The organism is Mesorhizobium sp. B4-1-3 (assembly GCF_006439355.1).
Taxonomy (GTDB): Bacteria; Pseudomonadota; Alphaproteobacteria; order Rhizobiales; family Rhizobiaceae; genus Mesorhizobium.
In genome coordinates this window covers 1-55,630 of sequence record NZ_VFTG01000018.1, presented here as the reverse complement: position 1 = coordinate 55,630, position 55,630 = coordinate 1, and the positions used below count along the sequence as shown (strand labels likewise).

At 61.1% G+C, this 55,630-nt stretch carries 55 protein-coding genes and 2 pseudogenes (1 of these 57 cut by a window edge); 28 read left to right on the top strand and 29 right to left on the bottom strand.

Annotated elements, in window-relative coordinates; all coding sequences use genetic code 11:
• Window positions 1-199 carry the 5' portion of a GntR family transcriptional regulator gene (locus FJW06_RS20935; protein WP_140754093.1) on the bottom strand. It extends 530 nt beyond the left edge of the window, so 199 of the gene's 729 nt are visible here — the first part of the coding sequence; it begins with the start codon at window positions 197-199; its stop codon lies off the left edge, out of view.
• Window positions 200-339: 140 nt separating this feature from the next.
• Between FJW06_RS20935 and FJW06_RS20930 the strand changes: the two genes are divergently transcribed.
• From FJW06_RS20930 to FJW06_RS30680, 7 genes are all read left to right on the top strand, one after another.
• Window positions 340-1,140: an ABC transporter ATP-binding protein gene (locus FJW06_RS20930; protein ID WP_140754092.1), complete on the top strand. Its 801-nt coding sequence runs from the start codon at window positions 340-342 to the stop codon at window positions 1,138-1,140.
• Entirely contained in the window at window positions 1,137-1,904 is a 768-nt protein-coding gene (locus FJW06_RS20925; RefSeq protein WP_140754091.1) for an ABC transporter ATP-binding protein, read from the top strand. Before FJW06_RS20930 ends, FJW06_RS20925 begins: the two co-directional genes overlap by 4 nt.
• Window positions 1,901-2,809, top strand: a complete 909-nt coding sequence (locus FJW06_RS20920; RefSeq protein WP_140754090.1) for a branched-chain amino acid ABC transporter permease — start codon at window positions 1,901-1,903, stop codon at window positions 2,807-2,809. The genes FJW06_RS20925 and FJW06_RS20920 overlap by 4 nt, the downstream gene beginning before the upstream one ends.
• Window positions 2,806-3,783: a branched-chain amino acid ABC transporter permease gene (locus tag FJW06_RS20915; RefSeq protein WP_181178484.1), complete on the top strand. Its 978-nt coding sequence runs from the start codon at window positions 2,806-2,808 to the stop codon at window positions 3,781-3,783. The genes FJW06_RS20920 and FJW06_RS20915 overlap by 4 nt, the downstream gene beginning before the upstream one ends.
• Before the next feature lie 5 nt (window positions 3,784-3,788).
• The gene (locus tag FJW06_RS20910; RefSeq protein ID WP_181178482.1) at window positions 3,789-5,078 is read left to right on the top strand and encodes an FAD-dependent oxidoreductase; all 1,290 of its coding nucleotides are present in this window, start codon (window positions 3,789-3,791) and stop codon (window positions 5,076-5,078) included.
• A gap of 361 nt (window positions 5,079-5,439) precedes the next feature.
• Window positions 5,440-5,658, top strand: coding sequence for a hypothetical protein (locus FJW06_RS20905; protein WP_140754088.1), 219 nt, complete (start codon window positions 5,440-5,442; stop codon window positions 5,656-5,658).
• Window positions 5,659-5,701: 43 nt separating this feature from the next.
• Window positions 5,702-5,869: a hypothetical protein gene (locus FJW06_RS30680; RefSeq protein ID WP_246674741.1), complete on the top strand. Its 168-nt coding sequence runs from the start codon at window positions 5,702-5,704 to the stop codon at window positions 5,867-5,869.
• 820 nt (window positions 5,870-6,689) lie between these two features.
• Here FJW06_RS30680 and FJW06_RS20895 read toward each other — a convergent pair.
• Window positions 6,690-7,841 carry a helix-turn-helix domain-containing protein gene (locus FJW06_RS20895; RefSeq protein ID WP_246674739.1) on the bottom strand — a complete coding sequence of 384 codons (1,152 nt, stop codon included), beginning with the start codon at window positions 7,839-7,841 and terminating at the stop codon, window positions 6,690-6,692.
• A gap of 449 nt (window positions 7,842-8,290) precedes the next feature.
• Here FJW06_RS20895 and FJW06_RS20890 point away from each other — a divergent pair, with 449 nt between their 5' ends.
• The 3 genes from FJW06_RS20890 (at window position 8,291) to FJW06_RS20880 (ending at window position 10,970) form a co-directional block, all read left to right on the top strand.
• Window positions 8,291-9,307 carry an ABC transporter substrate-binding protein gene (locus FJW06_RS20890; protein WP_140754087.1) on the top strand — a complete coding sequence of 339 codons (1,017 nt, stop codon included), beginning with the start codon at window positions 8,291-8,293 and terminating at the stop codon, window positions 9,305-9,307.
• 87 nt (window positions 9,308-9,394) lie between these two features.
• Window positions 9,395-10,162 (top strand): ABC transporter ATP-binding protein, encoded by a 768-nt coding sequence (locus FJW06_RS20885; RefSeq protein WP_140754086.1) that lies wholly within the window; start codon window positions 9,395-9,397, stop codon window positions 10,160-10,162.
• Entirely contained in the window at window positions 10,149-10,970 is an 822-nt protein-coding gene (locus FJW06_RS20880) for an ABC transporter permease (RefSeq protein ID WP_140754085.1), read from the top strand. Before FJW06_RS20885 ends, FJW06_RS20880 begins: the two co-directional genes overlap by 14 nt.
• 60 nt (window positions 10,971-11,030) lie before the next feature.
• Here FJW06_RS20880 and FJW06_RS20875 read toward each other — a convergent pair whose 3' ends face one another.
• The 11 genes from FJW06_RS20875 to FJW06_RS20825 form a co-directional block, all read right to left on the bottom strand.
• Entirely contained in the window at window positions 11,031-12,197 is a 1,167-nt protein-coding gene (locus FJW06_RS20875) for a mandelate racemase/muconate lactonizing enzyme family protein (RefSeq protein WP_181178481.1), read from the bottom strand.
• 32 nt (window positions 12,198-12,229) lie between these two features.
• Window positions 12,230-13,141, bottom strand: coding sequence for a D-2-hydroxyacid dehydrogenase (locus FJW06_RS20870; RefSeq protein ID WP_140754083.1), 912 nt, complete (start codon window positions 13,139-13,141; stop codon window positions 12,230-12,232).
• Window positions 13,141-14,739 carry an aldehyde dehydrogenase gene (locus FJW06_RS20865; RefSeq protein ID WP_348644063.1) on the bottom strand — a complete coding sequence of 533 codons (1,599 nt, stop codon included), beginning with the start codon at window positions 14,737-14,739 and terminating at the stop codon, window positions 13,141-13,143. Before FJW06_RS20865 ends, FJW06_RS20870 begins: the two co-directional genes overlap by 1 nt.
• Window positions 14,714-15,676: a dihydrodipicolinate synthase family protein gene (locus FJW06_RS20860; protein ID WP_140754082.1), complete on the bottom strand. Its 963-nt coding sequence runs from the start codon at window positions 15,674-15,676 to the stop codon at window positions 14,714-14,716. Before FJW06_RS20860 ends, FJW06_RS20865 begins: the two co-directional genes overlap by 26 nt.
• A 101-nt stretch (window positions 15,677-15,777) precedes the next feature.
• A complete protein-coding gene (locus tag FJW06_RS20855) occupies window positions 15,778-16,881 on the bottom strand; it encodes an ABC transporter ATP-binding protein (RefSeq protein ID WP_140754081.1) in 1,104 nt (367 codons plus the stop codon).
• Window positions 16,868-18,019 carry a sialidase family protein gene (locus FJW06_RS20850; RefSeq protein ID WP_181178479.1) on the bottom strand — a complete coding sequence of 384 codons (1,152 nt, stop codon included), beginning with the start codon at window positions 18,017-18,019 and terminating at the stop codon, window positions 16,868-16,870. Before FJW06_RS20850 ends, FJW06_RS20855 begins: the two co-directional genes overlap by 14 nt.
• A 41-nt stretch (window positions 18,020-18,060) precedes the next feature.
• Window positions 18,061-19,269 carry a sialidase family protein gene (locus FJW06_RS20845; RefSeq protein WP_140754079.1) on the bottom strand — a complete coding sequence of 403 codons (1,209 nt, stop codon included), beginning with the start codon at window positions 19,267-19,269 and terminating at the stop codon, window positions 18,061-18,063.
• A gap of 40 nt (window positions 19,270-19,309) precedes the next feature.
• Window positions 19,310-20,779 carry an aldehyde dehydrogenase family protein gene (locus FJW06_RS20840; RefSeq protein WP_140754078.1) on the bottom strand — a complete coding sequence of 490 codons (1,470 nt, stop codon included), beginning with the start codon at window positions 20,777-20,779 and terminating at the stop codon, window positions 19,310-19,312.
• Window positions 20,776-21,642, bottom strand: a complete 867-nt coding sequence (locus tag FJW06_RS20835) for a carbohydrate ABC transporter permease (RefSeq protein WP_210238982.1) — start codon at window positions 21,640-21,642, stop codon at window positions 20,776-20,778. The genes FJW06_RS20840 and FJW06_RS20835 overlap by 4 nt, the downstream gene beginning before the upstream one ends.
• Window positions 21,642-22,607: a sugar ABC transporter permease gene (locus tag FJW06_RS20830; protein ID WP_140754076.1), complete on the bottom strand. Its 966-nt coding sequence runs from the start codon at window positions 22,605-22,607 to the stop codon at window positions 21,642-21,644. The genes FJW06_RS20835 and FJW06_RS20830 overlap by 1 nt, the downstream gene beginning before the upstream one ends.
• A 24-nt stretch (window positions 22,608-22,631) precedes the next feature.
• On the bottom strand, window positions 22,632-24,125 hold the full coding sequence (locus tag FJW06_RS20825; protein ID WP_140754075.1) for an extracellular solute-binding protein: 1,494 nt from the start codon (window positions 24,123-24,125) through the stop codon (window positions 22,632-22,634).
• Between the two features lie 131 nt (window positions 24,126-24,256).
• Here FJW06_RS20825 and FJW06_RS20820 point away from each other — a divergent pair, with 131 nt between their 5' ends.
• On the top strand, window positions 24,257-25,246 hold the full coding sequence (locus FJW06_RS20820) for a helix-turn-helix domain-containing protein (RefSeq protein ID WP_140754074.1): 990 nt from the start codon (window positions 24,257-24,259) through the stop codon (window positions 25,244-25,246).
• Window positions 25,247-25,287: 41 nt separating this feature from the next.
• On the opposite strand, the gene FJW06_RS30865 is transcribed toward FJW06_RS20820, so the two are convergent.
• Window positions 25,288-25,419, bottom strand: a complete 132-nt coding sequence (locus tag FJW06_RS30865; protein WP_281404894.1) for a hypothetical protein — start codon at window positions 25,417-25,419, stop codon at window positions 25,288-25,290.
• A 237-nt stretch (window positions 25,420-25,656) separates the two neighbouring features.
• On the opposite strand from FJW06_RS30865, the gene FJW06_RS20810 reads away from it, so the two are divergent.
• Window positions 25,657-26,262 carry a chemotaxis protein CheB gene (locus FJW06_RS20810; RefSeq protein ID WP_140754072.1) on the top strand — a complete coding sequence of 202 codons (606 nt, stop codon included), beginning with the start codon at window positions 25,657-25,659 and terminating at the stop codon, window positions 26,260-26,262.
• Window positions 26,263-26,569: 307 nt separating this feature from the next.
• Here FJW06_RS20810 and FJW06_RS20805 read toward each other — a convergent pair whose 3' ends face one another.
• Both FJW06_RS20805 and FJW06_RS20800 read right to left on the bottom strand, forming a co-directional pair.
• Window positions 26,570-26,890 (bottom strand): YMGG-like glycine zipper-containing protein, encoded by a 321-nt coding sequence (locus FJW06_RS20805; protein ID WP_140645619.1) that lies wholly within the window; start codon window positions 26,888-26,890, stop codon window positions 26,570-26,572.
• A 156-nt stretch (window positions 26,891-27,046) separates the two neighbouring features.
• Window positions 27,047-27,307, bottom strand: a complete 261-nt coding sequence (locus tag FJW06_RS20800) for a type II toxin-antitoxin system HicB family antitoxin (RefSeq protein ID WP_140754071.1) — start codon at window positions 27,305-27,307, stop codon at window positions 27,047-27,049.
• 64 nt (window positions 27,308-27,371) lie between these two features.
• On the opposite strand from FJW06_RS20800, the gene FJW06_RS20795 reads away from it, so the two are divergent.
• From FJW06_RS20795 to FJW06_RS20780, 4 genes are all read left to right on the top strand, one after another.
• Window positions 27,372-28,946, top strand: coding sequence for a recombinase family protein (locus FJW06_RS20795; RefSeq protein WP_140754070.1), 1,575 nt, complete (start codon window positions 27,372-27,374; stop codon window positions 28,944-28,946).
• Window positions 28,934-29,779: a plasmid partitioning protein RepB C-terminal domain-containing protein gene (locus FJW06_RS20790; RefSeq protein WP_140754069.1), complete on the top strand. Its 846-nt coding sequence runs from the start codon at window positions 28,934-28,936 to the stop codon at window positions 29,777-29,779. Before FJW06_RS20795 ends, FJW06_RS20790 begins: the two co-directional genes overlap by 13 nt.
• 323 nt (window positions 29,780-30,102) lie before the next feature.
• Entirely contained in the window at window positions 30,103-30,450 is a 348-nt protein-coding gene (locus tag FJW06_RS20785) for a hypothetical protein (RefSeq protein ID WP_140754068.1), read from the top strand.
• A gap of 247 nt (window positions 30,451-30,697) precedes the next feature.
• Complete coding sequence (locus tag FJW06_RS20780; RefSeq protein ID WP_140754067.1) at window positions 30,698-32,011, top strand: DUF2130 domain-containing protein; 1,314 nt, start codon at window positions 30,698-30,700, stop codon at window positions 32,009-32,011.
• A gap of 260 nt (window positions 32,012-32,271) precedes the next feature.
• Here FJW06_RS20780 and FJW06_RS20775 read toward each other — a convergent pair whose 3' ends face one another.
• On the bottom strand, window positions 32,272-32,511 hold the full coding sequence (locus tag FJW06_RS20775; RefSeq protein WP_140754066.1) for a hypothetical protein: 240 nt from the start codon (window positions 32,509-32,511) through the stop codon (window positions 32,272-32,274).
• Window positions 32,512-32,513: 2 nt separating this feature from the next.
• On the opposite strand from FJW06_RS20775, the gene FJW06_RS20770 reads away from it, so the two are divergent.
• From FJW06_RS20770 to FJW06_RS20760, 3 genes are all read left to right on the top strand, one after another.
• Window positions 32,514-33,008, top strand: coding sequence for a hypothetical protein (locus FJW06_RS20770; RefSeq protein ID WP_140754065.1), 495 nt, complete (start codon window positions 32,514-32,516; stop codon window positions 33,006-33,008).
• Between the two features lie 151 nt (window positions 33,009-33,159).
• Complete coding sequence (locus FJW06_RS20765; RefSeq protein ID WP_140754064.1) at window positions 33,160-33,363, top strand: ATP-dependent DNA ligase; 204 nt, start codon at window positions 33,160-33,162, stop codon at window positions 33,361-33,363.
• Between the two features lie 248 nt (window positions 33,364-33,611).
• On the top strand, window positions 33,612-34,142 hold the full coding sequence (locus tag FJW06_RS20760; RefSeq protein ID WP_246674738.1) for a chemotaxis protein CheB: 531 nt from the start codon (window positions 33,612-33,614) through the stop codon (window positions 34,140-34,142).
• A 312-nt stretch (window positions 34,143-34,454) separates the two neighbouring features.
• Here FJW06_RS20760 and FJW06_RS20755 read toward each other — a convergent pair whose 3' ends face one another.
• Entirely contained in the window at window positions 34,455-34,637 is a 183-nt protein-coding gene (locus FJW06_RS20755) for an SOS response-associated peptidase (RefSeq protein WP_140754063.1), read from the bottom strand.
• A gap of 1,057 nt (window positions 34,638-35,694) precedes the next feature.
• Window positions 35,695-35,877, bottom strand: coding sequence for a CsbD family protein (locus FJW06_RS20745; RefSeq protein WP_140754149.1), 183 nt, complete (start codon window positions 35,875-35,877; stop codon window positions 35,695-35,697).
• Between the two features lie 1,080 nt (window positions 35,878-36,957).
• Here FJW06_RS20745 and FJW06_RS20740 point away from each other — a divergent pair.
• Complete coding sequence (locus tag FJW06_RS20740) at window positions 36,958-37,404, top strand: LysR substrate-binding domain-containing protein (protein WP_140754061.1); 447 nt, start codon at window positions 36,958-36,960, stop codon at window positions 37,402-37,404.
• A 260-nt stretch (window positions 37,405-37,664) separates the two neighbouring features.
• Window positions 37,665-38,333, top strand: a complete 669-nt coding sequence (locus FJW06_RS20735) for a DUF1236 domain-containing protein (RefSeq protein WP_140754060.1) — start codon at window positions 37,665-37,667, stop codon at window positions 38,331-38,333.
• On the opposite strand, the gene FJW06_RS20730 is transcribed toward FJW06_RS20735, so the two are convergent.
• Window positions 38,318-38,503 (bottom strand): hypothetical protein, encoded by a 186-nt coding sequence (locus tag FJW06_RS20730; RefSeq protein WP_140754059.1) that lies wholly within the window; start codon window positions 38,501-38,503, stop codon window positions 38,318-38,320. The two genes, FJW06_RS20735 and FJW06_RS20730, sit on opposite strands and share 16 nt — an antisense overlap.
• Window positions 38,504-39,891: 1,388 nt before the next feature.
• On the opposite strand from FJW06_RS20730, the gene FJW06_RS20725 reads away from it, so the two are divergent.
• Window positions 39,892-40,083 (top strand): hypothetical protein, encoded by a 192-nt coding sequence (locus tag FJW06_RS20725; RefSeq protein ID WP_140754058.1) that lies wholly within the window; start codon window positions 39,892-39,894, stop codon window positions 40,081-40,083.
• Window positions 40,084-40,308: 225 nt separating this feature from the next.
• Here the strand turns inward: FJW06_RS20725 and FJW06_RS30975 are convergent, their stop codons facing one another.
• Window positions 40,309-40,434: a peptidoglycan-binding domain-containing protein gene (locus tag FJW06_RS30975; protein WP_348644065.1), complete on the bottom strand. Its 126-nt coding sequence runs from the start codon at window positions 40,432-40,434 to the stop codon at window positions 40,309-40,311.
• A gap of 294 nt (window positions 40,435-40,728) precedes the next feature.
• Here FJW06_RS30975 and FJW06_RS30970 point away from each other — a divergent pair, with 294 nt between their 5' ends.
• Window positions 40,729-40,869, top strand: coding sequence for a hypothetical protein (locus FJW06_RS30970; RefSeq protein WP_348644062.1), 141 nt, complete (start codon window positions 40,729-40,731; stop codon window positions 40,867-40,869).
• On the opposite strand, the gene hxsC is transcribed toward FJW06_RS30970, so the two are convergent.
• The 3 genes from hxsC to FJW06_RS20705 are packed head-to-tail and all read right to left on the bottom strand — an operon-like array spanning window position 40,859 to window position 43,646.
• Window positions 40,859-41,968, bottom strand: a complete 1,110-nt coding sequence (hxsC, locus tag FJW06_RS20715) for a His-Xaa-Ser system radical SAM maturase HxsC (protein ID WP_140754057.1) — start codon at window positions 41,966-41,968, stop codon at window positions 40,859-40,861. The genes FJW06_RS30970 and hxsC overlap by 11 nt on opposite strands.
• Window positions 41,965-43,374 carry a His-Xaa-Ser system radical SAM maturase HxsB gene (hxsB, locus tag FJW06_RS20710; protein WP_140754056.1) on the bottom strand — a complete coding sequence of 470 codons (1,410 nt, stop codon included), beginning with the start codon at window positions 43,372-43,374 and terminating at the stop codon, window positions 41,965-41,967. Before hxsB ends, hxsC begins: the two co-directional genes overlap by 4 nt.
• Complete coding sequence (locus FJW06_RS20705; protein WP_140754055.1) at window positions 43,371-43,646, bottom strand: hypothetical protein; 276 nt, start codon at window positions 43,644-43,646, stop codon at window positions 43,371-43,373. Before FJW06_RS20705 ends, hxsB begins: the two co-directional genes overlap by 4 nt.
• A gap of 349 nt (window positions 43,647-43,995) precedes the next feature.
• Between FJW06_RS20705 and FJW06_RS30860 the strand changes: the two genes are divergently transcribed.
• Entirely contained in the window at window positions 43,996-44,127 is a 132-nt protein-coding gene (locus FJW06_RS30860; RefSeq protein WP_281404892.1) for a hypothetical protein, read from the top strand.
• Between the two features lie 16 nt (window positions 44,128-44,143).
• Here FJW06_RS30860 and FJW06_RS20695 read toward each other — a convergent pair whose 3' ends face one another.
• From FJW06_RS20695 to FJW06_RS20680, 4 genes and pseudogenes are all read right to left on the bottom strand, one after another.
• Window positions 44,144-46,753, bottom strand: coding sequence for a TRAP transporter permease (locus FJW06_RS20695; protein ID WP_140754054.1), 2,610 nt, complete (start codon window positions 46,751-46,753; stop codon window positions 44,144-44,146).
• An 85-nt stretch (window positions 46,754-46,838) separates the two neighbouring features.
• Window positions 46,839-47,807 (bottom strand): TAXI family TRAP transporter solute-binding subunit, encoded by a 969-nt coding sequence (locus FJW06_RS20690; RefSeq protein WP_140754053.1) that lies wholly within the window; start codon window positions 47,805-47,807, stop codon window positions 46,839-46,841.
• A gap of 44 nt (window positions 47,808-47,851) precedes the next feature.
• Window positions 47,852-49,197, bottom strand: a pseudogene (locus tag FJW06_RS20685) (aspartate aminotransferase family protein).
• Complete coding sequence (locus FJW06_RS20680) at window positions 49,194-50,078, bottom strand: MurR/RpiR family transcriptional regulator (RefSeq protein WP_140754052.1); 885 nt, start codon at window positions 50,076-50,078, stop codon at window positions 49,194-49,196. Before FJW06_RS20680 ends, FJW06_RS20685 begins: the two are co-directional and overlap by 4 nt.
• A gap of 85 nt (window positions 50,079-50,163) precedes the next feature.
• Between FJW06_RS20680 and FJW06_RS20675 the strand changes: the two genes are divergently transcribed.
• Entirely contained in the window at window positions 50,164-51,015 is an 852-nt protein-coding gene (locus FJW06_RS20675) for a 3-keto-5-aminohexanoate cleavage protein (RefSeq protein WP_140754148.1), read from the top strand.
• 122 nt (window positions 51,016-51,137) lie between these two features.
• Here FJW06_RS20675 and FJW06_RS20670 read toward each other — a convergent pair.
• Window positions 51,138-51,729, bottom strand: a pseudogene (locus FJW06_RS20670) (sigma-70 family RNA polymerase sigma factor).
• Between the two features lie 387 nt (window positions 51,730-52,116).
• Here FJW06_RS20670 and FJW06_RS20665 point away from each other — a divergent pair.
• From FJW06_RS20665 to FJW06_RS20655, 3 genes are read left to right on the top strand one after another with little or no spacing between them, the layout of a single operon-like run.
• Window positions 52,117-53,391, top strand: a complete 1,275-nt coding sequence (locus FJW06_RS20665; protein WP_246674736.1) for an NEW3 domain-containing protein — start codon at window positions 52,117-52,119, stop codon at window positions 53,389-53,391.
• Window positions 53,310-54,329 (top strand): ABC transporter ATP-binding protein, encoded by a 1,020-nt coding sequence (locus FJW06_RS20660; RefSeq protein ID WP_348644061.1) that lies wholly within the window; start codon window positions 53,310-53,312, stop codon window positions 54,327-54,329. Before FJW06_RS20665 ends, FJW06_RS20660 begins: the two co-directional genes overlap by 82 nt.
• On the top strand, window positions 54,313-55,272 hold the full coding sequence (locus FJW06_RS20655) for an ABC transporter permease (protein WP_140754051.1): 960 nt from the start codon (window positions 54,313-54,315) through the stop codon (window positions 55,270-55,272). Before FJW06_RS20660 ends, FJW06_RS20655 begins: the two co-directional genes overlap by 17 nt.
• The last annotated feature ends 358 nt before the right edge of the window (window positions 55,273-55,630 follow it).

Sequence of the window (55,630 nt, the reverse complement as noted above, 5' to 3'; positions counted from 1 at the left end):
CCTCGCGCACCGGCATCGTCGAGGTGACCAGCGCGTCGGCAAGGCCGCGAATGGTCAGCACCTGGCTTGGTTCGAACAGGCCGCCGATCAGAGCGCGGCGCAGCTCGGAATAGACGCGATCCTGCACAGTCTCGCGGCCGACCGGTGCAAGTTGCGCGGCGAAAACGTCATTGCTCCGCTCCGCGGCTGCCTTGTGCATATGCTCCCGACTCCAGCCTTTTTGGCCGACCCGCCTGTTTTCGGCTTGCGGAGAAAATTAAAGCTGATTAGCGTGATCAAAGCAAGTGTGATCACATATCAAAATCAGGAAGCGACAAACGCTTCCGGCCCGAGGGATTGATGGGAGACACAGTGAAACGGCATGGGGCTGAGACCCGGGAGCCGGTGCTGGCGGCAAAAGACGTCGTCAGACGCTTCGGCGGGCTCGTTGCCGTGAACAATGTCTCATTCGACGTTCGCCCTGGCGAGATCCTGGGCCTGATCGGCCCCAACGGCGCGGGAAAGACGACGATGTTCGACCTTCTGGCCGGCAGCATCCTGCCATCCAGCGGCGAGATCTATCTGGGCGGCGTGCCCGTTTCGGGCGAGGCCGCGCACCGCCGCATCGGACGTGGCCTCGGGCGTACGTTCCAAATCCCACGGCCGCTCCCCAACCTGACGCTGATCGAGAACGTCATGCTTGCCGCGCAAGGGCAGACCGGCGAGGGGCTGCTTGCCAATTTCCTCACGCCGTGGCGGGTCGCCGCCGAAGAGAAAGCCGCCGCGAAGAAAGCCGCCGAGCTGCTGGAACTCGTCTCGCTGACCCGCCTGGCTCACGAGCCGGCTCGGGTGCTTTCCGGCGGCCAGCGCAAGCTGCTCGAGCTCGCCCGCGTAATGATGGCCGATCCGGTGATCATCCTGCTCGACGAGCCGGCGGCCGGCGTCAACGCCACGCTGCTGGAGGTCATCATCGAGCGCATCCGCGACATCAACGAGAGCGGCATCACTTTTTTGTTGATCGAGCATAACATCGACATGGTGACGCGGCTTTGCCACCGCGTGCTGGTGATGGCGAACGGCGAGCTGCTGTGCGAGGGCACCGCCGACGAGGTGGCGCGCGACCCGCGCGTCATCGAGGCCTATCTCGGGGGCGCGGCATGAGCGAAACCGTGCTTGACGTCGGCGATCTCGAAGCCGGCTACGAGCCTGGCGTGCCGATCGTGCGCGGTGCCTCGATCACCGTCAACAAGGGCGAGATCGTCGTCGTCCTCGGGCCGAACGGCGCCGGCAAATCGAGCCTGATCAAGGCCATCGCAGGCCTTGTCCCGATCAGCCGGGGCAAGGTGCTGCTCGATGGCAAGGACATCACTGCGGCGCCCGCCCATACCATGGTCCGCCTTGGCCTTGCCTTCGTGCCGCAGACTGAAAACGTCTTTCCGCGGATGTCGGTGGAGGACAATCTGAAGGTCGCCTGCGGCATCCTCGAACGGCGCCAGTCGCCCGCCCGCATCGAAGAAATGTACGCGGCCTTTCCCGACCTTCTGCGCCAGCGGCGGACCCCCGCCGGCAATCTCTCGGGCGGGCAGCGGCAGATGCTTGCGATAGCGCGCGCGCTGATCGTCCATCCGAAGGTGCTGGTGCTCGACGAGCCCTCGGCCGGACTGTCGCCGAAATTCGTGTCGATGGTCTTCGAGATGCTTTCGGCCATCCGCAAGTCCGGCGTCACCATCCTGCTGGTCGAGCAAAACGCTAAGGCAGCGCTCGCCATCGGCGATCGCGCATACGTGCTCGTCGAGGGCAAGGAGCGGCACGAAGGGGTCGCCTCGACGCTATGGGACGACCCGGTCGTCGCAGAGCTCTATCTCGGCCAGCGGCCACTCCATAGGGACAGCGCACGGCGCACCGAGACGGGAGGCGCGGCATGAGCCTGCAATTCATCATCGACGGGCTGCTCACCGGCTCGATGATCGGACTTGGCGCCATCGGCGTAACGCTGACCTATTCCATCTTGCGCTTCTCCAACTTCGCCCATGGCGATTTCATGGCCTGGGGCACTTATGCGACCTTGGCCGTCGTCGGCACCATTAGCGCCATGTTCGGCAAGGTGGCGCCGATCACGCCTTTTTCCTTCGGCTGGCCGCTCATTGTCGCGCTGGTCGTCGGCGTAGGGCTTACGGCCCTGCTTGCGCTGCTGCTCGACAAGGTGCTGTTTTCGCGGCTGCGCAAGCAGGAGCAGGCGATCATCGTGGTGATGGGCAGCTTCGGCGCCTCCATGGCTCTCAGAAGCCTGCTCGAGTTCATCTTCACCTCGCGCCCCACCTATTTCAGCCGTGCCATCCAGATCGCGATGCCGGTCGGGTTCGGGATCCGTATCACCCCCGATCAGATCGCGCTGCTGCTGCTGACGGCCGTGCTTGTGCTTGGCGTGCATCTTTTGACGACGCGCACCCAGACCGGCCGCTCCATGCAGGCGATGAGTCAGAACCCGGCGCTTGCCCGCATCGCCGGCATCGACGTCGCCAGCGTGGTGCGCGTCACCTGGGTCATCGGCGCGGCACTGGCCTGCGTCGCCGGCGTGATGATCGGCGTGCTGGTGCAGATCCGCCCACTAATGGGTTTCGACATGCTGTTGCCGATGTTCGCCGCCGCCATATTGGGTGGCATCGGCAGCATTCCGGGCGCGGTGCTGGGTGGCCTGATCATCGGCCTCGCCGAGGCCGGCGCCGTCCAGCTGATCGGCGCTGAATGGCGCGCCGCGGTCTCCTTCATCATCCTGATGGCAGTGCTGATCGTGCGCCCCATCGGGCTCTTCGGGGTGCGTGAAAGATGATCGATCTAGTGGGCTACGGCGCCTTCTTCCTGACAACGGCATTGATCTTCTCGCTGGTCACGCTGGGCCTCAACCTGCAATGGGGGCTGACCGGTCTGTTCAATGTCGGCCTCGCCGGCTTCGTCGCCATCGGAGCATACACCTCGGCGCTGCTCACCACGCCCGACGACCCTGCCCGGCTGGGTGGCTTCGGCCTGCCGATCCTCATCGGCTGGCTGGGGGCGATGTTTGCTGGTGGGGTTGCTGCCGCGCTGACCGGCATCGCTACGTTGCGGCTCAGATCGGATTATCTGGCAATCACTACTTTCGGTGTTGCGGTCGTCGTGCAATTGGTAGCGCTCAACGCGCAGAAGCTCACAGGTGGCCCGTTCGGCATCGGCTTCATCCCGCGACCCTTCGGCGACCTCGCCGAGACGCCGTTGCTCTTCAACCTGTCGAATCTGGCCATCGTCTCGGCGGTGACGCTCGCCGCATATCTGGCGCTCGAACATCTGACGCGCAGTCCGTGGGGCCGCGTCCTGAAAGCCTTGCGCGAAGACGAACGCGCCGCGATTTCGCTCGGCAAGAGTGCACGCTTCTATCGGGTCCAGGCCTTTGCCGTCGGCGGCGCGATCATGGCGCTTGCCGGCGCGCTGCAGGCGCATTTCACCGGCTTCATCGCACCCGACAATTACCTGTCGATCCTCACCTTCCAGGTTTGGGTGATGCTGATCGTCGGCGGCTCCGGGAGCAACGCCGGCGCCGTTGCGGGCAGTGTGCTGGTCTGGGCGATATGGGCGGGCTCGGGCGCGCTTACGAGCGTGCTCTTCACGCCGGAGCAACAGGCGCGAGCCGCATCTCTGCAAATCGTCGCCATCGGCGTGATGCTGTGCGTTATCCTATTGGTTCGGCCGAAGGGAATGTTCGGTGAGCGGCCACGGCGGGCGCGTTTCGGAAAGCGGACGAAGGCCACAGCCAGCGAAAGTGGATCCTGAACGCAATGGCGCGGCAAGAAGCGCTTTCCCTGTGGCACGCGGTCAGCCGCGACGACCGCCTCCGACCAGCGCTGGAAGATAGCCTCGACGTCGATCTTGCCGTCGTCGGCGGCGGCTTTGCCGGACTGTCAACCGCACTGCATGCGGCCAGCAAAGGCCTTTCGGTGGCCGTGCTCGAAGCAGAAATCATCGCCTGGGGCGCCACGGGCCGCAACGCGGGCTTCGTCGTACCGAATTTCGCCAAGATGGATCCGGACGCCATAGTGGCGCATCTCGGCGCGGAACGCGGCGAGCGGCTGATCGAGGTTGCGGCGGGCAGCGCCGACCTCGTGTTCGACCTGATCGAGCGGCATAGCATCGCCTGCGAGGCCGCCCAGAACGGCTGGATACAAGCGGCGCACTCATCTGCTGCTCTCGTAAGAATCGAATCCCGCGCCAGGCGATGGGCGGAGCGCGGCAGGCCGGCGGTGATGCTGGACAGCCAGCAGATCGAGGCGTTGACCGGCGCGCGAGGCTATGCCGGCGGGTGGATGGACCGCTCAGGAGGCGTGCTCAACCCGGTCGCATTCGCGCGTGGACTGGCCGATGCGGCCGAAAACGCCGGGGCGCGAATTTTCGAGCACTCGCGTGTCACATCGATCGACCGTTCGTCCGACGGCTGGGCGTTGACGACTCCGTCGGGTTCGCTGCGTGCCGGCAAGGTGCTTGTCGTCACCAACGCCTATGGCGGGGCGCTCAACCCGACACTGCAGCGCACCTATTTTCCGCTGAAGGTTTTCCAGATCGCGACGGCGCCGCTGCCATCGAAGGCGCGTCAACGCTTGCTCCCTGGAGACCAGGGTTTCTCCGACACCAGACGCAATCTCATCACCTTCCGCTTTGATGCCCGGAACCGGCTGATCAGCGGCGGCATGCATGTGGTAAGCGCGGGTGCCGAGAGGCGCGTGCCGCAGACAATCTGGCGGCGGCTGGCGAGTTGCCTGGAACTGCCTGACCTGCCACCGCCTGAGTATAGCTGGTCGGGGATCGCCGCCGTCGAGCCGGATTTCCTGCCGCATCTGATCGACCTCGGCCCAGGTCTGATGGCGGCCCGTGCTTGCAATGGACGCGGCATCGCCATGACCACGGCCATGGGCAAGGTGCTGGCCGACTGGGCCGCCGGGACAGAAGGGCGCGATCTGCCGCTGCCATTTGCGCCGCCGGCGCCGATCCCCTTTCACGGCTTGCTGCGCTACGCACCCAACATGCTGCTGCCTTGGAGCATGTTGCGCGACTGGCTTGATTGGACCGGTTAAGACAGCGTTCCTTCCTGCACGGGTAACTGTTTAGCGAGTTTCTCATTTGCCCTCGGGCTTTGCCCTCAAAGCGGCAAGCTCCTCGCCTGGACAATGCACCCTGGGGTGCATTGAATTGGAAGTTCCTCCGTGCTCCGGATTTGCCGTTTCGCACCTGGCCCCCTTTTCCATGCCCGACCAGGCGAAGGTCCGATGGCGAGTTCGCTCGCTTCCTCGAACAGTCATTCGCCGAGAACGCCGCCTTTTCCAAACAACGTCCGATCACATCAAAATTAATTGCGCATTTCACACGCTTGTCGCACTCTTCGCGCTTCGTAGCTTTCAAGGAGGAAAGGCTATGTTATACCCTGGGCATGTCGTCATGGACGACGAGCTCGCGATGCTTGCCCGCGTCCACAAGGCTATTTGCCAGGAGCGCGAAATTTCACTCGAAGGGGCGCGTGGGCAAAAGATCGCGGCCCACCTGTTCAAGATGTTCTTGAACGGGCTCATCGAAGAAGACGAGCTTCTTCACGCCATGCGCAATCGTGGCCTTCTGGTGCAGCCCAATCAGGTTGTTCAGCACCCGCTTCCGACCTAGGAACCAACGCTTGGACCAAGGTTCTAGCCCATAGGGGTTTCCTATGGCTCAGAACGAGGAAAAACGGCCGAGCGACCCTGTCGTCGACCTCGTGGATATTTTAACGCCGGAGACCATTTCGAGCCGTCTTATCGCGCTCGGCGAGGAATGCGATGCTGTAGCGGTCGTCGCGGCGGATCACCGATCATTGGTCAGGCCATCCGTTCCCTGAAGGAGACGGGAAAACCTGTTGTCTCATACATCACGGATTCAGTCCGCGCCGGAAAGGGCCGCTTATGTGGGCACCCACAATAGGAAGCTGGGACGGACGGCGGCCTTCCTGATCACCCAGACGACCCAGGGCCCAGTCGCATTGCCGTCTTCATAGGCAACCATCGGGATCAATGCCAAGACCTCTCGGACGCCAGCTTCCGCTCCTATCTGCGCGAGCACGCGCCTCGCCTAACGGTCGAGGAAAGCCGCCCCACTCATGAGGAACCAAGCGAGGCCTACCGCATGGTAGCCGAGTTGCTGAAGACGACCGACGATCTTGTGGGGATTCTGATCGTCGGCGGCGGCATTACAGGAGTGCTTCGCGCCTTGAGGGAGGTGTCTTTCGAGAGGCGAACGGGGATCAAAGTGATCTGCCGCGACATCGGCCCGAGACACGCAGGAGTGTGTCGGAAGGATTGATCACCGCGGCTCTCTGTCACCACTTGAAGCGACCTCCGCCCTTCTCGTGCAGACGATGATCGATGTCATTGGACCACGGGCGCCATTCGCGACCCTTCAGAGGTCCATATCGACTGAAATTGTCACGCCGAAGAATATCTGAGCGGCAGCAAGCTGGGTCACGCTGAAGCAATTGATTATGCGTCCGCTCTAGGGGGAGGAACGAACCGATTCCAGGCACCGGGGAGAACGCAAAGCCGCGTTCATTTTGCTAGACGCGTGCTGACGCGCGCTAACCGAATGGCACACCGTATGGCGCGACCCAAAAAGTTCGAAAAGCTTCCAGGAACCCGAGGCGAATTGGATGCCCTCTGGGTCGCTCACCCGCCTAACGCTCGTTTTATTGCTTTTCTCCCCATCGCCGGTCGGGCTCCGGCATCGGTCGTCGGCGGATGCCAAATTGAGAGTCTGCGTACCTCAGGCCGGTAGGTCTGGCTCTGGCCTCGGCGCAGCGTGTCGCGAAATTCGCGGGGAGATATGCCGAATTGAGCCAGGAACGTCCTTGAAAACACGGAAGGATACGAGAAGCCGCAGGCCGTCGCCACGTCCTTGATGCTGAACTCCTCATAGAAAAGCATGTTGCGCGAGGCCTGGAGGCGAATGCGCAGATAGAGCCGCTTCGGGGTCGTCTCAAATCTGCGCAGGCATTCGCGCTGAACTGTCTTATGCGACACGTCCAGGCGGTTGGCTATTTCCGGGAGCGATAATGGAAAGTCCAGATGGCGCTCCATCAGTTCCAGGATGCGATCCGCCAGGGACGGAGAAGCAAGTCTCGGGCGGTCGTCGAGCCGCTGCGCCGCGCCAGATTGCCGGGGCACATGCACCAGGGCATTGGCGACCTCGTTGGCAAGAGCCGGCGATTTCAGACGGCTGATAATCTCCAGCATCAAATCGAGCGTTGCGATGCCTCCGGCGCAGGTTATGCGTTGATTCTCGATAGAATAGATCTGGCTGCTTGCCTTGATCTCCGGGAAGCGCTCCTTGAACGAAGGTATGGCCTCCCAGTGCAGCACCACCTGGCGGTCGTCGACAAGCCCGGCCTGGGCGAGTGCAAAGGAACCGGTATCAACGGCACCGACGGTGGAACCGAACCGGGCAGCAGCACGCAATTTGTTCAGCAACAACGCCGAATTGCGCTGCATCGGCAAGTTGCCCTCGAAGACAAGATAGTAGTCGGCATGCGACATGGTCTGCAGGCTGTCGTCTGCCGACATCCATATGCCATTGCTGGCCCGCACCGGCGCGCCATCCTCAGAGACGAAGCGCCAGCGGAAAAGCTCGCGGCCGCTGTTTTGATTTGCAATGCGCAGAGCCTCGCTCGCGAGGACGAGCGCATTCAAAGGAAATTCCGGCTGCATGATCAGGTTGAAGGCCGGTGCATCCGCTCCGCCTGCGCCGTTCGCCACCTGAGCGCCGTCGGTCACCATGGCTTGCCCAATCTCAAAACGCCATGCGAATGCACGTTTGCTCAAGAATGTCTAATCACTGTCCAGAAAAGTCAACTCTTCCGGCCCAATCGTGCCAACCTATGAAGGAGGCTAAACGCGAAGCGGACACGGTGATCGCCGGTTCAGCGGGAGTTAAGCAGTTAACGGACATTGAAGCGAAGATCGGCGCAGCGGAAGTATTCCGCCGCGAACCCTGTCGGCTAACCAGACGCCGATGTTTCAAGGGAAGACAACGTACGTGCGAACCCGCCATTTTCGAAGAGGAGTTCCAAGGCGGCTGCGTGACGGTCCCACCGCCGTTTCACGACGCGGAAGACGCTCAGATCTGCGACTCGCTTCTGGTACACCCACCAAGCCGGAAAGCAGTCACTCACCGGAGTTCGTGTCAGGCTGCCGGGCTTGTGAAAGAACCCGCCTCGGCTGACTGCCGGTGCGAGAAAAAGAAAATACCAACCAAAATAAAGGGGAACGTCATGACCAGAATACAACAATGGACGAAGCGTGCCGCCATCGCGATGCTGGCGGTAACGGGAATTGCCGGCGCCAACACGGCACATGCGCAAGATCAGGTGCGGCTGCGCCTCAACTGGATGTGGTATGGCTCGCACGCAGCTTTCGCGCTTGGCAAGGACAAGGGCTTCTTCAAGGATGCCGGGATCGATCTCGATATCCGCTCCGGCAATGGTTCGGGGTCTGCCCATCGGCTGGTGGCTAACGGCGACAGCACCTTCTCCTATGGCTCCTGCGCCAGCATGGTCAATCTCGCGGCCAAAGGCGCGCCGCTGATCTCGGTGGCGGTGATCGACGCGATGGGCACGGACGCCATAATCGTGCGACCTGATGCCGGCGTGAGCAAGATCACCGATCTCAAGGGCAAGAAGATCCTCACCACTGCCAATGCCGGCGTGAACACATTCCTGCCGCTGGTGCTCAAGAATGCTGGCCTCTCGGACTCCGACATCTCCATCACCAGCGTCCCGGATGGCGCCATCGTGTCCAGCTACCTGCAGGGGGCGGGCGGCTCTGTCGGCATCCTTGGCGGACTCGATGACAAGCCTGCGGAAATCCTCGCAAATGGCGGCAAGCCGCCAGTGACCTTCGCCTATTCCGATTTCGGCGTGAACCAGATCGGCTATTGCATCACCACCACCAAGAAGCTGGTGGCCGACAATCCCGACCTGGTGAAGCGCTTCGTCGGCGCCACCATCAAGTCCTACAAGGCGGCGGAAAGCGATCCCCAGGCGGCCGTCGATGCCATGGCCGATATCGTCGGCGGCAGCATGGCCGAAGATGCCGGCAAGCAGCAGGCCCTGGCGGTGGAGAAAGTCACGCTCGGCATCCTCTATTCCAAGGCCAACAAGGACAAGGTGCTTGGGCTCAACGTTCCCTCCGACTGGAATGACATGCTCGACCTCATGAAGAAATATAACGGTCTGGAGACAAAGGACGCGGCCACCGCTTTCTACACCAATGACTTCCTGCCCAAATAGGCGGCTCGTCCTGGCCCGGGGCTCCCTTACGGGCCAGGGTGCTGATTGAGCTCGATTTGGCTTGAAAGAGGGGATCCATTCGACGCTATGGCTGCGACAATTGAACTGCGTTCCCTTGCCAAGACCTATGGTTTCGGCCCGCAGGCGGTGTACGCCTTCGGGCCTGCGGACCTTACCATCCCTTCCGGCTCGTTCGTCTCGCTGCTCGGTCCGTCTGGTTGCGGCAAATCCACCTTGCTGCTGATGATCGCGGGCCTTCTTGCTCCCTCGCGGGGCGAAATCCTCGTCGGCGGCAAGCAAGTCAGCGGCCCGCGGACCGACATCGGCATCATGTTCCAGGACAATACTTTGGTGCCTTGGCGCACAGTCGAGGGCAATGTTGCCCTTCAGCTTGAATTGCGCGGCCAGAAACCGAGCGCTCACGCCGGAAGGATCAATGAATTGCTGCGCTCCGTACAGCTCGAGGATTTTGCCAAGCGTCGTCCGCATGAACTCTCAGGCGGCATGCAGCAGCGTGCCGCCTTCTGCCAGGCTCTGGTGCACGAGCCAGACACGCTGCTCCTCGACGAACCGCTGGGCAAGCTCGACGCCATGACGCGCGAAGGCATACGTGCCGATCTGCAGACGCTGTGGATGAAGCGCAAGCCCACCGTGGTCTTCGTCACCCACTCGATCGAGGAGGCGGTGCAGCTATCCTCAACTGTCTGCGTGATCACCCCGCGCCCAGGACGGATCGAATGCGCGATCGACATCGACCTGCCCTGGCCACGCGATCTCGACGTCAAGAGCACGCCCGAATTCACCGACCATGTCCATCGCATCCAGGAGATTTTCCGTGACTATGGCGTCATCTGAAAAGCCCGCACCGGCGGGCCGTCTTCCGGCCGTGCTGCTGCGCCTTTTGGCTTCGCTGGAGCGCTCCTGGCCATTCGTCGCGTTCTTCGTGGGCCTGTTCCTGTGCTGGGAGTGGTCGGTCGATCTCTTCAACATCCCGGCCTATATCCTGCCCAAGCCCTCGGAGATTGTCGCAAAAGGCTGGGCGGACGTGCCCCGGCTCGTCGATTATTTCTGGATCACCGGCATGGAGACCTTCGTTGGCTACTTCCTGGCCATCGCCGTCGGACTGCCGATAGGGCTTGCGATCGCCTTCTCGCCGCTGCTGCGGCGGACGATTTATCCCTTTTTCGTCAGTCTCGAAATGGTGCCAAAGATCGCCTTCGCTCCGCTGTTCATCTCGTGGCTAGGCTTCGGCATGTTGCCGAAGGTGATCATCGTGGTGCTAGTCTGCTTCTTTCCTGTGGCGCTCAATTCCATCCACGCATTTGGTTCCCTGAGCGATGAGCTTACGCGATTCTGCCGCTCCACCGGCGCCGGGGTGTGGCGGACGTTCTGGAAGGTGCGTCTGCCGGCGGCGCTGCCACAATGCTTCGTCGGCTTCAAATATGCCGCGGTGAACGCAACGGTGGGCGCCACCATTGCCGAGTTCATCGGCAGCGACCAGGGCCTCGGGTTCTATATCCAGATCGTCACCGGCAATATGCGGCCGGACCTAGCCTTTGCCGGCATCTTCTTCCTGACCGTGCTCGGCCTTTTGCTGTTCGGCCTTGTGACGCTGGCTGAGCACCTGCTGATACCCTGGCACATCTCCGTACGGCGGCATTGACCGGCTCGGTCGCCGACGCGGGGAAAGCGGCGGCCCCTTAGAAGGCCGGTTGAGCTCAGGTCAATCCCGCCAGTAGCTGTCCGGCGGCGGACCCCAATCATTCAGCACGCAAGAATAGACCGCTGTCTCATCGAAGGGATAGCGCGCTTCCATTTCGGGGGTAAGGGTCAAACCGAGCCCTGGCGCGGTCGGACGGATCAGGCGGCCATTCTCGATACGTCCCTGGTCGCCGATCATCTCTGCGCCGAGCGGGAAATAGAGCATCGGATACTCCACAAGCTTCCCGCCGGCGGCAAAGGCGGCATGATAGCTGGCCATGATCGCAGCAGCACCGCCCCAGGCGTGCACCACCACGTCAGTGCCCTTTGCCTTGGCTGCTTCGAACACGTCCATAACCGCCGAAATGCCACCCATCACCGAGGCATCGGGCTGAACGAAATCATAGACATCGGCGTTGATGCGCTCGATCATCTCCTTGGGCGTGGTAACAATTTCTCCGCCGCAGACCGGCACATCGATGCGGCTTCGCAGTTCGCGAAAGGCATCCGGTTGGTCGGGGCCCAGCGCCTCTTCGACAAATAGCATGCGCTGGCTGGTGATGGCGTGAACGGCTTCCACGAAAGCCACCACGTCGTCAACCGCCTGCGGCGGGTCGGCCAGGTTCTGGCACATGTCGACGCCAACCTTGATGCCGCGCCGCCCGGCCTCTTCCAGCACCCAGGCAGTGCGAAGGATGTCGCGCTTGACCGAGCGGATCTTGTATATCTCGATGCCCAGCGCGCCTAACATGTCCATTTCGCGCAGGAATTGATGCTTGGCGTCGCAGCAGCCGCCGGATCCGTAGATCTGGATCGATGGAGCCCGGGCGCCGCCCAGCAGCGCATAGACGGGGATGCCCAAGCTCTTCGCCTTGGCATCCTGCAGGGCAATCTCGAATGCGGCGATGACGTGGCGCGCGGCGCCCTGAAGCGACCAGTAGTCGCACAGACTGCGAAGATCCCTCACGCGGCGATCGATGTCGAAGCCGTCGCGGCCCATGACCTGTGGGCGGCAAAGGTCCACGATTGCCTGGAACACCAGCGGAGCGAATACAGCGAGGTAACCTTCCCCCAGGCCGGTTACGCCATTGTCCAGCGTCACCTCTACCATTCCGATGGTTCGTTTGGGACCGTTGGGGAAGCATTCCTTGATTTCCGGATCATCCGCATCGGCGTAGGCCGACGACAACAGCACGCAGCGGACATTGGTTATCTTGGCCATCAGTATCCTCGCGAAAAATCCACGATGCCCTCGAGCGGCGTTCCGGCGCGAAAGCGCGCAAGGTTGGCGAGAAAGACATCGATCTTGCGGTCGAGTTCATCCATCGTACCGCCGCCGGTATGCTGCGTAAGGATGATGTTGGGACAGTTCCAGAACCTGTGCTCGTGAGGCAGCGGCTCGCTGTCGGTAACATCGATGACGGCGCCTGCCAGCCGGCCTCGTTCGAGCGCATCGGCAAGCGAGTCCTCGTCCAGGATCGAGCCGCGCCCGAAATTGCACAAGAGCGCTCGCGCCGGCAGCCTTGCCAGCCGCGCCGCATCGAGGAGACCCGAAGTGGCAGGCGTGGCGGGCGCGGTGCATACAACCAGATCGGCATCGGCAAGCGCCATGTCGAGCGCGTCGGAGCCGCTGCCCCGCGTGATTGGCGTGATCGCGCAGCCAAACGGCGCAAGAAGTTCGGCTAACCGCCGGTTGATCGTCCCGTAGCCAATGAGAACGACATGCGCGCCGCGCAAAAGCCTGAGCGCGGTTCGCAGCGGATCACCCAGCCAGCGTTTTTCGGCTTTCAGCAAGACGAGACTGTCGATGCCGCGATAGAGCGCAAGGATGCCGGCGAGCGCCGATTCGGCCACCGGATCGGCGAAGAAGCCAGAAAGGTTCGTAACCACAGTTTGACCGTGATCCCGGTTCCAGTCCAGGCCCGCATATTCCCCAAACCCGACGGACTCCAATTGGAGCCATCGCAGACTCGGATTTGACGCGACCTGTTCAGGTTCGGGGTTGCCAAAAACAATAGCACAATCGCAGCTGTCCTCGGCCTCAACCAGCCTGACCGGAATGTCGCCAGCGCCGTGCTTTAGCCGCTCCACCTGCTCGTCGACAAACGCCCCGCAAACCGCGATCTCCATCATCAGGATGCCGCAGGCTGTGCAGTGGCGATCCAGATCGTCTTGGTCTGCAGGTACTGATCCATGGCCTCCGTACCGTTGTCGCGAGCAAGGGAGCCGGAGCGCTTGTAGCCGCCGAAGGGCGTTTTGACGTCACCTTCGGAAAATCCGTTGACGGAGACAGTGCCGCAGGGCAGCCGCCGCGCCATGTGGATTGCCCTGTCTATGTCGCGGGTGAATACGGTCGCATGCAGACCATAATCGGTGTCGCTGGCGATCCGCAGCGCTTCCTCCATGCCATCTACCGGCAAGATGCCGAGAACCGGCCCGAAGATTTCCTCGCGCGCGATGCTCATCGTTTGGGTCATGTCAGCAAACACAGTTGGCTCGATGAAATAGCCTGGACCACTGGCGTCACCACCGGTAAGAAGCCGAGCGCCCTCGGCCGTGCCGCGCGCGATATAGCCCATCACGCGGTTCTTGTGCTCCTTCGTCACCATGGCGCCAATGTTCGTGGCGGGATCAAGCGGATCCCCGACCCGGAAAGCCCGCGCACGCGCAGTCACACGGTATGCAAACTCCTCCGCCAGGTGTCTGTCCACCAGCTGGCGCATATTGGCCGAACAGTTCTGTCCGCCGTTCCAGAACGCCGACGTCGCGGCGTGCTCGATGAGATCGTCGGTAATGGCGGCGTCGTCGAGAATGATGAAGGGGCTCTTCCCGCCCATCTCAAGTCCGATGATCTTGAGGTTGCTCTCGCCGGCATAGCGCAGAAAATGGCCGCCAACTTCGGTCGATCCCGTGAACGAGACGATGTCGATATCGGGGTGCCGGCCGATCGCCTGTCCCGTCGTTTCGCCCAGTCCCGGCAGGACGTTGAGCACGCCGTCAGGCAGGCCAGCCTCCTGCGACAGCTTCGCCAGTCGCAGTATCGACAGCGGCGTCTGTTCGGCCGGCTTGATGACGACCGAGCAGCCCGCAGCCAGGGCGGGGGCCGTCTTCCACGTTGCCATGAGCAACGGAAAATTCCAGGGCAGGACGAGACCAGCCACGCCAGCAGGTTCCTTGACGATCAGCGCCAGGGCGTTCTCCGCTGTCGGAGCCACTTTGCCGAAGGACTTATCGGCAAGCTCGCCGTACCATTGGAAGAAGTTGGGCACCTCGCGGCCGATTTCATGCAGGCAGTCGGTGATCGTCTTGCCGCTGTCGATGCTTTCGAGCACGGCCAGTTCGTCGCGATGCGTGCGCACAAGTTCGGCGAGCCGGAGCAGCACTTGCTTGCGGTATTCGGGAGCGGCTCGGGACCAGACCCCACTGTCGAAGGCGCTGCGGGCGGCCTTGACGGCGCGCTCGACGTCGGCGGTGCCGCAATGCGCCACATGCGTTATCACCTCACCCGTTGCAGGGTTGATGGTCTCGAAGGTGGAACCGTCCAGCGCCGGCGCGAAACGACCGTTGATGAAGGCCAGCCCGTCCGGGGCCAGGCGTGCGGCGATCTCACGGGCGCTGTCTCTGGTAAGGGTCATTGTTCGTCTCCGATCGAGCCAGTTCGGCCTGCTCCGCTGAGTGCATCTCAGGTGGACACCGCGGGCACGGTCATTGCGCGGCCAGGCGAGGCACACCGGCAGTCTGCAGCATCGCAAGACACTGGGCGCGATAGTTCTGGCGTATGTCGCGGGTCGGCGGACGACAGCGGCTGGAAGGCAGTCCGATCAATTCCATGCACAGCTTGTCGAGATACCCGTCGCCGCTGGTGAACTCCTTCTCGATCGCCACCCAAAGCTTGTAGAAGGGCATTGCCTCGTCAACCATCATGCGGGCGATCTCGGCGTAGTTCCTCGCCTTGACCTCGTCGATTAGCTTTATTCCCCATTCCGGCCAGTAGTTGCAAAGATGCACCTCGAAGGCTTGGGCGCCAAGCGAGGGCATCGCCGAATATGGGAAGAACAGATTGTTGTCGATGATGGTGAAGCGCTTGGAGAAATGCGAGGTGACGTCCTCGAATTCCATGGCGTCGGTGCGTGGCGTTGCCCATTTGAGGCCCACCACATTTTCGATCTTTGCCAGCCGATCGATCATGCCGAACGACAGGCTCGTCGAGGTCCAGAAGGTGTTGTAGACGATGATGCCGATGCGGGGCGCCGCCTCGGCCGCGGCCATGACGAACTCCTCGAAGTCGGCCTCGGTGTGGGTAAAGTAGTAGGGGCACGAGACCTGCAGGAAGTCGAACTCCATGGACTGTGCGGCCTGTGCCAGACGCACCAACTCCAGCGTGCTGGTCGACTGCCCACCAAAGGCCAGAGGCACCCGTCCGTGTGCCTCGTCGACGACGGTTTCGGCGACACTGACCCGCTCCTCGAACGACATGGTCGAGAAGTCGCCTGCCGCGCCGCCTGCGAGGAGCGTGGCATATTCGGTGGTCAGACCATTATCAATCAGGAAGCGGACATAGGCCCTAATCGCTGCGTGGTTGACGGGCAAGCCGGCGGCGTCCTCGAATGGCGTCGGTATGGTTACGTAGCATCCCGCTAGACGCGATTTCAGTTTTTCAAAATCCAAAGTCGTCTCCCTTATGCCGGTTGGCCGACACCGCTGTCCGCCCTGTGATTGCGTCGATCATAACTGACCCTTGGCCTGCATCGGCGAGGCCGGGCCCTGCCCTAAAGTTCTCGTTTGAGCGGAATTGCTCTGCCGTCTGCGCCAAACAGATGCGCCTTGCGCCAATCCACGGAGACCTCACATTTGCCTATCGCGATGCTCCTGGCTTCTGCGTCGCCCTGGCGCATGACAAGCGCACCCCCCGGATGCGCGGGCGCGTGAAGAAAGCTTTCGCCGCCAAGCCGCTCCACGAATTCGACCTCTGCCAGGAGCCGCGGCCCTGAAACCCGATGCGTATTGAAGTGCTCCGGCCTGATGCCGACAGTGACATTTCCAGACAGGACCATCGGCTCCGCCAGGACCAGTTCGACGCAATCACCTGTCGTTCCTCGGACCTGCAGCGTCAGGTGCGTGCCGTCCTGGCCAGAGACCAATGCCTCGAGAAAGCTCATCTTGGGCGAGCCCATGAAGCCGGCGACAAAGCGATTGCAAGGCGCGTCGTAGATCTGTGCCGGCGTTCCGAACTGCTCGACCACACCGTCGCGCAAAACCACGATCCGGTCGGCCAGGGTCATGGCTTCGGTCTGGTCGTGGGTGACATAAATCATGGTGGCGCCAAGGCTTCGATGAAGCTTGGCGAGTTCCAGCCGCATCTGGACGCGCAACTCGGCGTCGAGGTTCGACAGCGGCTCGTCAAACAGAAAGACGTCAGGCTCGCGCACGATGGCACGGCCTATCGCCACGCGCTGACGCTGTCCTCCCGAGAGCTCCTTGGGAAACCGTCCAAGCAACGGGCCGAGCTGAAGCGTCTCGGCGACGGCCGCCACCCTTTTGTTGCGCTCGGCCTTTGGCATGCCCTGCATGAGCAGGGAGAACGCCATGTTGTCGGCGACCGTCTTGTGCGGATAGAGCGCGTAGCTCTGGAACACCATTGCCACGCCGCGCTTTGCCGGCGGCACGCCGCGCATCAGCTTGCCACCGATTGCCACGGTTCCGCCGCTGATGGGCTCCAGACCGCAGATCATACGCAGCAGCGTCGATTTTCCGCAGCCAGACGGCCCGATGAAGACCAGGAATTCGCCGTGCTCGATGGCCAGGTCCACTCCAGGAATGACGGTCTTTTCGCCGTATTTCTTCTTGACGCCGCAAAGCTCAACTCTCGCCACGGGCAACTCCTTCCTGACGCCAACCAGCAGCATCGGCCGAGAGGACACTGGCGTGGATACCCGTGATGCCTTCGATACCCTGAGCGTAGTAGACGACGAAAAGGCTGCCGTCGGCACGTAGCGCGAGCGAAGGGTAACCCAGATCGCGGGTGGGAAGGCCGCTGCGGATCGCTAGGGGATGGCTGGGATTCCAGCTGTTTCCGCTGTCCTTGGAGACATAGAGGGCAATGCCGAAAGGCTCCCGCCGCCTGCCGGCGACACAGGCGATGCGGCCGTCCTCGAGTTCCACCATGTCGGCCGGATAATCCTGAATACCGGTCGACGAAGGGACGCTCCATGCCAGGCCGCCATCCTCGGACATCACGGCATGCAAAACGCCAGAGATGTTGTCGCGCAACAGCATGACGATACGGCCGTTTCGCAACAGGATGGGTGCCGGTTCCTCGAAGGCGTGGCCGTCTCCCGCCGCCACAAGACTTGGCTCGGACCAGCTATGGCCGCCATCGCCCGATCGTACCGTGAAAACGGCGGCATAGTTGGGAACGTCACAAAGCGGCAGCATGACTTCGCTGCCGACCTCGATGCCGCCGCGCATGCCGTAGCCGCCACTGAAAGGCGCAGTGTCGATGCGCGTCGACGCTGTGAAGGTGGCTCCGCCATCGACCGACCGGTGGACCCATGTCTCGCCGCCTCCGCGTACCCAGGGATAGCGTTCGGCAAGCGTGGCTTTCTCCGGTGCCCAGTCCCGAAGTTCGGCTGCCATGGCAGCGGCGCTCATCAGATCCTCGGGCTGTGTATAGGTGCCGGGCGCAAGATGGGCCTTGGCATGGGCGAGCGTGTGCCACTCGAACCGCCACTGGTTCAAAAGCACCACGCCCGACCGAAGCGGCGTAAGCCCGGCGCACTCCACTCCTTGCCAACCGAAATCGGGGACCACGGAAGGAGCCGACCAGCTTCTCCCCTCGTCAGCCGATCGCATCATCATGTTGCAGTACAGCGGGTCTTGCGGCGGATGCAGGACCCCTGCACGGCGGCGCGACTGGGTGAAGACCAGCAGCCAGTTGCCGTTCGCCGTAACCGCGAGATGCGGATGCGCGCTATAGGCATGCGGATCGCGATGGATCGTCCGGTGATCCATTCGAGGTATCAAGGCTGCCGCGCCGGGGTTCATCTTCAGGCTCAGATCCGGAAGCGTGTGCAACGGACATATTGCAGCGGCTTCGGGTCGTCGCTCCACTCATGATAGGAGCAGACGATCGCGCCGTCCCGCGTCTGGACGACGCTCGGGTAGCCGATGTGCTGGTAGATGCCGGGATGGTTCCAATCGACACCGCCGCCGTCGATCTTGCCGGAGGCTGGCGACATGCGGCTCGAACCGGGGGTCTCGGTCACCGTACGGCCCGGCACGCCGCCTTCGCGAATGACAAACTCGTTCTTCACATCCCAGGTCACGCCGTCGTCGGAAATGATCCCGCGCACGCCATAGGGCGGCCGGCGATAGCCGTAGACCATCAGATAGCGGCCATCCTGAAGCGCGATGAGTTCCGGCGGATAGCCCCAGATGTTCGTCCACTTGGGCGGCGTCCAGCTGAAACCATCGTCTTCCGAGATGGTCATGACCATATACTTGGCGTCGCTGGTCGGGTTGACATGGGTGCGCATGAAACAGACCAGCCTGCCGTCGGCGAGCCTGACAAGGCCTGGCTCCTCGTAGTCGATGATGCTGGCCGGGTCGTAGCCGAGCGTCGAAAAATACTCCCAGTTGTCACCGCCATCGTCTGAGCGCATCAGCGCCGAACGCGTGCTTTCGCCCTCGCCTTCTTCCTCATAGCCGTGGATGCGGCCGTAGAGACCCATCAGCAGTGATCCGTTCGGCAACTCCCAACAGCCGAGGCGGCAGCCGCCATGCTTGAGCGGACGGACATTGATGGGGATGGGCTGCGTCCAGGTCTCGCCTCCGTCCTTCGATTTGACCACGAAGGTGCCGAGCCAGGCCTGCGTCTTGTAGGCCCAGGTCCAGTCGCCCCATTCCTTGGTGTTGGGATGCGAGCTCCATGACGGCTGTTCGGGCTTTATGCCCCGCTTGAAGAAGCCGGTGATGGTCAGATTGACGATAAGCGTACCGTCCTGCATCTCGCAAATGCCGCAGTCCCAGTTGCCCTGCGTTTCGGACCATGGCAGCACGACCTTCGGCTGGGTCCAGGTTTTGCCGCCATCCTTCGAGCGGGTCATCAGCGTTTGACCGCTGTCGTGGTGGAAGGGGAAGCGCTCTTCGTTGAACACGGCCAATATATCGCCATTCTTCAGAAGTCGCGTTGCGATCTGGTTGACGCAATGCGCCTTATCCTTGAAGATCGTATAATGCTCAACGTCTCTTACAACAGTCATTCCCTGATTTCCTCTCTTGGGGTGTCTTTGCTCTTACGGCCTACAGCCTGATGCCGATGTTCTTGATATTGAGATAGTTGCGGATGCCGGGCAGGCCGCGCTCGCGGCCAACCCCGCTTTCCTTGATGCCGCCGGTCGGCGCCTGTACGCCGCCGATGAACCAGCCGTTGATCCAGACCGAGCCGGCTTCGAGATCGCGGGCAAACGTCAAGGCGCGGGAAATGTCGCGGCTGTAGACGCCGGCCACGAGACCGAAACCGAGACCATTGGCAATCGCGAGAGCCTCGGCGTCGGTGCCAAAGGAGAGTGCCACGGCAACCGGGCCGAATATCTCCTCGCGCGCCAAGGCGCTGGTCGGATCGACACCTTCGAATATCGTCGGCTCGACGAAATACCCGACGTCCAGCCCCCGTGGGCGGCCGCCGCCCAGGCGTAGCTTCGCACCCGACTTGCCGCCGGCATCGATATAGGACCTGACCTTGGCATATTGCTCGCTCGAGACCAGCGGTCCGAGGTCGCAGTTGTCGAGGCCCTTGCCGACGGTCAGCTTCGCTGCGCGCTCCGCCAACCTGGCCAGAAACTCCTCTTGGATCGATCGATGCAGGAGAAGCCGTGAAGACGACGAGCAGACCTGGCCGCTATTGCCGAATGCGCCGTCAAGCGCATCGAATGCTGCCCGTTCCAGATCGGCGTCTTCCATCACGATCATCGGGTTCTTGCCGCCGAGCTCGAGCACCACTGGCTTCAGGCCCTGGGCCGCGCCGGAATAGATCTTGCGTCCGGTCTCGACCGATCCGGTGAAGGTGATGCCGCGCACCAGGGGATGCGACACAAGCGCCGCGCCGGCGTCCTCCCCAAAACCAGCCACGACATTGACGACGCCGTCGGGGAAGCCAGCTCGCTGGCAGAGTTCGGCGAAAGCCAGCGCAGTGAGCGGCGATTGCTCCGCCGGCTTGATCACGACCGTACAGCCCGCGGCAAGCGCCGGTGCCACCGAGCGAGCCACCATGCCCAGAGGATAGTTCCAGGGCACGATATGAGCGGTCACGCCGACCGGCTCCAGCATTGTGAAGTCTACGAAGTCGCGCCCGAGCGGGATCGTCGACCCTTCCATCTTGTCGGCCGCACCAGCATTGTAGCGCAACGTCGCGCAGACGCCCCTGAGATCGCCGAGCGACTCCTTCACCGGCTTGCCGACATCGAGCGTTTCGAACAGCGCAAACCGCTCGGCTTCAGCCTCGATCAAATCCGCGAGCTTGAAGATCAGCTGTCCGCGCTGGGCCGGACTGAAATTGCGCCAATCCCCGTGCTGCTCACGATGGGCGGCGTTGACGGCCACATCCATCTCGCGGACGCCGCCGCGCGCAACGCTTGCCAACACCGCCTCGGTGCTGGGATCGATGGTTTCGAATGTCCGGCCATCGCCGGATCCGACCCATCTGCCATCGATGAAGTGCAGGCCCGGCAAAGGACCGACGAGATCGGCTCGGGAATAGGTTCTCATGGTCATTGTTTCACGCCGCCTTGGGAAAGACCCTGGATGAAGTAGCGTTGCAGGAAGCAGAACAGCAGCAGGCTGGGCACGCTAAGGATGGTCACAGCGGCCATGGCGACACTGAAGCCCTCGATCTGGGTGCGTGTCCCGACGACTGGGGTGAAGGCCGCCACGCCGACCGGGAGGGTCTTCATCGACTCATCGAAGGTGACCAGAAGCGGCCACAGGAAGTTGTTCCAGTTCAGAGTGAAGATGATGACCGAAGCCGCGATCGCCGGGGCCCGCGCCAACGGCAAAGCAATGCAGAAGAACAGGTTGAACGGCCCCGCGCCGTCCATTTTTGCCGCCTCCTCCAGTTCCTTGGGGAACGACATGAAGAACTGGCGGAAGATGTAGACGCTGAAGACGTTGCCGATCGACGGCAGTATGAGCGCCTGGTAAGTGCTGGCCCAGCCCATCTTGATGAAACCAAGCAGCAGCGGGATCACCGACACTTCGGTGGGTATCATCAGCGAGGCTAAGAAGATGTAGAACAGCGCGTCCCGGCCGGGGAAGCGCATGCGCGCCAAGGCATAGCCGGCCATCGCACCGAACAGGACGCAAAGGAAAGTCGAGAGCGTCGCCTGTACGACGCTGTTGAAGCCCCAGCGTATGACGGGGTAGTCGAAGACCTTGATGTAGTTGTCCAAGGTGACGCGCCGCGGGAGCCATTCGATATCCCGGGTCATCACATCGCTTGGAAATTTGAAGGAGGTCGAAACCATCCACACGAAGGGCAGTGCCCAGAGAACGGCGACGGCCAGGCCAAGCGGCCAGATGAAGAGATCCGCTCGTTCGAGCCCCCGTCTCTCAAGCCTTTCGTCGAGCCAGGCGCTCATCATGCGCGCTCCCTCAGAAAGATGCGCTGGACCGCGGTAATCACCAGGATCAAGGCGAACAGCATGAGGGACACCGCGGCGGCATAGCCGAAGAGGTTCCTGACGATCGCGAGATTGTAGATGTAGTGGATCGGCGAGGACGACGAACTGGCCGGCCCGCCATTGGTCATGACATAGACCTGGCTGAAGATGCGCAGGGTGGAGATGAGCTGCAGCGTCACGACCATGCTTATGACTGGCCGCAGGTGCGGTAAGATTACATGCTTGAAGCGTTGCCAGCGATTGGCGCCATCCACACGCGCCGCCTCCACGATCTCACCCGGAATGTCCTGCAACGCGGCGAGGAACAAGACGAATGCCAGGCCGAGATCCCACCACACCGAAGCGATGCTGACGCCGATCAGCGACCATTGGGTCGAGGTGAGCCAGGGAATGTCGTGGAAGCCAAGAAAGGAAAGGTAGTAGTTGACCAGACCGTACTGGGTGTCGAGCATCCAGACCCATACAAGCCCGATCACCGTGGCGGACACGACCGTGGGGGCGAAGAAGAGCGTGCGTGCCAGGCCCGATAGCGGATAGCGCTTGTTGACGAAGAGCGCGAAAAGGAGGCCGAACCCTGTGACGCAGGGAACGATGATCAGCCCATAGAAAAGGACGTTCTTGAAGGCGACCCCGACCCATTGGTCGTGGAACGCCTTGGAGAAGTTGTCGAAGCCCACCCATTTCGGTGAACCAACGATGCTCCAGCGCGTGAAGGAGACGTAGAAGCCGAAAAGCACGGGCAGAATGTTGAACAGAAAGAAGGGCAGCGCGAAAAAGGCGACGAGAAGATAACCGACGCGGTCCGTTTGACGCGGTTCGGGTCCGAAGTCGCTGCTGCCCTGCAAGGTTGCTGTCGTCATCTCGATGTCTGCGTAGCGGCGAGGCCAAGGGAGGCCCGTCGCGATGATTTGCGCGACGAGCAAGGGATCGGTCGGATTCCCTCAGGATCAACCTTCGTCGAGATCCGCCTGCCATTGCTTCTGGATCTGATCCATCGCGGCATCGATCGTCGTCTGCCCCGACCACACGCCTTCAAGCGTTTTGGCGAGGAAATTGCCGCCCGAGTAGATTGTGAAGTTGGGCCCGTTCACGACCGGAATCTCGCCGACCGTAGCGATGCTCATTCCATCGACGAAAGCGCCGCGGATGTCCCACGGATTGCCGGAGGACTTGTAATCCGGTCGATCGAGGATCGATTTGCGGGGCGAGGCGCCGCGACCGACCGTCGTCCACAGGAAGCTGTTGTCCGACAGCCATTTGACGGCCGCCATGGTTGCTTCGTGGCGCCCGGGATCCGCCTGTTTGTAGAACTCCAGGCCTCCCTGCTCTCGGTAGGTAACGAGCTTGGACCCGATCTTGGGAAACAGCGCTGTCTTGAACGGCAGTTTCTGTGCGACATAGCCGTTGAGCGTCCAGGGACCAGTCCAGAATATTGAGCCCTGCCCTGTGCCGAACGCCTTGTAGCGGTCGGTGACGTCGCGGGTCGAGACCTTGTGCTTGTCGAAAAGGTCGAGCACCCATTGCATTGCCGCCTTGCCTGCATCGGGATTCACGCAAGCGGTCTTCAAATCATCGCTCGCGCGCTGAAAACCCATTTGCTCGGCAACGATGCCCCAAGTGACGGTGGGCTGAACGCCGGAACCCGTCATCATGATGCCCGAGCGAGTGACCTTGTCGCCCTCGCGCTTGGTCATCGCTTTTGCCCATTCGATAAGCGTTTCGCCGTCCGTCGGCGGTTTGCTGGCGTCCAACCCGGCTTCCTTGACATGATCGAGGTTGATTTCGGGCTGCAGGCTCATCAGATCCATGGGCACCATGAAGATCTTGTTGTCGTATTTCGGATAGCGCGAGGCCGCGATCGACGATGCGCTGAAGTCGGCAAGATCGAGACCGGAACTGGCGATAAGGTCGTCAAGCGGCACGATGACTTCGTCACGCGCAAGCTGGGCCGACTTGCCTGCAGTGCCCCAGCCGAAGTCCGGTGCCTTGCCGGTAGCCGAAGCCGCAAGGACCTTGGTGACATATTGTTCTTCCGGAATCACCTCCATGCGGATCTGGACGCCCTTGTCCTTGTGGGCATCGTTGAAGGCGCTGATCATCTTGGCCCAGACCTCGCCATCCGAAGCGGCCAGCCAGCTCCAATGGACGATCTCGGTCGGATTGGCCGCGGAGGCACGGCCGGTCCAGAAATGAGGCGCGGCAAGAGCTGTCCCCGCGACCGCAGCTGACTTAAGAAGCGTTCTTCGGTTCAAGGCAAACGGCGGCTTGTTCAATGAAGTCGAAACCATGGCGATCTCCCGCGCGGCATACGCTGGGCGCCTGCCACGTTCTGTTAGAGTCAATTTTTCTATGTTCCCGCATCGAGATCGTTCCGGAACGTGCTCTCGACGTGCTGACAATGTTGGCCAATCAGCCTCTTGTGAGTTGATCCACAACGTCACATAATTGACCTGCAGCGCCGCCTAGCAATTTTTCTGGAACGTTCGCAGTGGAAGCGGATAGGAACTCTGTCGTCGCAGCAGCCTCGAACCGCCGGCCGCGGTTTGGCTTCGTGCTGCAACCCGAATTTCCCATGAATGCTCTCATCCTGGCGACCGAGGCGCTGCGCATCGCGAACCAAAACAGCGGCCAGGATCTGTTCGAGTGGACAATGATCTCGGATTCTGGCGACGCGGTCCGTGCAAGCAACGGCATGTGGGTTGCCGCCAACCACGATCTGGCGAACTTTCCGCGCTGTGATTTTCTGGTGGTCCTGGAAGGCAATCTGCCGACGCAGAATATATCGGCCAACGTTCGCGGAGCTCTGCGCAATGCCTACCGGCATGGATCGATGCTCATAGGCGTCGACACGGGCGCCTTCGCTGTCGCGGCGGCTGGCCTTACCGGTGACCGCGAGACCGTGGTGCACTGGGAGGCGGTGTCATCGTATTTCGAGCATTTTCCGGCAGCCAAGACAAAGAACCAGATCTATTCCATCGACCGCCAACTTGCCTTCTGCGCGGGCGGGGTGGCGACCCTCGACATGATGCTCGATTTGATCGGAAGGCTGCATGGATCAAGCCTTGCCAAAGAAGTCGCGAATGCACTTATTCATACACCACGCGAGGGAATCCACCCGCAGCGAACGGATGATGATGGGGTCGACGAGGCACAGCCTTCCCTGTCCCACAGGATCGTGGCGTTGATGGAAAGCAATCTCGATTTCCCGCTGTCACCGAAAAGCCTAGCCCGCCATCTCGGTATTTCGGTGCGAACACTGGAGCGCTATTGCCTGCGGCAGTTCAACCAGACGCCTAACCAACTCTATCTGCGCTCTCGCCTTCAGGCCGCGCGCAACCTCCTTTTCTATGAGGAGCGCGACATCAAAGATATCGCTTATGCCTGCGGCTTTTCATACCCTGCGGTTTTCACGCGGGCCTTCACCGCTCAGTTCGGGCAATCACCTCGCGCGTTTCGCCGGGCATTCCGCGAAACTCAGAACACCGTGCGGCCTGAGATCGTCAGATTATCCCGCAGTCGCCCGGCTGACACCGGATCGAGCGCCGACGAGGAGAGCGCTTAGCCTGTGCGATGCGCCGAGAAGGGCGCCGCTGGCGGCACCAATCACCATGCTCTGGTGTTGCCGCCGATCGCCAGGCCGACCAGCGCGCCGCCGGCGCCGCCGAGCAACGCCCCGGTGGTGGCCCGCTGCTGGCCTTCGGTCTGTGTCTCGCAGCCGGCGAGTGCCGCGGTCATGAGCACCGCCAGAATGGCCTTGTTGATGAGAGGGAAGGCTGAATGGCTTAAGCCCGGCTTGGTAGGTCGGGTGAATTACCTTAAGGGCGACGAGAAGGTCTGCCATGTCTCGCTGAAACATCTTCGCGAAACCCTCAGTACGATCCGGCTTGACAACCTCGTCAGGCCCACAGCTATTGTCACAAACGGCAGTGCGATAACCGCGCTCAGCGCGCGCGCAGGTGCAACGGGGGGCAAATGGCTTTTCCCGAGGATGTGCGGCCCTTCATCGCCATTGGTGGTCCTGGTCCTGAAGGCTTGGACGACTTGAAGGACCTGCTCGGGGCGCTTCTTGCGGGGCTACCGGCTGTCGTGCTGGCAGTGCTTCACCGCCCCAGCGATCGCGTGAGCCATCTGCGCGACGTGCTGGCACGCCGATCAGCATTACCGGTAGTCATAGCGCCGGAAGGTGACGCCTTCCGCCTTGCGACTTGCTATATCGGGGAGCCAGCCGCCCACCTCTCATTGGTTGGGCGAAGCCGAATTCATTTGACCGATGGCGCCCATCACAAATGTCGCAACAAAACAGTGGACCTGTTGTTTACGTCTGTCGCTCTTCACGCCAAGGACAACGGCATCGGAGTAGTTCTCAGGGGTTCACTTAGCGATGGGTCTCGCGGCCTTGCCGCCATCCATTCTGCTGGGGGCGCCACCATGGTTGTAGGTCGGGCGGGGAGTGCAACGAGAGGCATGCCGGAGAATGCAACGCAATATGATGGGCCGATTGATTTCATCGGCTCGATCGAGAAAATCGCGGCTGAAATTTCGCGCCGAATAGATAACCGGGCTGCAAGTAAAGCTTAGCCCAGGGTGGTTGATCGCCTTGCGATATCGATCACCATTGCCGACCCGACCAGATCATCAGAAAGAGGAGTAGTTTTGATGCAACCCGGCCTTCCCGTTCCTATAAGGGTTCGGTGAGCGCATGAGCCCCTCTCATTCTCTCGTATGCCTGGCGCTCAGAATCAGTGGAAGGATCTACTAGTTGTGTACGCAAGGCGTTCTAGGATGTAGGCCTCACGCTTTCCTCATCATGCAGTTTGCAACCGCGCAAGAATGACAACAGAAGAGGCCGGCTCTGAACGCGCCGGCCTCCACCCCCCGGACACGATCAATAGTTGCCGTTGTAGTAGCGGTCGTCACAAGGGGCGGTATAAATGCGGCCGTAGCGGTCTTGGTAGCGGCAGAGCTGGCCGCCGCGCGGCTCCTGAGGGGTGGTGGCCGAGCCGACCACGGCGCCGAGCAGCGCGCCGCTGGCGGCGCCAATCACCGTGCTCTTGGTGTTGCCGCCAATCGCCTGGCCGACCAACGCGCCGCCGGCGCCGCCGAGCAATGCGCCGGTGGTGGCCCGCTGCTGGCCTTCGGTCTGGGTCTCGCATCCGGCAAGGGCGGCGGTCATGAGCACGGCCAGAATTGCCTTCTTGATGATCATCACTAGAACTCCTCTGAAGCCCCAGGGACTGACGACGGGGGCGAACGAAGCCCCGAGTGCGGTCGCATTGCGGCGGAACGGCGGCGGAGCCTCCTCACGAAGTGAATCACGGTTTCTCGACGGTTGAACGCCATGGTTGCCGAATAGGAAAGACCTTCAGCGGACGCCAAGCGAAACCATGATTGGGGTGAGTACCCGGCGATCGGCTTCTGCCATGATCTTCCCAAGGGAAGTGGGATCAGGAACCACCACGCCATCCTCTATCAAACCTAAAACGTGAAAGCCCAAAACCTGTTCGGCTAACTCGCGCGCTTCTTCGAGACTTGCTCCGGCCGTAACAACGCCGGGAAGGTCGGGTAAGGACACTCCATAATCGCTGGCGTCCTCTTTGTGGATCAGACCGACGTACTGGCGCATTCCGTTCCCTTGCCGCTCGGTCAATGACCGCTAGTTTAAAACACCAGCATGACGGCGCAAGACGATGGACAAGTTTGCAACGGCTCCCGCAGGCCCTCTTGGGAGGCCAAGAATCCGTGCGGCCCAGTATCTGCGCATGTCGAAAGAGCACCAGACCTACTCGATCGACAACCAGAAAGATGCCATCCGCAACTATGCCGATATAATGGGCTACGATATCGTCGCCACATACGAGGACGCGGGTCGAAGTGGCCTTAAGTTAGGCGGACGCCCTGGCCTTCAACGTTTGCTAGCCGATGTGGAGAGCGGCCGCGCCGCCTTTGAAACCATCGTTGTCTATGATGTGAGCCGCTGGGGACGCTTTCAGAACATCGATGAAAGCGCCTCCTACGAATACCGCTGCCATATGGCCGGCGTTCGGATCGAATTCTGCGCCGAGCAGTTCTTGAACGACGGCAGTATCGGCTCGGACGTGCTTAAGGCCATCAAACGCAGCATGGCGGCCGAGCACAGCCGCATGCTCTCGCAAAAGACGTTCATAGGACAGGCAAGGCTGATCCGGTTGGGATTCCGCCAGGGTGGTAAGCCAGGGCTCGGCTTAAGACGCCAGATTATGGACCATTCGGGACGTCTAAAACTGATTCTCTCCGAGCACGAGCAAAAGAGCGTTCACACCGACAGGACGATCTTGGTGCCAGGGCCGCCCGAAGAAGTTGCAACGGTTCGGTGGATTTTCCGTCAGTTCGTCAAAACGCACATGACAGAGCTCGAGATGGCAAGGCTTCTGAACAAGCGCGGCGTGCTGACGGATCTTGGGCGGCCATGGAAGCGGGAAACTGTGCGCGGCGTCCTAACCAATGAAAAATACGTCGGCACCAATGTCTGGAATAGGCGCTCCCGCAAGCTGAAAGCAAAGGCGGTGAGCAATCCTCCTGAACAGTGGGTGCGCGCGGAAGGCGCATTCGAGCCGATTGTAGACCGCAGGCTGTTCGATCGGGCTCAAGCCATCCACAGAAAGCTTTATTCGCATCTGCGCGCAAGCAATGATGAGATTCTGGCTGCACTGAAGAAGGTCCTGGCGCGTCACGGCGCCCTGTCCAGCTCGATCATCGACGCTGCGCCTGATTGTCCCAAGGCCAGCTTGTATCATCATCGCTTCGGAAGCCTTCTGAAGGCCTACGAATCGATCGGGTATCAGCCGCCCAAGAACTGGCAATTTATCACATCGCGAGAGCGACTGGCGTCGCTGCGCACACAGGCGATCGGGGACCTACTGGCCGCGATCAGATGCGTTGGCGGAAAGGCGACCTACAACAAGGAGGCCGACCTCTTGCGGATCAACGACGAGTTCACGGTTGCGATCGAAATCGCGCGCTGCCGCGCTTCCGACCACGGCTACCCTTTCTGGTCCATGGACACCCAACCCCAGTCGGTGGCCGACATTTTTACCCTGATCAGGATGGGCCCGGGTGATCTGGTCATTCGGGACTACCTCATTGCCCCCGCTTCAGAAATCGCCGGCAAATCGCAATTGGCCGCCAACAATGGAGCGCGGCTGGACACCTTCCTCTTTTCCACGCTCGACCCCCTCGTCAGGCTATCAGCGCGAGCAAGTGCGGAGACCCTATGGTGCGGTTGAAGCGTCGTTTGACCCGCGAAGCGGCCTACCAGGCGTTGCACGGCAGCGCCCAGAGGCACGCCCGCGAAATTGCTGCCGATCAACTTGGGTCGAAGGAGAAGCTGTTCGCGCCCAAGCTGTTGCCGGCCTACAAGGCGGCGTGCGGCCGCAAGCGCGATTTCATACGAGAAACCAAGGAAGCGGAACGCTGCCTGGTCCGTCTGGCCGAAGCACTTCGCGTGACAATGAATGACAAAGAGTTTCTCTCGTTGCTGATGTCCGAAGGGTTTGCCACGATCCCAAACTGCCTGGTGCAGAGGTTACACGACGACGATACGTTAGAGACGGCGACAGCAAAGCATGCCGGCATGTCGCCTGCAGCCAGCAGCGCGCACCGGCAACCCGTCAGCGGGATTTGCCCAGACGTCCTCGCTTTCCTCCAGGACTGTTTTGTGAAGGTGAAGATCTTCGGTTTGCTGCGGCATGTGCTCCCGGCCAGGCAAATGGAAATTGCCCGACTGATGGTCGCTATGGAGCGGGTCACATTCACATACTCAAAGATCCTTGTCGCCTTTACGCCGCGCCCTCTGCTGGTCGAGGGTTTCAATCCAAAAATCATAGCCAACGTGTCTGAAGACCAACTCGGTGCGATGACGCCAGAACTTGGCAGGCTAAGCAGTGAGTTTCTGAGGGCTGTGGAACGGCGTGGCTCTGTGAGCCTGGAACTGGTGGCAGCGCGCCGCTATCTTGACCGGATAATGGATAATTCCAAGATGGTGCGCTACCTAGCACACAACTTCCCAGACCAATTTGAAGAGTTTCACAGCTTGTCGACGCCGGCCCCAATTAGGTAGGCTCGTTGCTCACTTATCTCGCCGGATGACGCGTTTTTCCCAGCGGATTTGTACCAATCGCCTATATCGGATCGTGTGCGCCTGCTCTCCGGTTGGATGGAATAGCTCGGGGTCCACCCACTCGCGGCTGCCGCATTGCTGGCAACGAACTTTCTCCCGAACTTCGTCGACCGTCACGTTGCCGATGATCTCGCGCAGCTCGAGCGGCTTGTAAAACGCCGGATGCGGCCCGACCCGCAGCTGAGCCTGAGGCCGTCCTTACGCATACGCACATCCCCGAACGGCGACTCAAGCATCTCCGTCGCGGAACTGTCGGGCCACTTATGGGCAAGGCGCCCCTACCCATTGCGCTGCCCGGCGTAACCGCCTTTTGTGAATTGCAGATCGATCGTCGCACCCAAAGTGAGATAGACAGCTTAGCCGAAATCTTCCGCTCTGCTAATTGGACAGGGAGTAGAATGGCCCAGACGATCCGGTTCGCGCTCTTTCCGGTTTCGGCCGCTGTCGCCGGCTTGGCCTTTTTCGCCCTGCATTCCTTCTGGACATGGACCGCGCCGCTCCTGATCCTATTCGTCGGCTCCATGCTTGCCGAACACACGTTCAACCGGCTGGCCTCGAACGAAGAAAAGCAGCGCGATCTGGAGGATCGCGTGCGCAATCCACCGATGTAATCAAATATAAGCAAGCGCCAGGGTGCGGCGCAGCTTTGAGAGCTGGAGGTGCAGCGCTTCATGGAAGCTGCAGCGCAATGCATGCGGCTATCGTCCGCCCCCGACCCATTGCAGAGGCTGGCAGCACCTCCACCGAGGCGCGTTGCCGCATGATTGCGGCAAATGTTCTTACTTTGTTCTGTTCGGGCCGCGCCACATCCCCTATACTGTCGCCTATGGGAAACCGATTCTTTTGAGGCGACGTCCAATGACAATTCAATCAGTCAGAAAGACTCTGCACGGCGATATGCTTTTCAACGAGCCGACGATCACCTGCCCTAGTTGTAGGACCGACATCAAACTTAATGAATCTCTCGCGGGGCCGCTGATCGCTGCCACGCGAGAGGAGTATGAGCAACGCATCGCTCAGGCAAATGCAGCCATCGCCATCAGAGAGGAAGAACTTAAGCGTCAGCGCCAGGAAATCGAAGCTGCCAAAGAAGGCGTCGAACGCCTCGTTGCCGAAAAAATCAGGATCGAGCGCGGTCACATCGCGGCCGACGAGGCTCGCAAGGCCAAGCTTTTGCTCTCCGCCGACTTAGACGAGCGCAACCGCAAGGTGGCCGAGCTGGAGGAGATTCTGAAGGTTCGCGAGGCCAAGCTCGAGCAGGCGCAAATGCAGCAGGCAGAGTTCCTCATGAAGCAACGCGCGTTGGAGGACGAACGGCGGGAATTGGCTCTCACGATCGAGCGGAAGGTTCAGGAAGGATTGGACGCCGTTCGTGCAAAGGCGAAATCTGAAGCCGAAGACGGTCTCAAAATGAAGATCGTCGAGAAGGAGGAACAAATCGCCGGCATGCAGCGCCAGATTGTGGACCTGAAGCGCCGCGCTGAACAGGGCTCTCAGCAATTGCAAGGTGAAGCACTGGAGTTGGAACTGGAAGGACTGATCAGCAGTCGGTTCCCGGTTGATGTGATCGAACCGGTGGCGAAAGGCGAGTTCGGTGGTGACCTCCTTCAGCGGGTCGTGGGTCCGGCCGGTCAGCCATGCGGATCCATACTTTGGGAGTCAAAGCGCACCAAGAATTGGAGTCAGAGTTGGCTCGCCAAGTTGAGAACTGATCAGCGAGCCGCGAAGGCGGACATCGCTTTGCTGATTTCTGAGGTCCTGCCCGCCGGCGTTGAGACATTTGACTTGATCGACGGCGTATACGTCGCCCATCCCAAGTGCGCCATTGCGATCGCAGTTATGCTACGGCAGTTATTGATCCAGTTGAATAAATCCCGGCTCGTGCAGGTCGGCCAGGCCTCAAAAATGGAGCTGGTCTACGAATATTTGACCGGGCCGCGTTTCAGAGAGCGAATCGAGGCCATTGTTGAGAAGTTCTCCGAAATGCAGGACGACCTTTCCCGTGAGCGCAAAGCCACCGTCCGACTGTGGGCCAAACGCGAAGCGCAAATCCATGAGGTGATCGAGTCAACGGTCGGCATGTATGGCGACTTGCAAGGGATCGCTGGAAAGGTGATGCAAGAGATTGAAAGCCTCGAACTGCTAGCTGTTGCTGGCCCCGTTCCGGGCTGAAACCCTTGCCGCGCTGACGTTTGTGATGGCATCACCCATGGCAGGACTTTTAGCAAACATCTCGCGGTCGCGGCTATGCAGGTCCTTCGGATCGAAATACTTGTCGGCCCATTGCCGTCGGTGCCAAGGGACCACTCGGCTTGGACGGCGGCCGTGCACTTGTCGGCGGGTGGCTCCTCGGTCTTCGCCTCCGCCCCTTTGCCTTTCGCCGCCTTGGTGGTCTGATCCAGGAAATTGAAGTGGTCGATTAGCAGCACCGCCTAGATAGTGAAGGCCGTGACAATCTCGTCGTCGTGGATGCACAGCAGGTTGTCACCGTTCACCTCCTCTGCGGCCAAAGCCAGGTTGGAGGAGCCGCAGAAGACTACAGGATCGTCGCCACCGAATCCACAAACCACGAACTTGTGGTGGATTTGATGGGCTTCTGCCGAGAGGATGTTTGGAACCTGATTGAAGCGCGGAGGTAACTGGGTGTATTTCGGTTTGCCCGTAACTGACACCCGTGCTTTTCGCCGACCGGATAGAACGCAATACCAGTCGGGTTGTCCGAGATACCGTAGCTGAAGAGCCGCGCGTCTGCGTGGAGGGCAGTAAGCTTCTCGTAGACAGGATTGGGCGACGTGCTCGTGGCCGTCATCACGGCCAAGAAGACGTTGCCGCCTTTCTCTGCTTCAGCATCGCAGCGCTTGACGATCTCGTCGAGCCGCGCCGCAGCGGCGGCCTGTGGTCGCGGCGAAAACGTCACATCGAGGGCCGGCACGCCGTCTTTTTTCGGGAACGAGAAGAAGCGGTTGGCGAAGTCGCTAGCCGTGAACTTCGACCTCTTAACGGCGCCCGTCCCACACCTCCTGAAAGAATCGATGCGGCGAGCTTCATCGTCGAGGGGGAGACGATCGTCATTAATGAAGCGGGACTCTCGGATTTTCGTGCCTACCGTTCGGCGATTACTGGCCGGCGCACGATCTCGATCTCGTCGCGTTCGACCTTCTGCACATAACGGCCATGACTTGCGCGACCTGACGCTGAAGGATCGGCGCGAGGAGTTGCAAGCGGCGATACCCGGGTGGCTGCATCCGGTTCAGTGAGGCGCTCCCGGGCACAGGCGACGCCGTCTATCACCTTGCTTGCGGGGCTATCTCGAAGGCATTGTGTCTAAGCGTCTGGCAGGCGTATATCGCTCCGGCTCGACCATGCTGTGGCGCAAGATCAAGTGCTACGTCGAGAAGGAGATTGATATCATTGGCGTGCAGCGAGAGGCTGACAAGCCGGCCATGGTGCTCATAGCCGACAATGGCCACTACCTCGGCGGCGCTTTCGTCACCTTCAAAGCTGACAAACGTCAGGTCCTCTAGGATAGCGTTGAGAGGAAGATCGGAGCGCCACTGCCGAAGGGCGTGGCGAAGGAAAGGCTGAATGGCTTAAGCCCGGCTTGGTAGGTCGGGTGAATACCTTAAGCGCGACGAGAAGGTCTGCCATGCCTCGCTGAAACATTTTCGCGAAAACCCTCAGTTACGATCCGGCTCGACAACCTCGTCAGCCCCACGGCCATTGGCATAACAGCGCGACAACCGCCCAGCGCGCGCATGTGCAACGGAGGCAAATGGCCTTTCCCAAGAATGTGTCGCCCTTCATCGCCATTGGTGCCTCTGGTCCTGAAGGCCTGGACGATTTGAAGGACCTGCTCGGGTCGCTTCCTGCGGGGCTGCCCGCTGTCGTGCTGGCAGTGCTTCACCGGCCTAGCGATCGCGTGAGCCATCTGCGCGACGTGCTGGCGCGCCGATCAGCATTACCAGTAGTCATAGCGCCGGAAGATGACACCTTCCTGCTTGGCACTTGTTATATCGGGGAGCCAGCCGCCCACCTCTCATTGGCTGAGCGAAGCCGAATTCATTTGGTCGAGGGCGGCCATCACAAATTTCGCAACAAAACAGTGGATCTGTTGTTCGCGTCTGTCGCTGTTCATGCCAAGGACAACGGCATCGGAGTAGTTCTCAGGGGCTCACTTAGCGATGGGTCTCGTGGCCTTGCCGCCATCCATTCTGCCGGCGGCGTCACCATGGTTGTAGGTCGGGCGGGCAGTGCCCCGAAAGGCATGCCCGAGAATGCAACGCAATATGATTGGGCCGATTGATTTCATCGGCTCGATCGAGAAAATCGCGGCTGAAATTTCGCGCCGAATAGATAACCGGGCTGCAAGTAAAGCTTAGCCCGGGGTGGTTGATCGCCTTGCGATATCGATCACCATTGCCGACCCGATCAGATCATCGCTCGCGCGATCGCAAGCTCTGTTTCCAGCTTGGCATTTTCATTTTGGTAATGTTGTCGGCTGCAACTAGTCGCCGCAGAGAACGCACGACCTCGCCGCGCGCCCTCGTATCGACGGTCGATCCTCGCACTAAACATCGGCGCTTTGGTGCATCTCCTTCGCCCGAAAAGATACTAGCTACCAACGACCACTGCGGACCTTGTGATTGCCGTCCTCGGCCGTCGTGATGAACGGCACCTCGTCGGTGGGCGCAATATTGTAGCGGGGCGCGTCGTTGCGGCCGAGATCGGCTGGCGCGGTCAGCCGGTAGAGCCGGTGTATCTCCGACCATGGCAGGTATCTCTTGTAGCGTCTGCACATTGGTGCTGATCACTCCATATCAGGCACGTCGCCGAGCTCAGGCGCGAGGTTGCACCCGAAGCTGTTCTGGACAAGCTCGAAGAGGTCGGCGAGCGGGCGACGCCAAGTTGACCCGGCATAACCTTGGCGGACAGTCTGGATGTGGTCCGGCGCCGCCGTGTTTTGCAAAGCCTCCGCTGGCAACGGAACCGCCCACGAGCAGTCGGGGCATAGACCACTGGAAGCGGATAGCAATTTCGTTTTGCAGGCGCGGAACAACTTGCGCGCGCCGGAGTTGTCATCAAGGCTCGGGGGAATCTGCCATGTTGCTTGCCTTAGACGATGCAATTTCGTCGGCTGTTTTGGCCGGGAGAAGCGCAGAGGCGGAAGTCTTCGGCGTGATCGACCTTGCCAGCAAAATAGAAACCCGGATCCGGCCCATCAGCTTGGGGCGTGCTATTCAGTTCGTAGCTAACGCGTCGGTGCTCGGCTACGACGTTCGCGGTGCGATAGTCCTCTGCGGGTTCCCAGGTAAACCGAGCCTTCGGAAGTGGGACTGCGACCGCTTGTGGGCACAATACGGTGGTGCCTTGCTCGAGGCATAAATCCACGGCGCAATCCCGCGTTGGTAAATTGTCCGAACGGTCCAACGAGATTTGTCCGTGAGCGGTTCGGGCTCGATTTCGAGATCGATAGCCTGCCATCACGCCGTCCGGTGAGCAAACGCAATGATTGTTCCCAATGGTTTCCTGCCGCCAACCTAGCGGTCGATGCCGTCCTAGCTTCTTGTTGACGAATGGCATTCGTAGTCTATCGGCGCTCCGAGTAATATCCCGGCCTCATCGCGGCCGATCTCTCTTCCGAGCTTGACGGCGCCACACACTGCGCCGAGAACAATCAGCAAGCTAAACATGCTCGGTCTCCGGTTCTGGAGAAGGAAAACCGCCACGGTTCCGGCTGGTTCCGGCGTCAGCACCCTCTTCAGCGGTGGCCGGGTAGAAGCCGCGACCGAGGCTTTCGAAGCTCGGGCGGCGATCCCCCTTTTGCTTGCAGCGACTGAGCGCGCTGATTCGAATGCTTAGTCCTTCAAGGCGTCCCGGACAGCGTCCTTTGCCTTGCCTACGCCCCTTTGCAGCGTACCCTCGGCTTTGTCCGCCGCTCCGTCGGCGCGGAGCTTGTCGTCACCTGTAGCCTTGCCGATCTTGTCCTTGACCTCGCCGCGCAGTTTCTTAGCAGACCCTTTCGCTTCGTCCTTGTGCATCATCGTGCTCCTCTATCTCGACACCCCAACGTGGGGTGAGCCGCAATGTTCCTGGTGCGGAACGGGCACCTACATCATCGGCTCGCTACAGCCGCGCTTGGCGCCCCAGCACTTCCTCTAATCGCTCCGTTTGAGAACGACACTCCAGGAGGCCGTTCCCCTGCGCGTCAGATAGGTTGAGTGGATCCAGCGAATATCGGAGCTGATTTCGAACGTTGTGATTGAAGTAGGCCTAGCCGGAGTTGAGATCTGGGAAGCAGCCGGCGCGCCTGGCATGTTGGCTATACACTGGACAAAGCGTACGGCCATCATCACGTGGGACTTCCAGAGAGGCAGCCGAGGTTCGCACCGAGCGCGTGAAGGCGGAGAAGCAGGTGCACTTGCTCATGCGCGAACCGGCATCGCCGAAACTCGAGCACGTGACCATATCCCGATGCTCGGCAAATCCAAACTCGCTTCGCGCGGCGCGTTTGCTGGCAAGAACTAGTTGCAGCGGCCTTTGGCGAGCATGGTTATGGAGTGACGGGGCGTAGTGAGCCAGCAGGCCAGCGCGGACGTATTTGTTCAACAGAAAAGCCCGTCGCAGCCAATAAGCGTAAGCGACGAGCTTCCCTAAGAGCGGCCATATCTGGAGGGATTGACCGCCCTGCATCTAAACCACCGAGGCGTAAATTTGTTCCGCCGCGGCCACGGTTCATCCCGTTTCGATCTCTCAAAAAGTCGAACCGCCCAGGAGGCGAACGACTCAGAATGCGAACATCTGACCGCATTCCGACTGCTCAACCGGGCTAAGCCCGATGCCTCGTCCGCGCCGCTCACCACTTCACACTGCACCCGAGCTTTGCGCAGATCGAACGGCTGTCGCCGGACTTCGTCAAGCTCGACTTGGCGATGGCCTCGCCGAACACCGTGAAATGGTCATCAGCCCACGAGAGCGTGCCGCCGACACCCAGGCCGCCCCAGAGCGACCGATCGTGCTCATGGAAGGCGGTGCCCGACTTGGTGTAGAGGCACAGTCGATGCGCTTGAGCGTCAACCGCAAGCGCTGAAGCATGATCTCAAAGGTGTAATCCGTCTCACCTGTCCGGAGCCGTATCGCGCATAGCAGCAACTGGCCTGCTGGACCGCTTTTATGAACGCTATCCGCCTGACGATAGAGTTCGTCACCAGCGACCGGTATCTCGATCTTGGGAAGGAGAGGCTGACGTTGCCCTCCGCTCGGGCGAGCCCGTAGACGAACGGCTCGTCGGTCGCAAGATTTGCGATTCCGTTTGGGCGATCTATGCCAGCAGTACGTACGTCCAGGAGCACGGGCCCATGAGCATCGCCGACCTGGCCAAGCATGCGATGATCGGGTTCGACGGGATCATGCAGAACCATCGGGTTGCGAGATGGCTGCGGGTCGCGGTGCCTAGTGCGCGGGACGTCAACCGCAACACCAGCATGCTCGAGACCCTGCCGGCGGTGAACGCAGGAATTGGGGTGGCGGCGACGGCGTGCACTGCCCAAAACTATGACGCTATATAGCGTCAGCAAATGCTGGCATTTCAAGAGCTGCCCAGCTTCTGCACGTGCCGAGGGCTGTTCCAGCGGTCGGACCTCCTCCCGCGTGCATAGAGCCTGTCGATTGGCTCGGCGAGATCGACCGCTTCGATAACGAGCATATCTCGACAAACCAGGAGCGGCAGAGCGATCCCAATGACATCCGTTCAGCAATCCGCCAGCGGAACGCACATGGTTCTTCCTCGTTTTTGGCTCTGAGGGAACCATGAAACGGAGACAGAACGATGAAAAGGCTTTTGTTACCCGTTGTAACAGGCGCGCTTGTCGCCTTGTCTGGCGCAGCTTTTGCCGACACTCCCGTATCCGCCGCTACAAACCTTAACGTTCGCGCTGGTCCGGGCTCGCAATATCCGGTGATCGGCGTCCTGCGGGGGGGCCAGACGGCCACGCTGAACGGCTGCCTGCAAAACTCTAAATGGTGCACCATTGCCGAGGCTGGCGGTCAAGGCTGGGTCTATTCCGACTACGTCACGGCGGAATTCGGCGGCAATCGGGTCGTCTTGACCGAGCGGCCGGCCAATTCCGGCATCGCGGTCGTGAAACCTCCTCGCGATCAGGCTAATGCGGGAGCCGTCGCCGGCGGCGCTACCGGGGCGATCGCCGGCGCTATCATCGGAGGGCCGGTCGGCGCTGCTGTGGGCGGCGCGGCGGGGATCGTCGGCGGCGGTGCCGCTGGCAGCGTGGTCAACCCGCCCGAACAGGTACGCACTTACATTAGTGCGCATCGGATCAAGCCCGTATACCTTCAAGGTAAGGTTGTGACCGGCGCAACCCTGCCCGAGACGGTAGTCCTGCAGAAGATCCCGAACTACCGGTACCGGTATGTCTATGTGAACAACCGACCGGTGCTGGTTGAGCCATCGACGCGCCGCATCGTCTACGTGGAAGGCTGAAAAGTGCCAATCGGCAAGGAAAATAGCGTGACAGGGTAGCGATCCGAGGCTTCCGATGGCAGGCGTAGCGGCGGCCGTCGGAAGTCGCCGCGATTGATCTCCGCCGCCGGATCGATCCGGCTTGGAAAGCGTGCAACCCAGAGGTCTCTGGCGATCTTAATGTCGGCCATCGTAACCCCTGTGATGCCGGTCGTCGGCGATGCCGCGCACGAAATGGCGCTCAACAAGGCGAGGGGGAGCCGCCGACAGCGTCGCCACGACCGCGGGCGCTGTGCTGACCAAAGTCGCCCGCCCGACCGGAAGTCTACAGGTCTCGCCGGAATTGGTGGCGCTCAGGGGCGAGAAGAATTTGCTGGCGAGTAGGGGGAAGATGGCCACCTGGCAGGCTGAACTGGTGAGCGGCAAGAGGAAGCAGAAACGGCCGCAGCCAGCCGCCAAGCTCCCCGCCGGTGTCCCTGCGGGATTCTCTCCGCCACGTTCCGTTCTCAAAAGAGTTGATTATCAGTACCAGCTAATGCCTGCTATGGTTAACGCAGAGCCTGCAGTCGGCAGTGTTTGTCCCTCACCTACCCTCGTCTCTCCGGGACGCTGCTGCGAGGCTTTCATGGAAGAGGGCCGATCGTTGCCCTAGCGGTCGGCCCGCTTTCTCTTCGTCCACGACCTGCTATCCTCCCGACAGCTCGCCACTGGGGGTGCCCTCCTTGACAGTGCCGCGGGCTTAGAGGGTCGGGTCGTCAACACGACTCGGCCCTCATCTATTTCATACTGTCTTTTGTTGATTTCCCACGATCCTTGACCCGATGCTAGGTGCTTGGGTTTAGGGTGAAGTTGGGCTGGTGGACGTTCTCGCAGGGGAATTCCATCTGCGAACGTTTCCCTTTCGGGCGAGTTCGGCCCATGAGACCGGCCCCTCCTGAATGCGGCTGCACAATGCCTGCGCTAAACGAGTCTGCCTAAACGTTTCGGCAGTTGGCCACTTGGTGTCGAACCGACGCTGCCGAAGTCCTTCACTGAATTGCTAGCGGTTCTGGATCAGCAGGAAGTGAAAAGACGAAAACTCTCGGGGACTCCCAGCAAGAGCAAAGCCCGCCGCAATGAGCATAGGCGGCGGGCTTTTCTGCGACAGAGAGAGCAGTTACACCTCCGCGGATCGACTGCATCTCCTAAATCGACAAGCCAGCAATTCGTTCCAAAGTGGGACACTTTTTGGCCGCTAGGCCTCTCTGTTGACGCCCCAACGGAATTCCTATCCTGCCACCAGCCGGCGTGCGCTTAGGGTCCCTAAACTCCTTGGAACAGTGCTGCGGGCTGTGAGGACCGAGTCGGGGTAGATGTTTCGGCCGTCATCCGATTTGATGATTGCCAAACACGCTCCGATATGATGACAATCAGCCTCATTGCAGCGGCACCCCAACGCCCCCGCGTCTAGTCCCCGTCGCTGCAAGTCCAAGCTCAAGCCCGGCAGGTCTCCGTCGGGCTTTTCTTTTCCATCAATTTTTACGGAACCAATCCAAGGTTCAGATGTTGCGGCAGACTGGGGGCTGGAGGGACCCAGCCAATGACAGGTGAGAACCAGACGACATCGCTCGTCAAAAGGCTCGTTGAACAAACCGGCATTACCGAGGCGCAAGCGCACGAACTTGCTCTCCTGATCGGCTTGAATTGGAATTCGCTGATGCGAGAAGCGAAGCTAATTGCGGCTCGAGCAAGGGCCGAGCTCGCCCAGAACGGGCCGCTCGTCGAGGATTGACGGCTTAGGGAACGGAGTTCCTATCCTGACGACCAGTCCGCCAGCTTGGGGTCGCTCTCCCTGCGGCGAATGCGATGGAAGGCACACCGGCGCGGCGCTGTGTGACGGCACGTGGCGGCCCGATTCGCGCGTGTCCTCCGTCAAGCCCTGTCGCATGGTTTTTTCAAGACCGAGGCACCGACTAGCTGGTTCGCTCTTGCAGACTGGCCTGCAACCTGCGGGGAGCTAGCGCGCTTCAATCCTCAGCGCAGTCAGCGTCTCCGGCGTGATTGTCCCGGTGACCTTGAGCGAGTAGTCCGCCTGCATGCGCAACAGCCCGGCCCTCAATTCAGGATTCATCTCCCCGTCTATCTCGCCGCCGTAGTAGCCGAATGCGAGCAGGGCGAACTGGACCTCCTGGACGATCTCCTTGAACTTGTAGGCATTGCCCGGGAGCGTCTTGAGCGGCGCGGGCGTTGGGGCGATCGCCGGCGCCTGGTAGTCGGCGTCGGCGTCGAAGGGGCGGTATACAACGGAGCCGGTTCGCTCGGCGCCGGCGGGACGTAGGAATAGCCGCCCGTCGACGACCTATGGCTCGAGTGCGAACTATGACTGCTGTGACTACTGTGGCTTCGATGTCCGGCCAGCGTATACAGGTGGTCGAGCTTGAAGATGTCGAAGAGCGATTTCGTCTTTCCGGCATCGCCGTCCAATGTTGGCTTGGCCGGCAGCGCCTGCGCATTGGCTGGCAAGAATCCCGCCGCGAGCAGCGATGGTATGGCGAAAAGCCGTTTCTTCATTGGATAGCCCCCAATTTGCTATATCCGCGGTTCGCTGGATGCCACTCGAAAAATCCCCCGCACCGATCCTTCACCGAGCATCCATTGCACTCATCTCGGTAGGCACGCTTCCAGTCGGAGATCGTCGCAGGTGCCAGACTGCGGTATGGCTCCGGTACGGTGCAGAGTGGGAAATTGTAGAGCCAGGCATCTATTCCTCGGCTCCGAACGCGATCGATGGAACGGCCGACGATGTCAAATCCCTCCGAACTGTCGTAGAAGAGGGTCTTCCAGTTCATGCGGCCGAAGCCGATGTTCTCCATCTGCATGATCGCCCAGGTCCGGACGAACGGCAAAGTGGCGGCGATGAAGCTTGCGAGTTTTAGCAGCCCGTCCGCATTCGGACGCATCAGCACGGTGCGGAGCTCTACCTGGGCACCTAGGCGGCACATGATCGCGAGATTCTCCAACAACTGCTCGTGCGCGCCGGCCTTCGCGACGATCTCGTCATGAACCACCGGATCGCGAGAATAGAGGGGTATACCCCAAACCACCCTGCCCCGATCGATGCAGCTCATCGCTTCCCGGTCGCCTTCGCCGAAATGTTGGCCGTTCGTCAGGACATGGAAAGAAAGGTCCGGACGTACGGACAAGACCCGCTCCAAGAAATCGAAGAGCTGTGCTTTGAAAAGCGTTGGCTCACCGCCGGAGATGCCGATCGTTGCGCCTTCTGGAGCCAACAACGCCGCGGTCTCGAAATATGGGAACAGGTCGACATGGTGCCTCTTGGGGGGCTGGGAGCACATCAGGCAGATCTGGTCGCAGCGCTCCGTCACCAGGAACGTGTTGTGTCGCGACGAGCTGCGGATGAGGCGATCCGCGGTTCCGCGCCGCGGGTTCACGAGCAGCACGTCTCCATCGACATTGGCAGGATCGATGCCGAGAATTCGAATCGGACCGCCCTCGCCGACGTAGTGAGCGCCTTCCGGGCCGACGCGGTCCAGCACCACGTCGAAAGGTGTCAGTTGTCCAGCCTTGTGTTCGCGGGTAACGCCCTCAAACGAGCGAAGCCGGACCACGAACATCTGGTCAGCGTTTGCCTCCACCTTGATGCGCAAGGGTATCATTGGTGTGCCGGCGCCATGCTGTCGTCCCAGCGGCCCAGCCCGAGCCAGGCGGCCAGCGAGGCGCGCGTCGGCTCGTCACTCCGGTAGAGGATCTCAAAGACCTTGTCGAAGAGCGACAAGTGGCGGCCGCAGAACCATGTGTCAGGCCGCGGAACGTCGATCCGGCCATACCGGGAGATGTCGTCGATCACGTCAGTGCCGCAGAACGGCTGATAGGCGCAGTGGACGCAATCCGGATCGAAGTGGTTGAGTGCCCCCGAATTGAGCAGGTCGACCTTCGCCCGGTCGATCCCAGTTTCGACGTCACCAATGCTGAGATCGATGCGGCCGATCCTGGACAGCATCCGCGCTTCGTCGGTCGGATAGAAACGGCCGTCGTGATCTATCACCACATAGTCGGAGGCAAAGAAGTTCGGGTTCCGTATGTCGACATGGTCGTCGGCATCGAACCGCAGCACGCGCTTCAGGCATTGGCTGAAGTAATACTCTTCCATGAAGCGCCCGGTCCGATGGTTGCGGGCGATCAGAAGTTCGATGAATTCCGAATGGAGACCATTCCAGCGCGCGAGGACGTTGTCGCCCTGCTGAATCTTGCGCGCGAACCCTTGATGGTTCATCGGGCGCAGATAAACGGATCGGATTCCATAGCGCTCGTAGTTGTCCAGCAGCGCATTGAAATCCGGCGGGTCGGCGACATCCACCGTGGGCAGGGCTGAGATCTTCCCTTCCGGATAACGGGAAACGGCCGTCTCGAGATTTCGAAAGAAAACATCGGTTACCGCACTGCCGTGGGTCCGCTGGCGCTCATGCGTGGCCCGGTCTCCGTCTAGCGACGTACTGATGAATGTGTCATCCGCATCCAAGAAAGCCCATGCACGCTCGTCCAGTGCCTGCAGGTTCGTGCAGACGACGAATTGAGATTGCGGAAACTTTCCGCGGCAGAAATCCCGAACGGCCTCCAGGAGATCGACCCGAAGCAAGGGCTCGCCACCCTGGAACTCGATCTTGATATCCGGACCGTCCAAGCGGCCGAGGAACGAAAGGACGCCGGCAAGGGTCTCGACTGACCAGTCGAAGCCGCGAGCCTTCTCGGCAACCCGGGAGACCTGGCAGTAACCGCAAGCAAGATTGCACCTAAGCGTCGGCACGAGGATGACGTAGTTCATTCTCGTCGGCCTCGCCTGCCGCCTCGCCCACCTATAGGCGAATGATGTCCAGGGGAGGTCGAACTCCCGATCGAAACCGTGATTCCCTTCCCTGAGAAAGCTCTCGTCGAGGGCAGTCAGGCTATCGGCGGCGTAGCGATCCAGGAAGCCGTGGCTCGACCTGAAAAATGCGCCTGCATCGTCGCAGAACAATATCGAACCGTCTGGCATGTCGCGGAACTTCAGCGGCCAGACGTTCATCGGATCATGACCGCGGCGACGAGCGCCTGGCGCAACGTCAGAGTTTCACTATAGATTTTCTCGCGATAGACGAAGTGCAGAACATCTTTGCGAAACTGATCTTCGGCAAGGCAGCCGGATGACCTTACTGCTGTTTCACCGTCTTGCCTCGCGATGCGGCAAGCGGGGTAAAGTACCTGCAGCCGAAGCATCGCGGCATCGGCATATTTCTCGAACTGCGGCGGAATCTCCACCACAACGTCGACATCAGTAGCGTCTGGTAATTTCGTCATGTCCCCACCCGGCGAGATAATGCGCGGGTCGGAATAAACAATCAACGGGATATTTGGAGAACGCTTTCAGAATCGATCTCACTTGCGGCGTTTTCGAATATACTTGCAGGGTCCGCTCGCCTGAGCTTCACGTCGAAACCCGCGAAAGGAGACCTCCCGATGCCAAAATTCGTGAGAATCCAATATGGCAACCGGGCCGGATACGATCGCACGCCCCAATCCGTCAGGGATGCTGCTCATGAACAGGGAGCGAGGTTGCGCTCGGAAGGCGCCCTGATAGGGACGGCGGGGACGCCGGGCAGGTGCGTAATCCAGTGCATCGGATGTGAAAACGCAGGAGGATGCCTTCATGTCGTCGGACCTGCCGATCGCCGGATTTGCCGTGATCGAAGCTGCTGACCTGGGCAACGCTATCGACAAAATCTCGCACGTCCCCCGCGCTGTTGCGCACGGCGTCGTTGAGGTATGGCCATTGAAATGAAACACAGGACAATGCCTCAGGGAGCGGCTCCAACTGGCAAGGCGGCCTGCTTTCGGCGCCTCTGTAGCCAGAAAACCAGCCCGAACAGGGAAAGCGCGGGAAGCACGAACCAGTAGCGCGATGGACGGTCGTTTGGCACCATGACCCCGGTGATTTCGTCACCGGGCTGCAGCCCGAACTTCGCCGCCTGGCTTCCGAGCCGCACGATGCCGACCGTCATGGTATCACCCAGCTCACTGACGCTCAGTCCTGCGCTCTCCAGCCGCTCCATGGCATTCTTGCCTTTGGCGAGATCGAGCCTGACCAGTTTTTCGATCTCGTCCCCATTGATGTTGACCGTCTTCAACCTGAGGCGAACCGCCTGCCCCGCCGGTGTCGCATCAACAGTCTGGTTCAACTGAGACACGGGTTTTTCAACAAAGGGCTCATCGACGAGATCGAGCCAGTAGCCGGGCCGGAACAGCGTGAAGCAGATCAGCAAGAGGGCTATGGCCTCGTACCAGCGATTTCGAACAAGGAACCAGTTCTGCGTCGCTGCAACGAAGGCGATCATTGCCAGCGCGGATGTGCCTACGACGAGGACAAAATCCAGCGGGCCCTGCAGGTCGATCATAAGCAGGCCGTTGTTGAAGATGAAGATGAACGGCAACAGCCCCGTCCTGATTTCGTACTTGAATCCCTGAAAGCCAGTCTTCACCGGATCGGCGCCGGAAATCGCGGCGGCTGCGTATGCAGCAAGCCCGACGGGGGGCATCACGTCGGCCATCAGCCCGAAATAGAAGACAAAAAGGTGCACCGCCACCAGCGGCACGGCCAGGTCGTTCTGCGCCGCGAGATTGACCATCACCGGAGCCATCAGCGTCGCCACGACGACATAGCTGGCGGTAGTCGGCATGCCCATTCCCAGAATGAGGCAGATAACGGCGGTGAACAGCAGCATGATCATGAAGCTGCCGGCCGAGATGAATTCGACAAGCTCGGTCATTACCAGACCGACGCCGGTCAGGAGCACCGTGCCGACGATAATGCCGGCCGTTGCCGTGGCGATGCCGACCGTGGTCATGTTGCGTGCGGCCGCCGACAGCCCCTCGATGAGATCGACGAAGCCTTCCCGCCAACGCGGCGCAATTTGGCGCTCCTTGCGGAAGAACGCCGTCAACGGGCGCTGCGTGACGACCAGCGTCATCAGCGCGGCGGAACCCCAGAAGGCGGAGAGGCCTGGGGAAAGCTCTTCCACCATCAGGCACCAGATGAGGAGCACGACCGGCAACAGGAAATGCAGGCCCGTCCGTGCCGTTTCGCCGAAATGGGGTATTTCCCGAATGTCGCCTTTGAGGCTCTCCAGGGGCAGGTCGGGATGCTTTGCCCCGTAGGCGACAAGGCCGACATAGACGGCGACAAGAGCTGCGATGATCATCCACGTCGCGGCGCTGCCGAAGACAGTCTTTGTCCAGCCAATGCCGTAATAAACGAGGCCAGCCAGGACGACAAACGCGCATATGCCCATCAGCGAGCGCATGGCACCTTGCAAGGCGGGATGACGGCTGCGCGACGGCAGGCCCTTCAGTCCCATCTTCATCGCTTCGATGTCGACGATGTAGAAGAGCGAACCGTAGGTGAGCAGCGCCGGAAAGAAGGCGTGCTTGACCACCTCGGCATAGGAAATGCCGACATATTCGGCGATGAGAAAGGCGGCCGCCCCCATCACCGGCGGCATAATCTGACCGTTGACACCGGCCGCGCATTCGATGGCGCCGGCCTTGACCGGCGTGTAGCCGACACGCTTCATCAGCGGAATCGTGAAGGTGCCGGTGGTGACGACATTGGCGATCGACGATCCTGAAATCATTCCGGTCAGGCCAGATGCCACGACCCCGGCCTTGGCGGGGCCGCCGCGATACTTGCCGAGGATCGAGAAGGCAAGCAGGATGAAGTAGCCACCTGCCCCCGCTCGTTCCAACAGTGTTCCAAACAGGACGAACATGAAAACGACATTGGTCGAGACGCCGAGGGCGACGCCGAACACGCCCTCCGAGGTGAGCCACATCTGCGAGGCTGCGCGCGACAGAGTGGCGCCCTTGTGCGCTAACAGGCCGGGCATATAGGGCCCAACGAAGATGTAGATCAGCATCAGCCCGGCTATGACGGTGATTGCCGGGCCGACGGCGCGCCGAGCAGCTTCCATCAGGACGAGGATTCCAACGATGGAGACGATGAGGTCCGCCGTCGTGGGGAGCCCGGGCCGCGTTGCGATCTCGCTGTAGAATACGACGAGGTAGAGCGCTGCGGCGGCGCCGGCGACGGCCAGCACCCAGTCGGGCAGCGGAACACGACTGCGCGAGGAGCTTTTGAAGGCGGGAAACGTGACGAGTGCCAGAAACAGTGCGAAGGCCAGGTGGATCGCGCGCGCAATTCCGTCGCTGACGACGCCGAAGCCAAGCATATAAGCGATCGGCGAGGAGTACCAAAGCTGGAACAGCGACCAGGCCAGAGACGCAGCCAAAACAAGATACCCCGCGAGACCCGTCGGCTTGCGTCCACCGGTATCGGCCTCCGCCACGATCTCGTTGAGCTTGTCGAGGTCGACGTCTTCAGGCGCATCCGCCTGGCGGAACTGATCTGTCATCGCTCTCCCTCGACCCTACTCTTCATCTTGGCGTTTCGACGTGCGGCCGGGCTGCCCTTCGAGGTAGCCCGGCCATGTCGAAGGTTCAGAGCCAGCCTTTCTCCTTGTAGTAACGCTCGGCGCCCGGATGCAGCGGCGCCGAAAGGCCGGCCTTGACCATCTCCTTCGGATCCAGATTGGCGAAGGCCGGATGCAGCTTCTTGAAGTCGTCGAAATTCTCGAAAACCGCCTTGACCATTTCATAGACCACGTCGTCCGGGGTCTTGGCGCTGGTCACTACGGTGGCGCGCACGCCGAACGTCGTCGTGGGGTCGGGGTTGTTGGCATACATGCCGCCGGGGATGGTCGCGACGGAATAATAGGGATGCGCCTTGACGAGCGCGTCCACAGCTGGACCTGTCAGCGGAACGAGCTTGGCGCCGCACGCCGTGGTCGGATCCTGGATCGCGGCGGACGGATGCCCAACGCCGTAGAAGAAGCCGTCGATCTTGTTGTCGCAAAGCGCACTGCCCTGTTCGTCAGCCTTGAGCTCGGCGGCGAGCGAAAAGTCCTTCAGCGTCCAGCCCATCTGTTTCAGCAGCTCTTCCATCGAGGAGCGCGTGCCGGAGCCGGGATTGCCGACGTTGAAGCGCTTGCCCTTGAAGTCCTCAAAGACCTTCACGCCGGCATCCGGACGCGCCAGCACGGTGAAAGGTTCGGGGTGGACCGAGAAGACCGCGCGCAGATCCTTAATGGGCTTGCCCTCGAAATTGCCGGCGCCGTTGTAGGCCTGGAACTGAACGTCGGACTGGGCAAGCCCGAAATCGAGATCGCCGGTAGCGATGGCGTTGACGTTGAAGACGGAACCGCCGGTCGATTCGGTCGAGCAGCGTATGCCTGTCTTCTGCCGGTCCTTGTTCATGAGCCGGCAGATGGCGCCGCCCACGGCATAATAGACGCCGGTCACGCCGCCGGTGCCGATAGTGACGAATTTCTGCTCCGCAAACGAAGGTGTGGCCGCCAGCAGACATCCCGCCGTGCCGACGGCTATTAACGTTTTCAGCAAATTACGCATTCGACTTCCTCCTGGTGGTGCCCCGGCCTTGCGCCGGGCTCTGGTCAGGCGCGTCCCGCCAAATCGGAAGCGCGCAAGGCTGCATCGACGGCATCGCCAAGCCGTTCGACGATGGCGTCGATGTCTTGGCTGGTGGAAATGAACGGCGGCGCGAGCAGCACATGGTCACCGCGGCCGCCATCAATCGTGCCGCCCATCGGATAAACCATCAATCCGTCGTTCATCGCTTCGCGCTTGATGCGCGCGTTGACTTTCAGCGCCGGATCGAAAGGCTCCTTCGAACCACGGTCCGCCACCAGTTCGATCGCCTGGAACAGGCCGCGGCCACGAATGTCGCCGACATGATGGTGACTGCCGAAACGTTCCTTCAGGCGCCGCTCCAGATGCAGGCCCGTCGCCCTGACGTTGTCGAGCAGATGGTCGCGGCGGATCACCTCCTGGATGGCAAGCCCAGCTGCCGCGGCCATCGGATGGCCCATATAGGTGTGGCCGTGCTGAAGAAGCCGGAGCCGTTGGCGAAGGCGTCGAAGATATGCCGGCCGAGCAGCACGGCGCCGATGGGCTGATATCCTCCGCCGAGTCCCTTGGCGATGGTCAAGAGATCGGGAACGACGCCTTCCTGCTCGCATGCGTGAAGCGTGCCGGTGCGGCCCATGCCGCACATCACCTCGTCCAGGATGAGCAGGACGCCGTAGCGGTCGCAGATCGCTCGGATGCGCCTCAGGTAATCAGCCACCGGCGGCACGGCTCCGGCAGTCGCGCCGACCACCGTTTCGGCGACGAAGGCGATGACCTCGCCGGCGCCGAGTTCGAGTATCTTGTCCTCCAGGGCCTGCGCCGCCCGTGCCGCGTATTCGGCATCGCTTTCGCCGGGCAGCTGATAGCGATAGGCGAAGCACGGATCGATGTGGTGCGTTTCGATGAGCAGCGGCTGAAACTGCCGCCGCCGCCATTCATTGCCCCCTGCAGCGAGCGCGCCGAGCGTGTTGCCGTGATAGCTCTGGCGGCGGGCGACGACGTGGCGGCGCTGCGGCTCCCCTTTCTCCACGAAATACTGCCGCGCCATCTTCAGCGCGGCCTCGACGGCCTCTGATCCGCCGCTGACGAGATAGACATGGCTGATACCAGCGGGTGCATCTTCAACGAGGCGGTCGGCCAGCCGCTCGGCAATCTCGGTGGTGAAGAAACTGGTGTGGGCATAGGCAATGCGGTCGAGCTGATCACGTAGCGCCGCCATGACATCTGGATGGCCATGGCCAAGGCACGAGACGGCCGCGCCGCCCGATGCGTCGATGTAAGCGCGGCCGTCGCTGTCGAATATTCGGATGCCCTTGCCGCCCACTGCGAAGGGGAGCGAGCCTTTGATGGTGCGGTGTAGCAGATGGGTCATTTCTTGCCCAGACGCGGTTTGAGGTGAACGTTGAGCGCTGCGTGGTGCTCATCGATACGTCGCAGTTCCGCCAGGGCCTGCTCGCCGCCGTGGCCGGCAAGGAGCGCAGCCAGAATTTCCGCGACAGCAAAGGCCGGCGCCATGGTGTGGAAGAAGGACGGACTTTGCGTCGGCACGAGGATGACCTTCGTTGCGATCTGGGCGAGCGGCGCCACCTCGCTGTCCGTGATCGCAATGACCGGAACACCGCGTCTGGCGGCATATTCGGCGATCTCCACCGTCTGGCGCGTGTAGGGGAGCACGCTCGCCGCCAGCAGCACGTCGTCGGGGGTGGCGCGGCCTATCGCGTCGGCACCGGTTGCGGCAACGCCGTCGAGCAGCACCGATCGATCGCCGACGAGCGACAGGACGTAGTGCACGTGCCAGGCGACGGGATGGCTGGAGCGCAGGCCGAGGCAATAGATCCGCCGCGCCGACGAGAGGCAACTCGCGGCCGCCACGATCCTATCCAGAACCTCCGGCCTCGAAAGCCGGTCGATATGGGCGGCGAGCGCATCCATCATCTCGGCGGCCTGGCCGCGATCGCCCCTGAGCTTCTGGCTGAGCACCTGGATCCCGGCTTTTCCGGCAAAGCCCTGGTATCCGCTCCGAACCGCTGCCGCGTAGGTATCGCGTATGACGTCGTAACCTTCGAAGCCGAGATGCTTGGCGAGACGCGTCATCGTGGCCGGCTGCACGCCTGCCTGCCGCGCCTGTTCGCGCATCGAAAGAAGGGCCACGTCGCTCGGATGGTCGAGCATGTAGCGCGCTGCAGCCTGCAGTTGCGCCGACATGCCGTCGAACTCTGCGATGATGCGGTCCGTCAAAGGCCCCTGACCCATCAAGGGAGTCTGGCGCGCCTCAATCCTATTTGCAACAAGTGATTCACAAGATATCGTAATGATCCAATTGTCTGGTCACGGCATGATGTCCCGATCCTCGCATAGGCCGGTTGCCATTGCCGTTGCGCCGAATGGTGGCCGGCGCACCAAGGCCGACCATCCGGCCTTGCCCATGACGCCTGCCGAGCTCGCTCGAGCGGCGGCCGAGTGCCTCGAGACGGGCGCGGCAATGATCCACCTCCACGTGCGCGACCGGCACGGCCAGCACATTCTCGATCCTGACGCCTATCGGGCTGCCATCCTTGCCGTTCGCCAGGCAGTCGGGGACGCGATGGTGGTGCAGATCACAAGCGAGTCGCTTGGCGCCTACGAGCCTGAAAGGCAGATGGACGTGGTGCGCGAGACCAGACCCGAGGCGGTATCGCTCGCGCTGCGTGAGCTTGTCCCCGGCAGAGATGCCGATCCAGAGTTTGCGGCATTCCTCGCTTGGCTGAAGCGTGAAAGCATAATGCCGCAGATCATCCTTTACGAGCCTGACGAGGCTTTGCATCTGCTCGATCTGCACCGGCGCGGCCTGATCCCCTGGGATCACATTCCCGTGCTTTTGGTTCTCGGCCGCTATACGGCGTCACAGCAGTCTGCCCCGAACGATCTGCTGCCGTTTCTTTCGCCCGGCAGTCCACGCTTCCAGTCGTTCATGGTCTGCGCCTTCGGTCGTGACGAGGCTGCTTGCGTATGCGCGGGAGCATTGTTTGGTGGGGACGTCCGGGTAGGTTTCGAAAACAATCTTCTGCTGCCGGACGGTTCGATGGCGGCATCGAATGCGGCTCTGGTCGATACCGTGGCGCAGCAGTTGCGGGGATTTGGGCGTCCAATACGGTCGGCCGCCTCGTTGCGCGATGCCTGGCAGGCTGGAGACGGCAACGAACGGCTTTGAAAGCCATTGCCGGGCCACTCCGCTTCGGTCGTAAAGACGGGCTTACCGAAGCGCAGGCGCTCAACTCTACTCGGCCTGAATTCTTCCTCGTTGATGAGACAGGGGAAGGCAATGAGGGGAGCTCAGCGCAGGTAGGTTTTGGGGGTCTTGGCGTCCTGCGCGCCAGTATCCCAATGGTGCGCCGAAAATTGACGTCGTCGCTCGATCAGTTCCTGCGGCGAGTTTTCCCCCAGGAATTCCAGAACACCGGCACGGGCACGGTTAAGGCGGCTCTTTACGGTTCCGATGGCACAACCGCAGATCTCCGCCGTTTCTTCGTAGCTGACGCCCAGCAGGCCGATCAGCATCAAAACCTCACGCTGACGGGACGGCAGCTTCTGGATGGCTTGATGCACTTGCCTGCTTTGGACGGACCATTCCTGAGAGGGTTCCGAAATCGGCCGGCTGGAGGCGCATTCGAGCAGCCCGGGGCGTCTCCCGCGCCGCGGCTTTGATGCGCGTTAAATGGGTGTTGCGCATGATCGTAAACAGCCAGGACTTCAGGCGCGTGCCCGGTTCGAACTTGTCCAGATTGGCAAGTCCCTTCGTCAACGTCTCCTGCATCAGATCGTCGGCGTCATCGGTCTCCCGACAGAACGTTCGCGCAAAAGCCCGCAACGCAGAAATGAGAGCGACGATCGAGATCTCACCGGCGTCAGGCTTCGCAAAACTTATGTTCCGTGGCTGACACTTTTCGGGCCGCCGGCAAGTAGAGTGGATGAGATGCAGACCTGGAGAAATGCCTGGGAAAAGGAACGTTCCTATGTTCTGTTGGCTGGCGCAATCTTGACCGAACCGACGGGTCGGACGGAACGAGCGACCCAGCCTTGGATATTCCGCGACTATGCCGTGCCCGTGAAACGTTGCCAAGATCCGCGAGATTTCCGTTTCGTCATTGCGCAGTGTTTGCTTCCCGTCCAGTTGGACCATCTTTTCGGCCGCGAACGACATCGCTGCCCTCACGCGCTATTACAAAAAGGAACAAGTCCGTGAACACAGCCCGATCGGCTGAAATCGCCCAACTGGTGCCACATTAGCGGCTGCAATTTTCTTCCCCGCTAAATGCCTTCAAGGCATTGCACGAAAACGGCAATTTCGGTTCATGAGCGGGAGGTATCCATGATTCCTGCGGGTATTCGCGCGCCCTTTTCGACCCCGACAACTTGGATCGCAGCAGGCCTGACGGCAATCGGCCTGGCTTCAACTGTGCCCCCGGCACACGCACAGTCCGTGGCGAGTGCCGCTGCTCAGTCGCCGACCGGCTTGTGGCTGACCACGCCCTATCCAGAGTTCTCGGCCCAGGCCGGGAAGAACGTCAGCGTGCCCTTGAAGCTGGCTAACCGCGGACTGCCGCCTCAACGCGTCGAGTTCGGAGTCGATGGCCTGCCCGATGGCTGGAAGTGGGAGATCGACGGCGGCGGCAAACCCGTTGCGGCGGCAATCGCAGATCCTGATGGCACGGTGGGCCTGACGCTAAAATTGACGCCGCCAGAAGGCGACATCGGCAAAGGGGTCAACTTTGCCGTGTCCGGCAAGGCCTCCGCCGAGGCTTTGAAATTGCCAATGGCCATGACGCTCACCAAGAGCGAACCTGCAAAGCTGACGCTGGAACCCAAGCTCCCGGCGTTGCGCGGCACCGCCAAATCGGCTTTCGACTTCCAGGTCGACATCAAGAACGACGGCCAGGAGGATTCGACCGTCAACCTGCTGTCGAAGGTGCCTCCCGGCTTCCAGGTCACCTTCAAGCAGGGCTACGGCTCGCAGGAACTGACCAGCTTGCCGCTAAAAGCGGGAGAATCGAAAACGCTGTCCGTCAGCGTCCAGCCGCCCGACAACGCCCAGGCGGGCCGGTATCCCGTTGCCGTGGCCGCCAGCGGCGGCGCCGCCAGCGCCGATACCAAACTGCTGCTCGACATCACCGGCAGGCCATCCGTTTCTCTTTCAGGTCCCCAGGGCCGGCTTTCGGGCGATGCCACGGCGGGTCAGGAGCGGACCTTCACATTCACACTGTCGAACAGCGGGTCGGCCCCTGCCCGCGATCTGAAGCTTTCGGCAAGCCCGCCAGCTGGCTGGAAAGTCACCTTCAATCCTGAGAAAGTCGACGAGATCGCGCCAGGCGGAACATCCGATGTCGGCGTCTCAATGACACCTTCGACCCAGGCGATCGCCGGCGACTATATGGTCTCGGTCCGCGCTGATGGAGATGGCGCATCCGATAGCGCCAATTTTCGGGTGACGGTGCGCACATCCACGCTTTGGGGCGTGACTGGCCTCGGGGTTATCGGCGCCTCTGCGCTGATGCTCGCCTTTGCCGTAACGCGGTATGGACGCCGATGACAACGGTCATAGAAGCGCGCGGCCTTATTAAGCGCTACGGTCATTTCGCGGCGGTTGACGGCATCGACCTCACGGTCGAGAAGGGCGAGGTGTTCGGCTTGCTCGGCCCTAATGGCTCAGGAAAGACCACCACCATCCTCTTGCTTCTCGGTCTCACCGAACCGACTGCGGGCTCGATCAGCGTGCTCGGACTAGATCCGTTGCGCCGGCCGCTGGCCGTCAAAAGGCGGATCGGCTACCTGCCGGACCAGATCGGCTTTTATGATCATCTGACCGCGTGGGAAAATCTCGCCTACACCGCAAGGCTTGCGGGCCTCATATCGAAAGAGGCCGACGGGCGCATCACCGGCGCCCTCGGCAGGGTGCGGCTCGAGGAGGTCGCCAATCGCCGCGTCGCGACTTTCTCGCGCGGCATGCGCCAGCGGCTCGGGCTGGCGGAGGTGCTGGTCAAAAAGGCCGAGATCGCCATTCTCGACGAGCCGACTTCCGGTCTCGACCCGCAGTCGGCGCAGGAGCTGCTGGACCTGATCCGCGAGCTGGCGGGCGAGGGCGTGACGTTCGTGCTGTCTTCTCATCAACTCGCGATGATGCAGACGATCTGCGGCCGGGTGGGCCTTTTCCGTAGGGGCCAAGTCGGCCTCGTCGGGCGGGTCGAAGATCTCACCGCCAACGTCCTCGGCGGCACGTTCAGGATCGAAGTCGAAACCGAGAATGCGGATCTGGTGAAGGTCCTGGCCGGGGTGCGGCACGTGTCCGGCCTGACGCCCTTGCAGGGCCGCCGCTGGCGCATCGACGCCGACGCGGACGTGAGGGCAGACGTCGCGCATCGTATCGTTGGCGCCGGCGGAGCACTTCATTCCATAACCATGCGCCAGGCCACTCTCGACGAAGTCTATGTTCGCTTTTTCGAGGGAGAAAACCATGACGTCGCGGCGTGAAGGATCGCCATTTGCCGGCCTGTCGACAATCGCGCTCAAGGAAGCAGCCGATCATATGAACAGCATTCGCATTCATCTGGTGATGGTCCTGGTGCTCCTCACCGCCATCGGCTCGGTCTATGCCGCGATCGGGCAGATCAAGGCCACGGTCGGTGAGGACCAGTTCCTGTTCCTGCGCCTTTTCACCACCGCGCAACAACCATTGCCATCCTTCGTATTCTTCCTCGGCTTCCTGGTGCCTCTGGTGGCTATTGCGCTTGGCTTTGACGCTATCAATGGCGAATACAATCGCCGCACGCTGTCGCGCGTCCTGTCACAGCCGATCTATCGTGACGCGCTTCTTACCGGCAAGTTCCTGGGGGGTTTGCTGGTGATCGCCATATGCTTGCTGGCTCTCTGGCTGCTAGTGACCGGGCTTGGCATGCTCCTGCTGGGGCTGCCACCGAGCGGTGAGGAGATCGCCCGCGGCCTTGCGTTCCTGTTCGCCTCATTTGTTTACGCCGGCGTCTGGCTGGCCGTGGCATTGGCCTTCTCCACGATCGTCAAATCGCCGGCGACCTCGGCGCTATGCGCGCTCACGGCATGGCTGCTGTTCACGGTGTTCTGGCCGATGCTGGCGCCGCTGATTGCCGGAGCCGTCGCGCCAATTGACCCTCTCGATCCGATGACGGCCGTTCATCAGATCCATGTTCAGCAGGCCATCGCACGCATCTCGCCCAACACCCTCTACGGAGAAACCACGCTGGCCCTGCTCAATCCGGCAACGCGTTCGCTCGGTCTGCTGTTTGCCGATCAGTTGAGCGGGGCCCTGATGGGCGCTCCCCTGCCCTTTTCGCTGAGCGTCGTCCTCATCTGGCCGCAGCTCGCCGGCATGATCGCAGCACTTCTGGTGCTGTTCACCATCGCCTACGTTTCATTCCAGAGGCAGGAGATTAGAGCGTAAGAGCCGCTGATGAACGGGCTTTGTCTGAGATCGAAGCTTCTGATGTCTGCATGGATGGCCACCAGATCATTTTAATGCCCGTACTGTACAGGCAAACCTTACTAAAGATTCATGCGCCGGAAATGGCATCGTAATGTTCCCCTCTCTATTCTTCTTAAACAGGACGCCCTTCAGGGCACAATCTTGAAGAGGATACGAGATCATGAAAAATTCCCCCGGTATGTTTTCCAGCACCCGCAAGCGCCTGATGGCCGCCGTCGCTTCCCTGGCCGTTGTCGGCGCGGTCGGCGCGGGCATGCTCGCAACCGGCACCGCCCCCGTGCTGGCCGATGCCGTGCGCGTCGAAGCCCCGCAAATG

What these genes read in the sequence shown, in the direction of transcription:
- FJW06_RS20930 (WP_140754092.1), top strand. Translation starts at nt 340, where the DNA reads ATGGGAGACACAGTGAAACGGCATGGGGCTGAGACCCGGGAGCCGGTG.
- FJW06_RS20925 (WP_140754091.1), top strand. Translation starts at nt 1,137, where the DNA reads ATGAGCGAAACCGTGCTTGACGTCGGCGATCTCGAAGCCGGCTACGAG.
- FJW06_RS20920 (WP_140754090.1), top strand. Translation starts at nt 1,901, where the DNA reads ATGAGCCTGCAATTCATCATCGACGGGCTGCTCACCGGCTCGATGATC.
- FJW06_RS20915 (WP_181178484.1), top strand. Translation starts at nt 2,806, where the DNA reads ATGATCGATCTAGTGGGCTACGGCGCCTTCTTCCTGACAACGGCATTG.
- FJW06_RS20910 (WP_181178482.1), top strand. Translation starts at nt 3,789, where the DNA reads ATGGCGCGGCAAGAAGCGCTTTCCCTGTGGCACGCGGTCAGCCGCGAC.
- FJW06_RS20905 (WP_140754088.1), top strand. Translation starts at nt 5,440, where the DNA reads ATGGACGACGAGCTCGCGATGCTTGCCCGCGTCCACAAGGCTATTTGC.
- FJW06_RS30680 (WP_246674741.1), top strand. Translation starts at nt 5,702, where the DNA reads ATGGCTCAGAACGAGGAAAAACGGCCGAGCGACCCTGTCGTCGACCTC.
- FJW06_RS20890 (WP_140754087.1), top strand. Translation starts at nt 8,291, where the DNA reads ATGACCAGAATACAACAATGGACGAAGCGTGCCGCCATCGCGATGCTG.
- FJW06_RS20885 (WP_140754086.1), top strand. Translation starts at nt 9,395, where the DNA reads ATGGCTGCGACAATTGAACTGCGTTCCCTTGCCAAGACCTATGGTTTC.
- FJW06_RS20880 (WP_140754085.1), top strand. Translation starts at nt 10,149, where the DNA reads ATGGCGTCATCTGAAAAGCCCGCACCGGCGGGCCGTCTTCCGGCCGTG.
- FJW06_RS20870 (WP_140754083.1), bottom strand. Translation starts at nt 13,141, where the DNA reads ATGATGGAGATCGCGGTTTGCGGGGCGTTTGTCGACGAGCAGGTGGAG.
- FJW06_RS20850 (WP_181178479.1), bottom strand. Translation starts at nt 18,019, where the DNA reads ATGGATCACCGGACGATCCATCGCGATCCGCATGCCTATAGCGCGCAT.
- FJW06_RS20845 (WP_140754079.1), bottom strand. Translation starts at nt 19,269, where the DNA reads ATGACTGTTGTAAGAGACGTTGAGCATTATACGATCTTCAAGGATAAG.
- FJW06_RS20840 (WP_140754078.1), bottom strand. Translation starts at nt 20,779, where the DNA reads ATGACCATGAGAACCTATTCCCGAGCCGATCTCGTCGGTCCTTTGCCG.
- FJW06_RS20835 (WP_210238982.1), bottom strand. Translation starts at nt 21,642, where the DNA reads ATGAGCGCCTGGCTCGACGAAAGGCTTGAGAGACGGGGGCTCGAACGA.
- FJW06_RS20820 (WP_140754074.1), top strand. Translation starts at nt 24,257, where the DNA reads ATGAATGCTCTCATCCTGGCGACCGAGGCGCTGCGCATCGCGAACCAA.
- FJW06_RS30865 (WP_281404894.1), bottom strand. Translation starts at nt 25,419, where the DNA reads ATGACCGCGGCACTCGCCGGCTGCGAGACACAGACCGAAGGCCAGCAG.
- FJW06_RS20810 (WP_140754072.1), top strand. Translation starts at nt 25,657, where the DNA reads ATGGCTTTTCCCGAGGATGTGCGGCCCTTCATCGCCATTGGTGGTCCT.
- FJW06_RS20805 (WP_140645619.1), bottom strand. Translation starts at nt 26,890, where the DNA reads ATGATCATCAAGAAGGCAATTCTGGCCGTGCTCATGACCGCCGCCCTT.
- FJW06_RS20800 (WP_140754071.1), bottom strand. Translation starts at nt 27,307, where the DNA reads ATGCGCCAGTACGTCGGTCTGATCCACAAAGAGGACGCCAGCGATTAT.
- FJW06_RS20795 (WP_140754070.1), top strand. Translation starts at nt 27,372, where the DNA reads ATGGACAAGTTTGCAACGGCTCCCGCAGGCCCTCTTGGGAGGCCAAGA.
- FJW06_RS20790 (WP_140754069.1), top strand. Translation starts at nt 28,934, where the DNA reads ATGGTGCGGTTGAAGCGTCGTTTGACCCGCGAAGCGGCCTACCAGGCG.
- FJW06_RS20785 (WP_140754068.1), top strand. Translation starts at nt 30,103, where the DNA reads ATGGGCAAGGCGCCCCTACCCATTGCGCTGCCCGGCGTAACCGCCTTT.
- FJW06_RS20780 (WP_140754067.1), top strand. Translation starts at nt 30,698, where the DNA reads ATGACAATTCAATCAGTCAGAAAGACTCTGCACGGCGATATGCTTTTC.
- FJW06_RS20760 (WP_246674738.1), top strand. Translation starts at nt 33,612, where the DNA reads ATGGCCTTTCCCAAGAATGTGTCGCCCTTCATCGCCATTGGTGCCTCT.
- FJW06_RS20755 (WP_140754063.1), bottom strand. Translation starts at nt 34,637, where the DNA reads ATGTGCAGACGCTACAAGAGATACCTGCCATGGTCGGAGATACACCGG.
- FJW06_RS20745 (WP_140754149.1), bottom strand. Translation starts at nt 35,877, where the DNA reads ATGCACAAGGACGAAGCGAAAGGGTCTGCTAAGAAACTGCGCGGCGAG.
- FJW06_RS20735 (WP_140754060.1), top strand. Translation starts at nt 37,665, where the DNA reads ATGAAAAGGCTTTTGTTACCCGTTGTAACAGGCGCGCTTGTCGCCTTG.
- FJW06_RS20730 (WP_140754059.1), bottom strand. Translation starts at nt 38,503, where the DNA reads ATGGCCGACATTAAGATCGCCAGAGACCTCTGGGTTGCACGCTTTCCA.
- FJW06_RS20725 (WP_140754058.1), top strand. Translation starts at nt 39,892, where the DNA reads ATGACAGGTGAGAACCAGACGACATCGCTCGTCAAAAGGCTCGTTGAA.
- hxsC (WP_140754057.1), bottom strand. Translation starts at nt 41,968, where the DNA reads ATGATACCCTTGCGCATCAAGGTGGAGGCAAACGCTGACCAGATGTTC.
- hxsB (WP_140754056.1), bottom strand. Translation starts at nt 43,374, where the DNA reads ATGAACGTCTGGCCGCTGAAGTTCCGCGACATGCCAGACGGTTCGATA.
- FJW06_RS20705 (WP_140754055.1), bottom strand. Translation starts at nt 43,646, where the DNA reads ATGACGAAATTACCAGACGCTACTGATGTCGACGTTGTGGTGGAGATT.
- FJW06_RS30860 (WP_281404892.1), top strand. Translation starts at nt 43,996, where the DNA reads ATGTCGTCGGACCTGCCGATCGCCGGATTTGCCGTGATCGAAGCTGCT.
- FJW06_RS20695 (WP_140754054.1), bottom strand. Translation starts at nt 46,753, where the DNA reads ATGACAGATCAGTTCCGCCAGGCGGATGCGCCTGAAGACGTCGACCTC.
- FJW06_RS20690 (WP_140754053.1), bottom strand. Translation starts at nt 47,807, where the DNA reads ATGCGTAATTTGCTGAAAACGTTAATAGCCGTCGGCACGGCGGGATGT.
- FJW06_RS20680 (WP_140754052.1), bottom strand. Translation starts at nt 50,078, where the DNA reads ATGGGTCAGGGGCCTTTGACGGACCGCATCATCGCAGAGTTCGACGGC.
- FJW06_RS20675 (WP_140754148.1), top strand. Translation starts at nt 50,164, where the DNA reads ATGTCCCGATCCTCGCATAGGCCGGTTGCCATTGCCGTTGCGCCGAAT.
- FJW06_RS20665 (WP_246674736.1), top strand. Translation starts at nt 52,117, where the DNA reads ATGCCTTCAAGGCATTGCACGAAAACGGCAATTTCGGTTCATGAGCGG.
- FJW06_RS20655 (WP_140754051.1), top strand. Translation starts at nt 54,313, where the DNA reads ATGACGTCGCGGCGTGAAGGATCGCCATTTGCCGGCCTGTCGACAATC.